This window comes from Luteococcus sp. (genome assembly GCF_043424415.1).
In the GTDB taxonomy this organism is placed as follows: Bacteria; Actinomycetota; Actinomycetes; order Propionibacteriales; family Propionibacteriaceae; genus Luteococcus.
Window position 1 is genome coordinate 1 of the sequence record NZ_JBHWOO010000109.1, and the last position, 43,626, is coordinate 43,626.

The following is a 43,626-nucleotide window of genomic DNA, read 5'->3' on the forward strand; positions in this document are numbered from 1 at the left end:
CGGCGTCGTGCACCTCCTGTGGCATGCGCCCGGCGTGGTCGACGAGGGTGCCGTCGATGTCGAGGGCCACCATCTTGGGTCTCCAGGTCATGCTGTCCACCATGCCACCGGTGGGTGACCACCAGGTGTCGTGCCGGTTTCCAGCGCGTGCCCTGCAGCCCGCGGCCCCTGCCGCCGGGTCAGGCCGCGGCGTGGTTGGGCCGGCCGATCCCCAGCACGCACCTGGTCGCGGCGAGCACCTCGTCCATGGTCGGCCGGGGGCCGGGCTTCGGCTGCGTGAGGGGTGCGTCGTTGCGGGCCCGGCGCAGGTGGCGCTTGACCGTCGACAGGCTGCAGCCCAAACGCTGGGCCAGACTCTCCAGTGAGTCGTGCGGGTTGGCGGCCCGCAGGCGCACCACCTCGTGCGGGTCGATCTGGCGGTGGGGAGCCAGGGCGCCGGAGATCTGGTCGAGGTCCTCGGCGCCGACGGTGATGTCCAGGCGCTGGCGGATCGCGTTGCGCTGCGAGGCGGTGGTCTGGGCGACGTAGCCGGCCACGTCGTGCTCGACGACGGCGAAGTAGAGGCACCGGTGGAGTACGGGGCACTGGCTGCAGGCCTGGCGGGCCCGTTGGACGAGCTGTGCCTGTTCGCGGCGTTGGGCGGCGGTGGATGCGGTGCGGGGATCCTCCATCAGGGGATGCTGGAAGACATCGGTGAGGGTGAGACAGGCTTGGTCCGGACTGGCTTTGGGCTGGGATGTCATTGCTGGAGCAACTTTCACGGGACTCATGGGTGAACGAATTTTCCGTGCGACGGGTGGGGTGGACCCTGTCGGGTCTAGGTTTGCAGCAGCGCCCTCTCAGACTTCACTCAGGTGGTGAGGCGAGGTACCCAATTCCTCTGCGCCCGGATACTCATCGATGTCTGAGTAGCTGTACTCATTCAGGGAGTGAAAGTGCTTGTCATGTGGCATCTACGAATCGCCTAGAGTGGCTCCATGAGCGCCCATGACGAGCTCCTGCGTCGTCTGCCCGACGGCACCGTGAAGCAGCGCAACCCCTTCACCGGGACGCAGGTGTGGACCATGCCCGGCCGCGGCCGCCGCCCCCTGCCCGCCGCGCTGGACGATCCGGCGCCGCTGCCGCCGGGGGGTGTTGCTGGCCAGTGTGCCTTCTGCGAGGGCCACCACCTGGACAACCCGCCGGAGCGTGCCCGCATGGTGCGCGAAGGCGGCGGCTGGCGCACCCTGACAGGGCTCTCGGCAGGCCAGCTCGGCGACAGCCGGGCGGAGCTTCGACGGGTCCCGAACCTCTTCGAGATCTGTTCGCTGGACTACTGGCGCCTCAACCACGGCGTCGAGCCGTCGGCCGAGACCGTGGCCAGGGCCGATGCCTACCTGGCTGATCCCGAAGGGCGCGAGCACCTGCGCCGCGTCTGGGCACTGCGCCAGCGCATGGTCGACGGCCGCAACGATCCGACCGCCGACGAGCTGCGCCAGGCAGCACTCGGCTGGTTCGGCACCACCCACGAGCTGGTCATCCCGCGGCGCCACCACGTGGACGGGGCCACCCGCACCGACGAGCTCGCCTCCTCGGGCACGCTGACCCTCGACGAGCACCGCGCCTATGTGGGCATGAGCGTGCAGGCGATGGCGGACCTCTACGCCACCAGTGATGCCGTGCGCTACGTCTCGGTCTTCCAGAACTGGCTCAAGCCGGCGGGTGCCTCCTTCGAGCACCTGCACCGTCAGGTGGTGGCCGTCGACGAGGTGGGTGTGCACGTCGACGCGGCCGCCGATGCCGTGGCTCGCGATCCGCAGGTCTTCAACACGCGCCTGCTGGACGTGGCCGTCGACAACGGTCTGCTGCTGGCGGCCAATGACCACGCCGTCGCCCTGGCCGGATTCGGCCACCGCTACCCGGCCATCGAGATCTACTCGCTGTCGCCGCGCCGTGCCCCGTGGCTGATGCAGCGCGAGGAGCTCGATGCGATGGCCGACGTGCTGCATGCGGTGCACGCGGCCGGGGGAGTGCGCCTGTCGTGCAATGAGGAGTGGCACCACCGCCCGCCGGGCCTCGACGACGCCCCCGGCGGGGTGGACCTGCCGGTGCCCTTCAGGATCGTCGTGAAGTGGCGGATCTCCACGCTGGCAGGCTTCGAGGGCGCGACGAAGATCTACCTGAACACCTTGTCGCCCTGGGACGTGCGCGACCGGATGCTGCCGGAGCTGGTGCGCCTGCGCGCCGAGGGGCGCATCGCGCCGCTGCAGATCGGCGACGAGGTCTCGATCGGCAAGGGGGCGCTGCCGGGCTGAGGCCTCGGCAGGGGAGACGGGGCACCCACCATGGTGGGTCGCCACAAGGACGACGAGGTGGTCCACATGGAGGGCTACGTGGAGCCCGACGAGGCCTGATCCCGTCCCCGTCCCGGAAGATCTCGGAAGATCTGGTGCCCCCACGGGACCGGATCTTCCGAGATCTCTTGGTGCCGCCCGAAAATCGGGTGCCGCCGCGCCCACCGCACCCTAGGGTTGCGGGTGCCATGCAGATCTTTCCCCCGCCGAGCAGCGCCTACCAGCAGCCCACCCGCCCCGCCGCGGGTGGTGCCGTCGCGCACCCCGACGAGCCGGACACCCGAAGCCCCGCACGCTTCCTGCTCTGGCTGCTGAAGCGCCAGCGGGGGCTGGTGCTGCTCAATGCCGCTGTCGGCGTGCTGTGGTTCCTGCCCAGCGCCGTCAACCCGTGGCTGATCGGCAAGGCCATCGACCACGGCGTGCTGCGCGGCAGCCTCACCGACACTCTGCCCTGGGCCCTGGCGATGGCGCTGTGCATCGTCCTCGGCGTGCTCGGCGGGGTCGCGATGCACACCAGCGGGGTGGCGAGCTTCCTGGTCGTGATGTTCCGCGTCATGAAGCTGGTGCTGCGCAAGGCCGCCCAGATGGGTCACGTCGCCGGACGCCGCACCCCCACCGGCGAGATCCTGTCCATCTCGGGCAGCGACTCACCCACCTACGGCATGCTCGTCGAGGCCGTCGGACGGGCCCTGGCGGCACTGGTGGCCTTCGTCTTCGTCGCCGGGCTGGTGCTGGCCCAGTCCTGGAAGCTCGGCCTGGTCACCCTGGTGGCCGCGCCGCTGCTGGTGGGGGCCGCATCGCCGCTGCTCCGGCCGCTGCAGCGGGCCCAGGCCAGCGAGCGCAGCCGCGCCAGCGAACTCACCGGCATGGCCACCGACATCGTCGCCGGCCTTCGGATCCTGCGCGGCATCGGCGGCGAGCAGACCTTCGGCGAGAACTACGCCACCCAGTCACAGAAGGTGCGACGCGCCGGGGTGGCGGCGGGCAGCTGGCAGGCGGCCGTCGACGCACTCGGCGTGCTGCTCTCGGGCCTGCTGCTGGTGCTGCTCACCTGGCTCGGCGCCCGCGAGATGCTGGCGGGCCGGCTGAGCATCGGACAGCTCGTGAGCTTCTTCGGCTATGCCATCTTCATGGTCTGGCCCATCCAGACCTTCTTCGAGTTCGTGCAGAAGTGGGTGCAGGGACTGGTGGCGGCCCGCAAGACCATCGTCGTGCTCGGCCAGCAGCCGCCCTGGCGGCCGGGGGAACCGGGGGCGATGATCGCTCCCGGCGCCCGCATCGTCGACGGCACCACCGGCCTGGTGGTGCGGCCCGGCGAGCTGACCGTCGTGGTCAGCGCCGTGCCCGACGACTCCGCCGCGCTGGCCGACCGGATCGGGCGCTACCTGCCCGTCGAGCACGAACCTGTCGCCCTGGCCCCGCAGGAGGGGTTGAAGGGCCGCGCTGCCCGGCGCGACCGGGAGCGCCGCGAGGCCGAGCGCCGGGAACGGATCATGGCCGACGACGCCCGCGCCGAACAGGCCTGGGGCGTGGAGGCCGACGGTGTCGACCTGGCCCGGATCGACCTGGACGAGCTGCGCCGCCGGGTGCTGGTGAGTGACGCCTCCTCGCAGGTCTTCGCCGGCACCCTGCAGACCACCGTCGACCCGCACGGTCGGGCCACCCGCGCCCAGGCCGAGGCGGCCCTGCGCGCCGCCAGCGCGGAGGACGTCTACGACGCCCTGCCCGGCGGCTGGCAGGGGATCCTCGACGAGCGGGGCCGCGGCCTGTCGGGCGGACAGCGCCAGCGGCTGGTGCTGGCCCGCGCCCTGCTGGCCGAGCCCGAGGTGCTGGTGCTGGTCGAGCCCACCAGCGCCGTCGACGCCCACACCGAGGCCCGCATCGCCGAGCGCGTCCCGCAGTACCGCGCCGGGCGCACCACCCTGGTCACCACCGTCTCGCCGCTGTGGCTGCACCACGCCGACTGCGTCGCGCTGCTGGTCGACGGGAAGCTGGCTGCCACCGGCACCCACCAGGAACTGCTCGACGGCCACCCCGGCTACCGCGATGTCGTGGCACGGGGTGTGGAGGAACAGGGCCCGGAGGAACAGGGCCTCGAGGAACCGGAAGGGGAGGAGCAGCCGTGAGCGAGCCACCGATGACCACCGGCCCCGACCTGCTCGCGACCTCGGCCGAGACCTGGAGCGAGCACCCGACCACCGTCGAGGCGCTGCCCGAGGTGCTGCGACCCGTGCCCGGCCAGTCCTGGCTGGCGGGGATGCGTGGCTGGCGGGCCCGTCGCGATGAGCGCGGCCGCCGTGCCGAGCGCTACTTCCTGGCCTCCCGCAATCCCGAACGGGGCCTGCCGGTGGCGCCCGACCACGTCGTGGTGGCCTTCCTGCGCGGCATGCTGCAACGCCGGCCCTGGCTGGTGCTGGGGCTGGTCGCGCTCAATGCGGCCGCCGCCGTGGCCGGGCTGTTCGTGCCGCGGCTGCTCGGCCAGCTCGTCGACCGTGCGGGGGAGGGCGGCGACGGCCTGGCGCAGCGGCTGGACCAGATCGCGCTCGCCGTCGTCGGCGTGGTCCTGGTGCAGACCCTGCTCACCTTCGGGGCCCGCTGCATCAGCGCCCTGTTCGGCCAGGACCTGCTCGCCGAGGCGCGCGAGTACGTGATGCGCTTCGTGCTGCGGCTGCCGCTGTCCACAGTGGAGCAGGCCTCCACCGGAGACCTGGTGACCCGGGTGACCCGCGACGTGTCGTCGATGTCGGGCGCGGTGCGCTGGGCCCTGCCGCAGCTGGTGATCGCCAGCGTGATGACGGTGCTCACCCTGGTGGCGATGTTTGTCAACTCGTGGCTGCTGGCGCTGCCGACGCTCGGCTCGATGCTGCTGTTGTACGTCGTCGGACGGGCCTACCTGCGCCGCGCCCCGATGGGTTACATCGCCGAGGGCGGCACCTATTCGACGGTCAACACCAGCCTCACCGAGACCGTCGAGGGGGCCCGCACCGTCGAGGCGCTGGGCCTGCGCGAGGACAGGGTGAGGCGCACCGATGCCGACATCGAGGCCTCCGCCCAGGCCGAGCGCTACACCATGACGCTGCGCAACCAGATGTACCTGAGCGTCGATTTCGCCTACCAGGGCCCGCTGGTGCTGATCGTGCTGATCGGCGCCTGGGGCTACTCACGCGGGTGGGTGAGCCTGGGCCAGATCACGGCGGCGACGATCTACGTGCAGCAACTGGTCGAACCGATGGACCGGCTCATCCAGACCCTCGACCGGTTGCAGGTGGGCCTGGCCGCCACCACCCGCCTGCTGGGCATCTCGCAGGTGCCCGCCGACCGCACCGAGCGTCCGGAGCGCCCCGCCGACGCCCACCTGGTGGCGCGTGACCTGCGCTTCGCCTACCGCGAGGGCCACGACGTGCTGCGCGGGGTCAGCCTCGACCTGCGCCCCGGGGAGCGGCTGGCGATCGTCGGGCCGTCGGGCTCGGGCAAGAGCACCCTGGGGCGGCTGCTGGCCGGCATCAACAGCCCGCGCCAGGGAAGCGTCACCGTGGGTGGCGCCGACGTGATGGGCCTGCCGCTGCAGGAGCTGCGCACCCAGGTGGCGCTGGTGACGCAGGAGCACCATGTCTTCGTGGGCAGCATCCGCGACAACATCGTGTTGGCCCGGGAGCACTCCACCACCGACGAGCAGGTCTGGCAGGCGCTGCGCGCGGTGGAGGCCGTCGAGTGGGTGGAGCGTCTTCCCGAGGGGCTCGACACCTTGGTGGGCTCGGGCAAGCAGGTGCTCACCCCCGCCCAGGCGCAGCAGGTGGCGCTGGCCCGACTGGTGGTGGCCGACCCGCACACCCTGGTGCTCGACGAGGCCACCAGCCTGATCGACCCGACCACGGCCCGGCACCTGGAGGGCTCGATGGCAGCCCTGTTGGAGGGGCGCACGGTGGTGGCGATCGCCCACCGCCTGCACACCGCCCACGATGCCGACCGGATCGCGGTGGTGATCGGCGGACGGATCGTCGAGCTGGGCAGTCATGACGAACTGATGGCCCTGGACGGACAGTACGCCAGCCTCTGGCGTGCCTGGACCAGCTGAGTGGAGGCTGGTGGGGTGTGCGGCCCTTGGTCGGGGCGGCTCAGCCGACGAGGTCGCTGCGGTAGGCAGCCATGGTTGTGATCGCCAACAGCAGCGTGGGCGCCAGCGGTCCGGGACGCCACTGGGGCCCGCCCTGGTCATCGGCCTCGTCGAACCACTGCTGCAGGCGTGCGGCCGCCTCCTCCACACTGCCACCGACCTGGTCGGGATGGACGGCGATGACATCCTGCGGGGAACGCAGGCGGATCGCGATGGCCTGCGTGCCGGGGAAGATGCCGGAGACCCGTTGGGCAGGCCACAGCTGGTCGGTGAGGGTGCCGAGCTGGACGGCGCCTCGGGGGGTGTTGCAGCACCGCCCCCGTGGCCAGTGAGCTGATGGCAGGCATGGTCCAGCCGATGAACACGAGTGCCCACAGCCAGTCCCACCAGGTCTGGTCCGGTCCGTCGAGGAACCAGCCCGTGACGAGTCCCACCGCGAGGGCGGTGGCCAGGGTGATCGGCCAGCGCAGGCTGACGCGCCAGCCGTTCGGATCCGGGGCCGGCTCCCGATCCTCGGGAGACTGGCCGGTGTGATCCGAGCGGCGGGGAGCCATCCCGAGGGCATCATGGTCGGGGGCGCTTCGCCGCAGGGGTGCCCGGAGCTCGCCCCGCACGGGCTCGTGGCCGGGCACGGCCAGGGCGACGACAGCGGCGTCCCGGGGAATGCCGAGGACGTCGACGGTGAACGGGTGACCGCGGTTCTCGTACCCCTCGTCCTCGTACCCCTCGTCCTCGAAGAACGCGTCTGCCCAGCGCGTGAGATCGTCGGGGGCGAACCGGGGGGTCCTCGGGCCATACGCGCTCATCGTCCCGGTCATCGTCGTCAAGAAGCCGCCCGTCCGGGCCCCAGGGCATGCCGGGCGGACGAGCGTCCACGTGGACCGTCCAGGCCAGGCGGCCGCCCTGGTGGAGTCCGCTCGTGCCCGGGCGGTGGCGGTGGCCGTGGCTCGCATGACCGGCGCCTTGGCCAGGTGACGCAGGTCCTGTGGTCGCACCCTGGTCCACCATCCCAGTGCGGCTCCCGCCGCCAGGCCTGCCAGCCCCGTGCGCCAGCTGGGGTCGTTGGGCTCGGCCAGCAGTTCGGCGCGTCCGGGGACGGAGTCGTTGACGCGTACCGGGACCAGTTGGCCCACCGGGTAGTCCCCGACGGCTCCGCCGGTCACGGACACCTGGATTCGCTGCCCCTCCACCTCGACGACGGGGGTGAAGTCTGCAAGCGCCACGACGGGTGCCTCGACGACCCGTGCCCCGTCCTCGAACTGGTGCTGCGTGACCAGGGCTGGCACCATCGATGCCACCAGCCCGAGTGCCACCAGCCCGAGTGCCACCAGGGCGAGCGCCGCCAGGGGAGCGAAGGTCATCAGCGGCGGCCGGCCATGGTCGACGGCCCGGGTGCGCAGGGCCCCGGCGGCCGGGGGAGGCGTGGTGGCGTCGACCGGCGTGTTCGGGTCCGTCTCCGAGTCGGGGGACGGTTCCACTCGCCCCGCTGCCATGTGGGCGGCGGTGGACCAGACCGCCAGGCCCAGCAGCGTCGTGCCGAGCACCACCCAGACGCCCGGGTGGGCGTCGCTGACGGCCACCAGCAATGCCAACACCCCGTTGAACCACAGCGCTGGCAGGGGTGCCACCGGGAAGAGGATCCAGGAGAACATCACGGTGATCGGCAGGCCGTCGAGCCACGTCAGGGGCCCAGCGGACCGCGGCAGGGCGACTCCGCCGAGCACGGCGCTTCCGCCATCACCTCGTAGGCGACCAGCGCCACCCACGGCACCGCCATCAGGACTGGCCAGGAGCGTGCCTGCAGCCACGCGAGGATGTCCTGGACGAACTGGGACACACGATTCACCACACCAGAGTGCACCCGCCCGGTGATGTGGTGCGGCCGACCGCTGTGGAGAGTCGGCGGCACTCTGGCCTGGTTCGGCCCGGGCGATGCCGCGTCGAGTCCCTTGAGCGACGAGTGAGGCATGGTCACCATTGCTTCCCGGCGGTTGCCACCTGTTTCCGGGTGCGTCGGTGATTGCGCTGTGAGCCGAGCCGTACGGGAAATTCACCATCGGCTGGTTAGCGTTGAATCCGAGGACATCAAAGACACGCGGGCTCCACGTGGGCCCGGCGAGGAGGACCCATGAAGCTCGCAGACCAGATCGTTGCCCAACTCCAGACTGCCGGCGTTCGGCGCATCTACGGGATCGTGGGCGACTCCCTCAACCCGATCGTCGACGCCGTGCGTCGTACCGGCGGCTCGGCCGAGGGCGGCATCGACTGGATCCACGTGCGCCATGAGGAGGCGGCCGCCTTCGCCGCCGCTGCCGATGCCCAGCTCACCGGCGAACTGGCGGTCTGTGCCGGCTCCTGCGGCCCGGGCAACCTGCACCTGATCAATGGTCTGTTCGACGCCAACCGCTCCCACGCGCCGGTGCTGGCGATCGCCTCCCACATCCCCACCGCGCAGATCGGCATGGACCACTTCCAGGCCACCCACCCGGAGAAGCTCTTCGACGAGTGCAGCGTCTACTCCGAGATGATCCTCAACCCCCAGCAGAGCCCGCGCGTGGTCCAGGCCGCGATCCAGCATGCGGTGGCGCTGCGGGGCGTCAGCGTCATCACGGTTCCCGGCGACGTCACCGACGAGGACATCGAGGTGGAGGAGGTGCCACTGCACACCCCCGTCGTGCTGGGCAGCGTCCACCCCACACCCGAGAAGGTGCAGGAGCTGGCCGACGCGATCAATGCCGCCGAGAAGGTGGCGATCTTCGCCGGCGCCGGCGTCGAGGGCGCCCATGACGAGGTGATCGCGCTCGCTGAACTGGTCAATGCCCCCGTGGGCCATTCGCTGCGCGGCAAGGACTTCATCCAGTACGACAATCCCTTCGACGTGGGCATGACGGGCCTGCTGGGCTATGGCGCCGCGGCCGCGGGCATGGAGGATGCCGACCTGCTGGTGCTGCTGGGTACCGACTTCCCCTATGACCAGTTCCTGCCCGACGTGCGCACCGCCCAGGTGGACCGTTCGGCCGAGAAGCTCGGCCGTCGCACCGACGTCGACGTGGCGGTGCACGGTGAGGTGCTGCCCACGCTGCAGGGCGTGATGCCGCTGGTGAAGAAGAAGCGCAAGGACAAGTTCCTCAAGGAGATGCTGAAGAAGCACCACCGCATCGTCGACAAGGGCACCAATGCCTACACCCGCAATGCCAAGAAGCTGACGCCGATCCATCCCGAGTACGCGGCGGCGATCCTGGACGACATGGCCGCTGAGGACGCGATCTTCACCGCCGACACCGGCATGTGCAATGTGTGGACCGCGCGCTACATCACCCCGAACGGCCGCCGTCGCCTGATCGGTTCCTTCCTGCACGGCTCGATGGCCAATGCCCTGCCGCACGCGATCGGCGCCCAGTTCGCCCACCCCGAGCGCCAGGTCATCAGCGTCAGCGGCGACGGCGGCCTGTCGATGCTGCTGGGTGAGCTGCTGACCATCGCCACCTACCAACTGCCGGTGAAGGTCATCGTGTTCAACAACTCGACGCTGGGCATGGTCAAGCTCGAGATGCTGGTGAACGCGCTGCCCACCTTCGGCACCGACGTGCCGGTGGCCGACTACTCGGCAGTGGCGAATGCGATGGGCATCAAGGGCATCCGTGTCGAGAAGGGCGGCGACATCGAGAAGGCCTACCGCGAGGCCTTCGCCCACAAGGGCCCGGCGCTGGTGGAGATCATCACCGACCCGAACGCCCTGTCGATCCCGCCGGAGGTCACCCTTGACCAGGTCTACGGCTTCGCGACGGCGATGAGCCGCACCGTGCTCAACGGTGGTGCGGGCGAGGTCGTGCGGATGGCGCGTTCGAACCTGCGCAACATCCCGCGCAGCTGACGCACCCTGAAGAGGCTCACGACGCGGTGATCGGCAGTGAGGTACTGCCGATCCCGCGCAGGGTCGCGTCCAGACGCTGATTGGCAGTAGCGCTCACCACACAGCGCTCGGCTCCGCCGACAGCCTTGATGGACGCGTTGAGATCCATCGGCATGCTGGGGCGGTCCAGGTATCGGGCCACGACCGCCGCGCAGTCCGTGCCACTGGACGCGCGGCCCAGGATCTCCTCGTCGTGCGGCTCTGAGCAGGGCACGTCAGCGGTACCCGGCGACGTGGTACGGCACCACCGGAAGAGTTGGCCATCCTCGGTTGCCAGCACATTGTGCACTGATCCGACGACCGGCTTGCTCTTGTGTGCAACCACGCAGACGTCTCGTTCCGCCACCTTGAGCGTTGCCGTGACAACGTTTGGTGACAGCGCATCCAGGTCTGGGGAGCCGCCCATGTACTTCAGAGCGGCATCCGCTTCGCATTCTCCTTCGCCAACGATCTCCTTGGGATGTTTCTTCCCGCAATCAACAGCCGCTGATTCCGACGTGAGGCACCTTCCGGGGACAAGTTCGCTTGGAGAGGGTTCTTGGACCGCGGGGCCGTTGCTCGGGCGGCTGGATTCGACGGACGCGGCTCCTGAAGCAACTGGAACAGCCTTCGGGCTGTCTTGTCGCAGGTCCTGAACGAATGCGATACCCATCATGACGGGAATGGCGAGGACGGCCGCGATCGCACCGATCTTGCCCCAGTTGGGCTCTTGTTTCGAGCGCCGTTGGGTTTCTTCCGGTTCTGTCACTTCGAGGCAACCGCCTTGTAGACGACCGCTTGGACCTTGCCCTTGGTGCCACAGTTCTGCACGTTCTCGTCCTGGACAAAGGTCATTTCCAGTCCGTTGACCCCGGTGGTGTCCACCGTGAAGCTGGTGGGGGTGGTGAAGGGAACGGACTTGGGCGTGATGGGTCGGCCATTGACCTCGACCTGCACGAGGATCTTGTCCTTCTGGCTCTCGCTGTTGTCGCCCTGGCCCACCATGAACGTGAGCTTCTTGAACCTCTTGCCAAGCCGCATCTGCAGGCTTTGTGCGTTGTAATCACTGCATCCGGTCAGGAATGTGGCGATGCCAGAGACCTGGGCGCCGTCAACCGAGAAGACTCCGCCCTTCCACTCTCCTTCGCGGAAGGGGAAGTCATCCAGACCGAGTTCCTGACCCGAGCGCCTCTCATCCAGCACGATGGGTGTTGCCCCATCGGTGGGTTCTAGGGAGTTCGTCTCGGGCTGTTGGAGCGGTGCGTCTGTTTGAGTCGGCTCCGGCGTAGGAGTCACCGTGTCAGCGGCACTGGCGGGCGCCGCAGTTGCGCTCGCGCTTGTCGACGTGGGGGCGGCTGTGGTGGTGACCGAAGAGGGAGCGGCGCCGACTTTCTCCGCTGGTCCCCCGTTCGCGCAAGCAGTGGTCAGGATGCTGATGGTGCCGACAAGCGCGACGATGCCTCGATGATTCATACCATTCCTCCGTCAATGAAGCCCCAGGATTTCAATTGTGCAAGAGAATATGGGCGCGTGGGGTCATCTGGACCATGGTCCGGTGCGCGGTCATGTCCGTCGCTGCCAGGGGTGATCGTCGGTCCGGGTCCCGCACCCCATGGATTCCTGGCCGGGTGGACCGCCCGGCGCAGGGCCGGTTCAGCGCAGGGGGCAATCGGAGCCATTGACGTGGCACCGGTTGCCCCCGTTGGCTTGGGTGGAGACAAGACCACATCGATCCAGAGGAGCTCCCATGACCGACATCCACCGCCGGCTCGGCGTCGCGGCCCTGTGTGGCCTCACCCTCGTGCTGGGTGGCTGCAATGACTCCAGCGACCCGGAGCCCGAGCCCACCGCCAGCCTGCAGCAGCCTGCCGGGGGTGCCACCAGTGAGGGTTCGGTGCGCTACCAGGACGAGGACGACGATGCGACGCCGGATGCGGACGACTCCGACGACGCGACGCCGGACGCCGACGATGACGCGGATGACGACGGCACGCCCGATGCCGACGATGACGACGACGATGACGACGGCACACCGGACACCGACGACAAGGACGACAAGGACGACGACCGCTGACCCTGCACCGTTGCGGTCAAGGGCCGGAGGGGATGGGTCATGAACGACCGCGCGAACAGGCTCCCCGAGGTGCTGGCCTGGCTTCGGGCGCAGGGGGTGCGGGCGGGGCAGTCTTTCTCGCCGGTCCTCCCGACCCCTCGTTACCGGCCACCGACGTCATCTACAGCAGCCGGGTCACCTATCAGGGCCAAGGCGGTCTGGTGCACGGCTCCACCGGGCAGGAGCCAATGCGATGGTCTTCGGCTGCTGAGACCAGAGCGCACACGCACGAGGGCCCCGACCATTCATCGGGGCCCTCGGGCGTGCCACAGGTGTCCGTGGGTGGTGGACGCGGGCGTGCGGGGTGACGCGCCGCCCGGCACCCCGGGCAGCGGGCGTCGGGGTGGATCAGTCGAAACCGAAGTCCATCGCGGCCGAGTCGAGCGAGGCCTCGGCCCCACCGGACAGGCGGCCCAGCGACGGGATGGTGCGTCCCTCGCCGGCCTTGAGCTCGCCGACCAGCTCGGCGGAGGCGCCGCCCAGCACGCCCTGGCTGGCGTAGATCTCGAGCTTCTCGCGCGAGTCGGCGATGTCCAGGTTGCGCATGGTGAGCTGGCCGATGCGGTCGGTGGGGCCGAAGGCGGCGTCGTGCACCCGCTCCATCGACAGCTTCTCGGCGTGGTAGCTCAGGTTCGGGCCGTCGGTGTCGAGGATCGTGTAGTCCTCGCCCCGGCGCAGGCGCAGCGTCACCGAGCCGGTGACCGCGCTGGCCACCCAGCGGGTGATCGACTCGCGCAGCATCAGGCTCTGCGGGTCGAGCCAGCGGCCCTCGTACATCAGCCGGCCCAGGCGCAGGCCCTGCGAGTGGTAGTTGGCCAGGGTGTCCTCGTTGTGGATGGCATTGAGCAGCCGCTCGTAGGCGATGCGCAGCAGCGCCATGCCGGGGGCCTCGTAGATGCCGCGGCTCTTGGCCTCGATGATGCGGTTCTCGATCTGGTCGCTCATGCCCAGACCGTGACGGCCACCGATCCCATTGGCCTTCATCACCAGGTCGACGGGTGAGGAGAAGCTCTCGCCGTTGATCTCGACGGGCCGTCCCTGGTGGAAGGTGATCTTGACGTCCTCGGTGTCGATCTGCACCGACGGGTCCCAGAACTTCACGCCCATGATCGGCTCGACGCTCTCGAGCGAGACGTCCAGGCTCTCCAGGGTCTTGGCCTCGTGGGTGGCGCCCCAGATGTTGGCGTCGGTGGAGTAGGCCTTCTCCTTGGAGTCGCGGTAGGGCAGGTTGCGCTCGGTGAGCCAGACGCTCATCTCGTCGCGCCCGCCCAGCTCCCGCACGAAGTCCTCGTCGAGCCAGGGCTTGTAGATGCGCAGCGAGGGGTTGGCCATCAGCCCGTAGCGGTAGAAGCGCTCGATGTCGTTGCCCTTGTAGGTGCTGCCGTCGCCCCAGATGTGCACGTCGTCATGGGCCATGGCGCGCACCAGCAGGGTGCCGGTGACGGCGCGGCCGATCGGCGTGGTGTTGTAGTAGGCGCGGCCTGCGCTGGTGATGTGGAAGGCGCCACAGGCCAGGGCGGACAGGCCCTCCTCGACGAGCTGCTCGCGGCAGTCGACCAGGCGGCTGATCTCGGCGCCGTACTGGCCGGCGCGGCCGGGGACCGACTCGATGTCGGGCTCGTCGTACTGGCCGATGTGCGCGGTGTAGGTGCAGGGAACTGCACCCTTCTCGCGCATCCAGGCGACGGCCACGGAGGTGTCGAGGCCTCCGGAGAAGGCGATGCCGACCTTTTCGCCGGCGGGCAGGGAAGTCAGAACTTTGGACACGCGAAGAGCCTAGCGCATATCTATTCCAAACGCCGAATACTTATTCCATGGATCGTCGCGGCCGCCCGTGGGCCACACTGGGGCGATGGACTCGACACTCAGGCTCCACCTGCTCGCCGCCAATGCCCGCGGCGACGTGCAGGTCTGGATCGACGGGACCGAGCGCCGCCTGGCCGCGGGGGACCCGGCCGTCGTGCACGAGATCGCCCTGGCCCCGGGTCGCCACGAGGTGGAGTTCGCGGGCCGCGTGCCCACCGGACGCACGGGCAGTGCCGCAGCCGCCATCGAACTCCCCGAGGACGACACGCTCGACCTGTACTACGCGCTCCCGGCCATGGCTCGCATGCGCGGGGAGGTCTCCGACAGTCCCGATGCCGTCCCCGGCCGCGAGTGGCCCCTCACCATCGCCTCGGTGCTGCTGCTCCTGCTGGCGGTGTGGGGATTCTGGTTCGCCTGGTGGTTCTGGCTGCGCTGAAGGGGCCGGTGCCGCAGGGCCAACGCCGAAATTGCAGCACCGGCGGCGCACGACACGTTCAAATTCCCTCGGTGGCCGTATGTGCTGCAATCACGGTGTCCTGCGGGCGCAATGCTCCCCGGCCGGGGCCGGTCTGCGGCAATCAGAGAGTCAGGATGATCTTGCCCATGTTGTCCCCGCCCTCGAGCTGCTCGTGGGCGCGGCGGGTCTCCTGGATCGGCATCCGGGTCTCGGGGGAGGGCTTGATCCGGCCATCGGCGATCATCGGCCACACCACCTCGGCCACCCGCTGGCAGATCTCCGCCTTCTGCTCCAGGGGGCGGAAGCGCAGGCTGGTGGCGGTGACGGTGGCGCGCTTGTTGAGCAGCTTGGCCATGTCGAGGGTGCCCTTGCGGCCGCCCTGCAGGCCGATGGTCACCTGGCGGCCGTCGGTTGCGAGCACGTCGAGGTTCATCTCCAGGTACTTGGCCCCCATCACGTCGAGGATGACGTCCACACCGCGATTCTCGCGGGTGGCCTCCTTGACGGCCGCCACCCAGTCCTCGTGGTAGTCGATGGCCACGTCGGCGCCCATCGCCCTGCAGTGCTCCAGCTTGCGCTCGCTGCCGGCGGTGGCGATGACTGTGCAGCCCAGTGCCTTGGCGTACTGGATGGCGAAGCTGCCGATACCCCCGGCGCCGCCGTGCACCAGGAAGACCTCGCCGGGCTGCAGACCGACGTGGTCCATGTTGCTCACCACGGTCGCGGCCACCTCGATGGTGCCGGCGGCGGTGACGGCATCGATGCCCTGCGGTACCGCGATGCACTGCCCCTGGGGCGCGACGAAGTATTCGGCCTGGCCGCCACCGGCCAGTAGGCAGACGACCTCGTCGCCCTCGGCCAGGCCCGTGACGCCCTCGCCGAGCTCGACGACGACGCCGGAGGCCTCGAGTCCCAGCACATCGCTGATGCCCTTCGGTGGCGGGTAGTGGCCCATCCGCTGCAGCACGTCGGCACGGTTCACGCCGGCCGCAACGGTGCGCACCAGCACCTCACCGGATGCGGGGGTGGGGGTGGGCACCTCGCTCCACTGGATCTGCTCGGGTCCGCCGGCCTCGGTCACGGTGATCGCATGCATGGACCCACCCTGCCACAGCGATCCCGGCTCCGACAGGGGTCCGGGTGTGCTCGGCGACGGCCAGCCCTGCCAGTCGAGTAGGATCGATGTGTCCCGTCTGCACGGGGCGTGGCGAGGTCGCATAGTGGACTAGTGCAGCCGCCTTGAAAGCGGCCGTGGGGCAACTCACCGTGGGTTCGAATCCCACCCTCGCCGCCAGGCCCGGCCGTCGTCGCCGACGACCGTCCCCCGCTCCACCGCCGCCACATCCCAAGGAGTGCCGTGTCCACCACCCCCGCGCCGTCCAGTCCAGGTCCGTCCCAGCCCGAGCACTCCCAGCCCGAGGTCACCCAGCCCGACGGCTCACGTGTGTCGCACCCCGCGAGCAGCACCCACGTGCTGAACCCGCGCCCGCCGCTGCGCGCCTTCGGGATCGCCGCGGTGCTGGTCCTGGTGGGGGCGGTGCTGCTGGTGGCGGCCGCCTCGACGGTGCTGGACGTGCTGGCCGGCCTGCTGCTCGTGGCCGGTCTCGTGCTGGCGGCGATGGGTGGCTGGTCGATGCGCACCATGCGCACCTTCGTCGAGCTCAACCAGTCCGGCTACCGCATCCATGGCCCGGACGTGGACAAGTCGGGCGTGTGGTCCGATGTCACCAAGGTGACCACCAGTGCCCACGGCGCCCACCTGACGCTGTACCACGGCGAGGTGGGCCGCACACACGTCATCTGCCCGGGCGGCGGCGAGGACCCCGAGATGAAGGAGCTGGTGCAGGCCGTCGCCCAGCACCTGGATGCCGACCGCGGTTACGGGGAGACGATCAACGTGCCCCTGATCAACCCGCACGGCCCCGAGGATCCGCAGGTGGTCTCGCACCAGTAGGCCCCCTGGCCTCGCACCAGTGCCCCGGCGCTCAGCCTTCGACCGCCGAGGGGTCGTAGGCGCAGGCGTCGTCGAGGCTGACCTCGGCCGCCCGGGCGCTGCTGCTGGACGACGGCGTGGCCTCGTCTGGTGTGGGGCTTTCCGGTGCGGTAGCGGCCGGGTTCGTGCCGGGATTGGCCGGTGCCGTGGGCTGCCCGGCGGGTCCAGTCTCCTGCGCGGGCTGGGGCGTCGCGCTGGCTCGGGCTGTGGACTTCTCGATTCCCTGTTGCACCAGCTGCTGCATCTTGGCCTGGTCGGGGTCCCACGGTTCGAAGGGGCTGCCGTCCAGGTACTTGGTGCGCGGGTAGGCGAACAGCACCCGCTGGCGCTGGCCGTCCTTCATCCGCAGCGCCAGGTCCACCATGGCGGGCGCGACGTCCTGTGGGATGTCGGTGACGAAGGCATTGGTGCTGGCCTGGGCGATGGCCTCGTAGCGGGTGAGGATGTTCTGCGGGTTGGCCTGCTCGATGACGGCCTTGACGACGCAGCCCTGGCGCGCCATCCGGTCGGAGTCGGTGACGTTCTGCCGTGAGCGGGCGTACCACATGGCGTAGTACCCGTTGAGGTGCCGGTGGGGCCCGGGCTCGATCCACCCGGTGGCGGCCTTGCCGTCATTGTTGCCGCCGACGGGGATGCGGGTGTTGACGTTGAGGTCCACGCCGCCCATCGCATCGATCAGCTCGGTGAGGCCGTCGATGCTGAGCATGACGAAGTAGTCGGGCTTGAGCCCGGTGATCCCCTCCACCGCGATCTTGAGGGCATCAGCGCCGGGATAGTCGGTGCCGGTGAACAGGTCGGGATGGGCCTCGGAGACGTTCTTGTAGACCGAGTTCAGCTCGTACTCGGGGTTCTCCCGGCTCTGCCCGTCCCAGTAGCCGTCGGGGTAGGCCTTGGCGAGGCTGCTGGCGGCCGGGAAGGTGAAGGTGGACATGTTGCGCGGCAGCTGGACCAGGGCCATGTCGCCGGTGGAACTGTCGATGGAGGCCAGCATCACCGTGTCGGTGCGCACCCCTGCCTCGGGGTCGAGCCGCTCGCGGTCGGCCGTCGAGTCGGCGCCGAGCAGCAGCACGTTGAGCCGTGCCTTGTTCTTCCACACGTCGCCGCCGCCCAGGTCGGGTCGGGTGATGGAGCGGGTGCCCACCTTGAAGACGCCGTTGACGAGGGAGGCCTGGCTGCGCGCGTGGCTCGCGCCCACGATCAGCGGGGCGGTGACCACGAAGGTGAGCAGGCCCACGAGGGTCGAGCCGACCAGGCGCTGCATCACCGTCGGCGTGCGCGGTCGGGTGAGCAGGTGGGTCCAGGTGATCATGGTGGCCAGCACGATGCCGACGCCCAGTGAGCCGACGCCGAGCAGCCGCAGGGCACGCGGACGCACCACGGCTGACAGCAGCCAGGACAGGTCCACCACGCCCACCGCGACGACCGCCAGGACGGCGGCCAGGAAGAGCAGCAGCACGAACTGGCCGGCGCGACGGGCCTTGGTGGGCCAGAGGCCGAGGCCGGGCAGGATCGCCCCGGCCGTGGTCCAGAACAGCGAGGCGCGCAGGCTGTGCTCGCGGCCGTCGAGGTAGTGGCTGTGGCGGGCTGTGGCGGCGTGCCGACCCAGGGCAGCGGGACGGCTGCTGGGCCCTGCCGGCTGGCTGCTGGCCCGACGTGGGGTCGCTGCCGCCCCGTGGCGCCGGCCGCTGCCCCCGTCCTGGTGCATCCTCGTCCTCCAGTGGTCTCTGGGGATCATAGTGGCGTCCATCGCCGCCCACCCACCAGGGGGTGCCCGGTCAGCCGGAGCGCGGCCGCTTTGCCGAGTCCGCGCTCACCCGTTAGGCTTGTCATTCGTTGGAGGTGTCGCCTAGTCAGGTCTATGGCGCCCGCCTGCTAAGCGGGTTTGGGGCTACAACCCCATCGCGAGTTCAAATCTCGCCACCTCCGCCAACACCGAAGGCCCCCGGGAGATCCCGGGGGCCTTCAGTCATGTGCTGTGCGGGAAGGACGCTCAGGTGTTCACCTGGTCGTCGGCGATGCTGACCGTGCCCTCCTCCTCGCGTCCGGGGGTGCGCAGGTTCCACTTGCGGATGATGATGCGGAAGAGCACGTAGTAGACGACGAAGTAGACCAGCCCGATCCCCACCAGCAGCAGCGGCTTGGTGGAGATGTTCCAGTTCAGGGCCAGGTCGAACAGGCCCGCGGAGAAGGTGAAGCCGGCCTTGATGCCCAGGGCATTGCACAGGGCGACGGAGACGCCGGTGAGCACGGCGTGCACCACGTAGAGCGGCCAGGCGACGAACATGAAGGCGAACTCAAGCGGCTCGGTGACGCCGGTGAGGAAGGCGGTCAGGGCCGACGAGAGCATGATGCCGCCGGTCACCTTCTTCATCTGCGGCTTGGCCTCCTGCCAGATGGCGATGGCGGCACCGGGCAGCGCGAACATCATGATCGGGAAGAAGCCGGTCATGAAGGCACCGGCGGTGGGGTCCTTGTGGATGAAGCGCTGGATGTCGCCGTGCCAGACCTGGCCGGAGGCGTCGGTGAAGTCACCCAGGATGAACCACGGCACGGAGTTGAGGATGTGGTGCATGCCGGTGGGGATCAGCAGCCGGTTCAAGGTGCCGTAGACGAAGCCACCGACCACGGCATTGCCGGCCACCCAGTTGCCCACGGCGGTGAGCACCTGGTCGAATGCCGGATAGAGGAAGCTCATGGCGACGCCGAGCAGCAGCGCCGAGAAGGAGGTGAGGATCGGCACCAGGCGACGACCGCCGAAGAAGGCCAGGTAGTCGGGCAGCTTGGTGCGGTAGAAGCGCTGGTACAGGTAGCCGGCGATCAGGCCGATCAGGATGCCGCCCAGCACGCCGAAGTTCACCAGCTGCTGCTCCTTGCCCTTCTCGGGCAGGCCCAGCACGAAGGGGCTCATGGCGTCGGTGACGCCCTTGAAGACCATGTAGCCGACGGCGGCGGCCAGGGCCGTGGAGCCGTCGGACTTCTTGGCCATGCCGATCGCGATGCCGATGGCGAAGAGCAGGGGGAGCCAGCCGAAGATGCCGTTGCCGGCCGCGGCGATGATCGGCGCCACATGGGTCCAGCCCAGGCCGTCCTTGCCCAGCAGGTCGTCCTGGCCCAGGCGCAGCAGCAGCCCGGCGGCGGGCAGGGTGGCGATCGGGAGCATCAGGCTGCGCCCGAACTTCTGGATTCCCGCCATGCGGGAGCCGCCCTGCTTGGCGGTCTTGTCTGTGGTGGTGGACATTGTTCCTCTCAGGATGTGGTGGGGAAGGTCGTGGGTTTGGGGGAAGTCGCGGCCATGGTGCCGTCGAGGCACATGGACAGGCTGTAGCGGTCGCCGCGGTAGTCGCTGCGGGCGTACTCGACGGGACGTCCGGCCGAGGTGGACTGGCGCACGAAGACCATCACCGGCGCCGGCGGCTCGACGTGCAGCGCCCGGCAGGTGGCGGCGTCGGCCAGTTCGGTGCGCACGCTCTGCTCGGCCGCGTCGATCCCAAGCCCCTGGTCGCGCAGCAGCAGGTAGAGCTGGCCCAGGTCGTGCTGGTCGAGCCCGGGCAGCAGGCGCGCGTTGTACCAGCTGGTCTCCAGGGCCATCGGGATGCCGTCGGCCAGCCGGACCCGCTCGACGAGCCAGTGCGCTCCCGCCCCGAGGAAGGCGGCCACGGGTGCGGACGCCTCGAGCAGCCGGCAGCCCAGCAACTGGGAGGTGGGCTCGTAGCCGCGGCGTCGCATGTCCTCGGTGAAGGAGGCCAGGTGCAGCTGCGACTCCACCCGGGTGCGGGTGACGAAGGTGCCCTTGCCGGGGGTGCTCACCAGCAGCCCATTGCTCACCAGCTCGCCGACGGCCCGTCGCACCGTCGCGCGCGAGACGCCGTGGCGGGCCATCAGTGCCCGCTCCGAGGGCAGGGCGTCGCCGGGGGAGAGTTCCTCGCGGACCAGGCGCAGCAGGCCCTCGCGCAGCTGGACGTGCTTGGGGACCATCGAGTCTGTCAACGGCGCCGGGGCCTGGACGGGCGCGGCGGGGGCGGAGCGCGGCACTGGTGTCTCCTGGTCTGGTCGGGGTGACTCCATCGACACCCCTCGGTACTGACTGGTACGGTCCAGTTGGTACCAGATGAGCGTGCAGCGTCGCGCGCCGTCGTGTCAACCCCGCCACGCGGGGCGGCCCGGGCGGTGGCGAAGTAGGCTCGCCGCAGACCGGAAGGGTCTGGCTGACGATCACGAGAGGACCTCAGATGAGCAAGGCAGAGAAGATCCTGGCCGCCCTCGGTGGCGCCGACAACATCATCGAGATGGAGCCGTGCATCACCCGGCTGCGCACCGAGGTGAACGACGCTTCCCTGGTGGACGAGGCCGCCCTCAAGGCTGCCGGCGCCCACGGCGTGATGCGCTCCGGCAGCGCCGTGCAGGTGGTCGTCGGGCCCGAGGCCGACACCCTTGCCGAGGACATCGAGGACTTGATGTGAGCACCGTCCAGGCCCCCGTGGCCGGTACCGTGCGTGCCCTGCCAGGCGTCAGCGACCCCGTCTTCGCCGCCGAGATGGTCGGCTCCGGTGCCGCCGTCGAGCCGCGCCCGGAGAAGCAGCAGGTGACCAGCCCGATGGACGGCACGCTGGTCAAGGTGCTGCCGCATGCCTTCATCGTCCACGACGGCACTGCCGGCGTCCTGGTGCACATCGGCATCAACACGGTGACGCTGCGCGGCGAGGGCTTCGACGTCCTGGTGGAGGAGAAGCAGCAGGTGACTGCCGGCCAGCCCGTCGTCGGCTGGGAACCGCAGGTGGCCGTCGACCACGAGATGGACACCGTCGTGCTGGTCTGCCAGATGGAGACCGCGCCCGGCGCCATCACGCCCGAGGGCGTCGACACCGAGGTGGAGCAGGGCGATCCGCTGTTCACGACGGTCTGAGCCGTCCACGGCCCGTCCCGTGAAGGACGGTGCGGGATGGCTCCGGGAATGACGCAGGGGGCCGGCAAGCAGATGGTTGCCGGCCCCCTCCTCGTCCAGGGACGGTGTGTTACTTGACGGCCTCGCGCACCTTGTCGAGCTCGTCGGTGATCGGCTTCGGCAGCTTGTTGCCGAAGCTTCCCAGCCAGCTCTCCAGGCGCGGCAGCTCGTCGGCCCACTCGTGGGGGACGAACTGGGTGCACTCCTTGACGCCGGCCTCGTCCAGCTCGAGGCCCTCGACGTCGAGCTCACCGTCGCCGGGCAGGATGCCGATCGGGCTCTCCACGCCCTCGACCTTGCCCTCGATACGGTCGATCATCCACTTCAGGACGCGGCTGTTCTCGCCGAATCCGGGCCACAGGAAGTCACCATCGGCGCTCTTGCGGAACCAGTTGGTGTAGAAGATCTTGGGCAGCTTGTCCTCGTCGGTCTTGTTGCCCATGTCGATCCAGTGCTGCAGGTAGTCACCGACGTGGTAGCCGATGAAGGGCAGCATGGCCATCGGGTCGCGGCGCAGGACGCCGACGGCACCCTTGGCGGCCGCGGTGGTCTCCGAGGAGCAGGTGGCACCCATGTAGACACCGTGGTTCCAGTCGCGGGCCTGGGTGACCAGCGGGATGGTGTTCTCGCGACGGCCACCGAAGACGATGATGTCGAGCGGGACGCCGTTGGGGTTGTTGAAGTCCTCCGACAGGATCGGGCACTGCTCGATCGGGGTGCAGAAGCGGCTGTTCGGGTGGGCGGCCTTCTCGTTGAAGCGACCACCCTCCGGGCCGTTTTCGGGCGTCCAGGAACGGCCCTTCCAGTCGGTCAGGTGCGGGGGCTTGACCTCGGTCATGCCCTCCCACCAGACGCCACCGTGGTCGGTGAGGGCCACATTGGTGAAGACCGAGTTGCCCTGCTCGATGGTGCGCATGGCGTTGGGGTTGGTGGAGGAGCCGGTGCCGGGGGCCACGCCGAAGAAGCCGTTCTCCGGGTTGGTGGCGTACAGGCGGCCGTCCTTGCCCAGGCGGATCCAGGCGATGTCGTCCCCCAGGGTCTCGACCGTCCAGCCGTCGATGGTGGGCTCCAGCATGGCCAGGTTGGTCTTGCCACAGGCGCTGGGGAAGGCCGCGGCCAGGTGGTAGCTCTTGCCCTCGGGGTTGGTCAGCTTGAGGATCAGCATGTGCTCGGCCATCCAGCCCTCGTCGCGGCCCATCACCGAGGCGATGCGCAGCGCGTAGCACTTCTTGCCCAGCAGGGCGTTGCCGCCGTAGCCGGAGCCGTAGCTCCAGATCGCGCGCTCCTCGGGGAAGTGCACGATGTACTTGATGTCATTGCACGGCCACGGAACGTCCTTCTGGCCGGGCTCGAGCGGCATGCCGACCGAGTGGAGGCAGGGGACATAGGGGGCATTGCGCTTGGTCATCTCGTCCAGCGCGGCCTGGCCCATGCGGGCCATGATCTTCATGCTCAGCACGACATAGGCGGAGTCGGACAGCTCTACGCCGAACTTGGGGTCCTCGGCATCGAGTGGGCCCATGCAGAAGGGGATGACGTACATGGTGCGTCCGCGCATGCAACCGTCGTACAGACGGTTCATGATGCCCTTCATCTCGTCAGGGTGCATCCAGTTGTTGGTGGGGCCGGCGTCGGCTTCCTTCTTGGAGCAGATGAAGGTCTGGTCCTCGACGCGCGCGACGTCCTCGGGATCGGAGCGGAAGTAGATGGAGTTGGGCATCACGTCGTCGTTGAGGCGAATGGCGGTGCCGGAGGCCACCAGCTCATCGACCAGTTCATTCCACTCGGCATCGGATCCGTCGCAGTAGCGGATCTGGTCGGGCTGGGTGAGGGCCGCGACCTCGTTCACCCAGTCGGTGACCGAGGCCAGCTCCGGGACCCTGCCGACGACAGGGATGTCCTTGACGTCCTTGCGTTCGAAGTCCTTGCGCGGCTCGTCGTCCAGGGGGTTGACGGGCTCGGGATTCGGGATGTGCATGCTCACGGCTGCTCCTGTACATCGGCGTACTGCTGGCATCTGGATGATCGTCGGTGGCCACGGGCTGCGAGTGGGACCTTCGATCGATGTGACCAGTACGGTTACTGGTCCCAAAAAATACCACTTGAATGGGTTGTATCATCCTGCAGCCCACAAGCGCTTGTCCACCCATGGGCCGCTCGGTGAAACGGTCCCCGGGGGCTCGATTTGTGTTCTGTCTGGGGTGGGGGTAGTGTTCAATCTCGCCCGCAAGGCATTGCACTCGTGGCTCAATGGATAGAGCATCTGACTACGGATCAGAAGGTTGGGGGTTCGAGTCCCTCCGAGTGCGCAGGACAGGAAGGCCCCGAGGAAACTCGGGGCCTTCCTGCGTGTCCGGGGCTCCTGTGTGGCCCGACGGCAGTCATTGGTGGTGGGCCCAGTGGAGGGGTGGCGAGCGCTGCAATTCTCCGACCCCTGGGGGATCGTGAGAATTCTCACACTGCAGCTCTGCTGGGTGGTCGCCGGCTCGCCAGCCGCACACGACGACGCCCCCAGCGAGCCCCAGGGGGATTCCTGGGTGCCTGCTGGGGGCGTCGAATGACCTGGGGTGCCGGGGTGGTGGCCTCTCCTGCCCTCCGGTGCCTTGTGGGCTTCCTTCGGGTGTCGTGTCGATCGGCGGGGTGTGCTCCTCGATGTCTGCAATCATTCGTCAGCGCGGGCAATGTGCGCAATGATCATTCAAAGATTTGGGCCAAATGATCAATCTCGGGCGATGGGAACCGGCAATTCTGGTCAGATGGTCCAGCGACTGGTCGACGCCGGGCCGATCGCGTGCCGTATCGCGGAACGGCAGGGGCTGGAAGGCAGTGGAGGAAGGGATCGGGATGGATGGACAGGTGCAGGACGAGCAGGCGGCCTACCGCCTCGACGCCACCGACCGCCTGCTGCTGCGGGTGCTGGACGAGGACCCGCGAATGAGCGTGCTGCTGCTGGCCCAGAAGACCGGCCTGGCCCGGGGCACCGTCCAGTCGCGCCTGGAGCGCTACCGGGAACTGGGCCTGCTGCGACTGGCCAGCACCCGCATCCCCCCATCGACCCTGGGCAGGGGGCTCACCGGAACCGTCTCGGTGGAGCTGGACCAGCACCTGCTCGACGACGCAGTCACTTCCCTGCAACGGATTCCCGAGGTGCTGGAATGCTTCGCCCCGGCCGGCTCCACCGACCTTCTGGTGCGCGTCGTGGCCCGCGACCCCGACGACCTCTACCGAGTCAGCGAGGAGATCCGGTTGTGCCCCGGGATCCTGCGCACCTCCACCAGCGTCTTCCTGCGCGAGGTCGTCTCCTACCGCATCCACCCCCTGCTGGAGGCCGACGCCCCGGCAGCCGACGCCCGGCGCAGACCTAGGATGGGGGCTGGCCAGGGCAGCCGCGAGGGCACCTCACGACAGTCCCGGCCCAGCACCGCGACCACCCGCACCACAGCGCCCGAACGGCCGGTGGCGGGCGGCCACCGCGGTGGCATGACCAGGACACCAGGTCCGACAGGCACACCAGGTCCGACAGGCACATCAGGTCCGACAGGCACATCAAGGCCGACAGGGACATCAAGGCCGACAGGGCAGTAGCGCACACCGGACAGTGCCCGGCCCCGGGCAGTGGAGGAGCACCATGCACACCATCAGCTGGCTCGACCAGGACCGCGGACGCCAGGACGTCGGCGGCAAGGCGGCGACCCTCTCGGCCCTGCTGCGCGCCGGCTTCCCCGTCCCGAACGGCTTCGTCATCACCGTCGACGGATGGCTGCAGCACCTGCAGCACCACGGCCTGGCCGAACGCCTCGGCCCACTGGAGGCGTCCGGCGGGGCAAGGGTGGTGCGTCGCGCCCTCGACGTCGCCCTGCCCGAGGAGCTTGCCGCGCAGGTGCTCGAGGCCTGGCGGCAGCTCGGGGGAGGGCCGGTCGCCGTGCGCAGCTCATCCACGGTCGAGGACCTGCCCCAGTTCAGCGCCGCCGGCCAGCTCGACAGCTTCCTCAACGTCCACGGCGCCGACGAGCTGCTCGCCGCCGTGCGCGGCTGCTATGCCTCGCTGTGGAGCGACCGGGCCGTCGCCTACCGTCGCCAGCACCAGCTCGACGACGCCGAGGCCCGGGTGGCCGTCCTCGTGCAGCTGATGGCACCCGCCGAGGCCGCCGGCGTGATGTTCACCGCCAACCCCCTCACCGGACGGCGTGAGGAGACGCTGGTCACCGCGAACCTGGGGCTGGGCGAGCACACCGCCGAAGGCGACGCCGCCGACACCTTCGTCGTGCGCGACCGGCAGGTGAGCGAGCGTCGCCTGGTCACCAAGCGCACCCGCACCGTCAGCGACCCCGAGGGGCAGGGCACCATCGAGGTGCGCGTGCGCGGGGAACAGGCCACCGGGCAGGCCATCGATGACGGGCAGGTGCTCGCCCTGGCCGAGCTGGGCGCCCGCGTCGCCGACTTCTTCGGCGGCCCGCAGGACATCGAGTGGGTGATCACCGACGGCCAGCCCGTGGTCGTCCAGGCCCGGCCCGTCACCGTCCTGCCCGAGCCGATCGGGGAGGTGCCTGACGACTGGGAGGTGCCCGACGAGAAGGGCATGTACGCCCGCAGCGCCTTCACCGACCTGCTGCCCGACCCGCTCAGCCCCCTGTTCGCCGACCTGCTGCTGCCCCAGATGCCCGAGGCCATGTGCCGGGTGCTGCGCCGCCACCTCGACGAGGACGTGCTGCGCGAGGGCGAGGTCGAGATGGTGCTGGTCAACGGCTACGCCTACTACCACCACAGCCACAAGGGACTGCGACGCCTGCTCACCCACGGCAGCCGCACCCTGACCGCCCTGCGCGGCCGCAGCCCCCACGACCCCGAGACGCTGGCCACCGTCGCAGAACCCGCCCATCACGCGGTCCTGGACGCCTGGCGTGGACGCGAGGTCGCCACCATGCCCAGCCACGAGCTGCTGCGGGGAACCCAGGAGCTGCTGGGTGCCGCCTGCGAGCACTACAGCTGGCTGCAGGCCTGCCTGCCGCTGGCCAGCAGCTCCGAACTGCCCTTCGCCCGGCTCTACACCGGACTGGCCAAGCAGATCGGCGGCCCCTCGGTGAACACCTTCCTGCGCGGCTACGAGACCCACCGCGTGCGTCGTGCCCGCTCACTGCGCGCGCTGGCCGAACAGGTGCGCCAGTACCCCGAACTGACCGCCGCCATCCTCGAGGGGCGCGAAGCCGACGAGCTGGAAGGAATGGAGGGCCTGGAGCAGGCGCGGGAGGCCTTCGCTCGCCACCTCGCCGAGCATCCCCGCCCCGGGCGCAACCTGGACCTGTGCGTCCCGCTGGACTCGGAGGACCCGACGCGGTCCGTGCAGGCCCTGCTGCCACACCTCGACGGCGAGGCGCCCGATCCCGACGAGGAGCTCGCCCGCCGCGCCGAGGAACGCGAACAGGCCACCCAGGACCTCTTCCAGCGCCTCGACCCGGCCCGTCGCGCCATCCTGCAGCCCCTGCTGGAGAAGGCGCAGGCCGCCACCCCTGCCCGCGAGGATGCCCTGGTAGAAGTGGTGGCCGGTTGGCCCCTGATGCGCCGCATGATGCTGGAGCTCGGCCGTCGCCTGGTCGACGTCGGCGCCCTGCAGCAGGCCGGCGACGTCTTCTGGCTCCACCTGGACGAGGCACGCGAACTCGCCGACCACCTCGACGCCTTCGGTGGCCACACCCACAGCCGCAACGACCTGGTGCAGCAGCGACGCACCACCTGGCGCGGCCAACGCAGCGCCGAGGCCCCCGCCCTGCTGCCGCGTCACGTCTGGAACCGGATGTTCACCCGCTTCGTGCCCGCCATGGAGAGCCACCAGCGCGGCCCCGTCATCAAGGGCTTCGGCGTCAGCCAGGGCCGCATCACCGGCCCCGCCCGCATCATTCGCGGCCCCCAGGACTTCGAGACCATGCGACCCGGCGAGGTGATCGTCTCCCCGGCCACCACGCCCGCCTGGACCCCCTTGTTCGCCACGGCCGCCGCCCTGGTCACCGACGTCGGCGGGCCGCTCTCGCATTCCTCGATCGTCGCCCGCGAACACGGCATCCCCGCCGTGCTCGGCACCGGCATCGCCACTCGCCGCATCCGCAATGGCATGCTTGTCACCGTCGACGCCGACCGCGGGAGCGTCACGATGCCCGAGGGTGAGGACCCGATCGAGACCGGATTCCGCCCCAAGGTGCCCTACAAGTTCGCCATGGGTGGCGCTGCCGCCGCCCTGGCTCTGGTCCTGAGGAAGATGCTGTGAGAGCCCGACTCGGCGCCTGTCTGGTGGCCCTGCCACTGATCCTGGCCGCCAGTGCCTGCAGCGACGGCGACCAGACCGAGGAACCGACCGCCCCCGGCCAGGTGGAGCTGGGCTACGCGCTGCCCGCAGGCATGAAGGAGGTGGCGATCCCCTCGGCCACCCCCACCGCCGGCATGCAGTACGACATCAAGCTGTTCACCGGCAAGAACGACTGCGAGCTGCGCGTGGTTCGCATGAAGCTGCCCAAGGGCGACGGCACCGAGGACCAGGACGCCACCTACAACATGCTCGGCGCCATCATGGAGTCCTCCGGGGTGCAGAACTTCACCACCAACGGCCACATGCTGCCCGGTGAGCCCGGACCGGTCCCGGCGCTGTCGGTGAGCGGATCGTCGAAGGATCTGGACCTGCGCGCCGCCGGACGGATCAGCAATGACTCGCTGCAGGGCTTCCAGATGGTCTACGGCTGCAAGAAGGGCACCCTGGACCAGAAGACCTGGCAGGCACTGGTCGATTCGCTGAAGGTCGACGACTTCAAGGGCTCGCTCAAGATGCACTGAGGCGGCCCGGGCTCCCTCCCGGGGCCGGCCACGGCCTCAGTCGCGGCGCGGCAGCGGGTTCCCGGCTCGCTGGGCCAGCTGTGCCTCGGCCAGCTCCCGTCCACCATCCTCCAGCGCGGCCAGGTTGCTGATTCCCTGCCAGTACGGACGCCCGTCACGGAACAGACGCACCTCCAGGTGGCCGAGCTGTGCCTCCACCGCGCCCGGCGCCAGGGCACGCTCCTCCACCAGGGGCACCGGCAGCACGAAGGCCTCCTCCAGTGGCGCGGCGGCGTCCACCTCGACCCGCCAGCCGCGACGGCGCCCACGCAGCCGCCAGTGGCCGTCGCCCACCGTCGCCACGACCGGGCTCGTCCCCGGATTGCCGAAGCGCAGCTGCTCGCCGTCGGGGGTGCGCACCACCAGCGCCGTCACCGTCGTCGACAGCCGCGCGTCACGTCCCGGGCGCCCCAGGTGGATCCGGCCGCCACCGAAGGCAACACAGGCCGTCGGCTCGGCGAAGCCCTGCGCCTGGCCCCACCACCACTGCACCGGGAAGCCGCCCCGCCCCCAGTTCTTCTCCGCATAGACCTGGGCGTCGTCGAACTCCCAGCGGGTGCTGCCGTCGTCGAAGACCCCCGAGGCGCTGCCGCCCAGCACCCACGGATGCCAGTACTGGTTGAGCCGGGGCACCATGCCGAAGACGTCGGAGCCGCCCAGCCGTCCCTGCCACTCGTCGAGACGGTCGAAGCGCAACTCCAGTGAGGTCGAGCCCAGGCGAGCCTGGAGGGACTCGCGGGTGGCGCGGAAGTGGCCCTCGTCGCCCCGCATCGAGACCCGCAGGCCTCGCTCGTCGCCGGCCACCGACGACAGCGTCGCCGTGGTCAGCGAACGTGCCGGGTCGGCGGCGATCCCGACGATGCCCCAGGGCTCGCCCTGCCGGGGCGTGTTCAGACCGGCCAGCGCCAGCGCCACGCGCCCCGAGGCCGGGTCGCTGATGCGCCAGAACCAGCCGTCCATGCTGACGCCACGGGCCGCCACCAGGTCGCCGCCGGGCAGCTCCGCCCCCGTCGCTCGCCAGTTGCGTCGCAGACCTTCACCCAGAGTTCGCCGGAGACCGCCGATCGCGTCCATGGCCCCACCCTAGGCTGGGAGTGATCCCGTCCGAGTCTGGAGGCAGCAATGACGAGCAAGATCTGGGCCCACCGCGGCGCAAGCGCCGAGGCATCCGAGAACACGATGGCGGCCTTCCGGCGTGCCATCGAACTCGGCGCCGATGGCATCGAGCTCGACGTGCAGCGCAGCGCCGACGGGCGCCTGGTGGTCATCCACGACGAGACCGTCGACCGCACCACCACCGGCAGCGGCCGGCTCGTCGAGATGACCTGGGAGCAGATCGAGCCGCTGCGCATCGTCGACGACGGCCGGGAACTTCCCGACGAGCGGCTGCCCCTGCTGGAGGAGGTGCTGGAGCTCGTCGCCCCCGCCGGCCTGGAACTCAACATCGAGCTCAAGGACGGCCTGGAGCCCTATCCGGGCATGGATGCCCAGGTGGTGCAGGCCGTGCGCGTGGCACGGATGACCGACCGGGTGATCCTCAGCTCCTTCAACCACGTGCAGTTCCACGGCTCCCGCGCCCTGGGGCTCCCCCTCGGCCTGCTCTATGTGGAGCCGCTGTGGGCGGTGGAGGACTATGCCGCCCGCTTCGGCGCGGCCGCCGTCCACCCCGACTTCCGCACCCTCGCCGAGCCCGGGCTGCTGGAGCGGCTGCGCGCCGAGGCGATCGCGGTCAACGCCTGGACCGTCAACGAGCGCGCCGACATCGAGGCGATGCTGGCGCTTGGTGTCGATGGGATCATCACCGACGAGGTGGCCCTGGCCCTGGAACTGCGCGACGGGCACTGAGCCGGCCGGGGTGGCCCGATAGGCTCCCGGACATGAGCGAGCAGAGCGGCAATCCTTTCAAGCCCGAGCTGTGGGACGAGATTCCCGGCTTCGACTTCACCGACATCACCTACCACCGCGCCAAGCACGTGCCCGCCGTACGCGTGGCCATCAACCGGCCCGAGGTGCGCAATGCCTTCCGGCCGCACACCGTCGACGAGCTGTACACCGCCCTGGAGCACGCCCGGACCAGCGCCGACATCGGCTGTGTGTTGCTCACCGGCAACGGCCCCAGCGCCAAGGATGGCGGCTGGGCCTTCTGTTCGGGTGGCGACCAGAGGATCCGTGGCAAGGCCGGCTACATGGCGGAGGCCGATGCCGGCAGTGGCGCGAATGATGGCTCCGCCAAGCCCTCGCCGATCGACCAGGCCAAGCTGGGCCGCCTCCACATCCTGGAGGTGCAGCGTCTGATCCGGTTCATGCCCAAGCCGGTCATCGCCCTGGTCAACGGCTGGGCGGCCGGCGGCGGACATTCGCTTCACGTGGTCAGCGACATGAGCCTGGCCAGCGCCGAGCACGCCAGGTTCAAGCAGACCGACGCCGACGTCGGCTCCTTCGACGCCGGCTACGGGTCGGCCTACTTGGCCCGTCAGGTGGGGCAGAAGGTGGCGCGCGAGATCTTCTTCCTGGGCCAGACCTACGACGCCCAGCGCGCCTACGAGATGGGCACCGTCAACAAGGTGGTCCCGCACTCCCAGCTCGAGGACGAGGGGCTGGAATGGGCGCGGATCATCTGCGGCAAGTCGCCGACGGCCCAGCGCATGCTCAAGTACGCCTTCAACGCCATCGACGACGGGCTGGTGGGCCAGCAGATCTTCGCCGGTGAGACCACCCGCCTGGCCTACATGACCGACGAGGCCGTCGAGGGGCGCGACTCCTTCCTGGAGAAGCGCGATCCCGACTGGTCCAGCTTCCCGTACTACTACTGATCGCCAACCCCTGACCTGCCCCGCGGGCTCAGTTGGTCAGACATGTGTGGAGCCGGTGCAACACATGTCTGACCAACATGCGGTGGTTCGGGTGTTGGCCCGGTGTTGTCCGTGCACCGCTGGCCCTTTCGTGAGTCCCTGGGCGCGGGAACGATCGGTGCATGGCCCCACGTGCACCCATCCCCGAGTCGCTGCTCCGGTTGGCGCGGGCCCAGGCCGGTGCCGTGACTCTCGAGCAGTGCCGGATGGCGGGCCTGCCTCGAACTGGCCTCTCGCGCCTGGTTGCCGAGGGTCTGTGGGTGCGCGCTGGCCGAGGGCTGTACGTGACGCATCCGCTGGAATGGGGCGAGTCCACCCGCCAGTGGCTCGCCCTGCTGGCTGGCGGCGAGGCCGCAGCGCTGGGCATGGAGACCGCGGCCGCCTTGCAGGGTTGGCGTCGGCCCTCCCGCACGGTTCACGTCGTGGTGCCCTGGAGTCGCCGCGTGGTCCAGCCCGGTCCGTGGCTGAGCCACGCCACCCGCATTCCCTTCCGCGTCGTCGGTGATCCGCCCCGTACCACCGTGGAACGCACCGCTCTCGACCTGGTCCGGGCCGATCCGTCGAATGCCAGTGCAATCCTCGCCGATGCCGTGAACTCGCGTCGCACCACCGCCACCCGGATCCTGCAGGAGCTCGAGGCCTTCGGCACCTTCCCTCGCCGTGATGTGGTGCGCGCCATCCTGGGAGACGTTGGGGACGGCGCGCTCAGTGTGCTGGAGCTGATGTGGCTGCGCGAGGTGGAACGTGCCCATGGCCTGCCGCGCGGCCAACGCCAGAGCAGTAGCCGGGTCGGCCTGCGCGACATCACCTACGGTCGGCTGGTGGTGGAGCTCGACGGCAGGCTCGGCCACACGGGAGCCGGAGCCTTCAGGGACATGCACCGGGACAACCTCCATCTCCTCCAGGGAGAGCCCACGCTGCGCTTCGGCTTCCATGACACCGACACCCGGCCCTGTGCGTGCGCGGCGATGGTGGTGGCAGTTCTGCGCAGGATGGGCCACGGCGTCGACTGGCACTCATGCCGCCGGGGCTGCGTGGAGTCCGAGGCCCTGTTGGACGGCGTCGCCTGAGGCTGGCGTGACGGCTGGTCAGGATTGTGCTGCACCGATGCCACACAACTCTGACCATGACCGCGCACGGCCGGCTCGGGGCGGGCTTCAGCCCACGACGCCCCCGACGCGGTGGCCGTCCTCCAGGTAGACGCAGCTGCGGGCCTCGAGCCCCACGGCGACGCGGCGGCTGATCGCCGGGCGCAGCATCTCCAGTGCCTCGGGAACCGGTGCGAAGCGGAACCCGCTGATCTCCTCGGGCTGCACGCGGATGCGTCCGAGGGCGGCGGGCGACAGGGTTCCGCAGTGGAAGAGGAAGCGTAGGCCCAGCTGGCGCCCGACGTGGGGACGGGTGTCGACGGCCACGAGCCGCCCCCGCCGCACGAGCAGGTTGGTCTCCTCGTGCACCTCCCGGCGGCAGGCCTGCCAAGGGGACTCCCCGTCATGCTTCATCGCCCCGCCGGGGATGCTCCACCCGCTCTTGTGGGTGGGCTTGACCACCAGCAGCCGACCGCAGCCGTCGAGCAGGATCGCGCCGCAGCTGACCGGGACGGTGGGTGGGGGCAGGGGAACGTTCTGGCGGGATGGCACCAGCACAGCATGCTGCACACGGCCCCTCGCCCGCACGCGCAGCCACTCGCACCGAGGCCCGCGGGGAATCTGTGGGGAGCGCGCGGGCGACCTGTGGGCTGAGAGCGAAGAATGTGACCATCGCCACAATTGCGAGCTAGCCTCTGGAACGATCAAGAGTTCAATGGCCCGTGCAGCTGCGGGCCACGACAGGAGCACCATGAGCAAGTCCCGCCCGCACGTCGTCATCATCGGATCCGGATTCGGCGGGCTCTTCGCGGCCCAGCAGCTGGCCGACGCCGAGGTCGACGTGACCATCGTGGCCAAGACCACCCACCACCTCTTCCAGCCCCTGCTCTACCAGGTGGCCACCGGAATCCTGTCGCCCGGCGAGATCGCCCCGCCCACACGCGAGATCCTGCGACACCAGAAGAACGCCCGGGTGCTGATGAGCGAGGTGACCGCCATCGACATGGACGCCCGCGAGGTGGTGGCCGAGGCGCTGGGCAAGACCAGCACCATCAGCTACGACTACCTGGTCGTCGCAGCCGGCGCTGGCCAGTCCTACTTCGGCAACGACCACTTCGCCATCTTCGCGCCCGGCATGAAGTCCATCGACGACGCCCTGGAGCTGCGCGCCCGCATCTTCGGCTCGCTGGAGGTGGCCGAGCTCACCGAGGACGCCACCGAGCGCGGGCGTCTGACCACCTTCGTCGTGGTCGGCGCCGGCCCCACCGGTGTGGAGATGGCCGGCCAAATCCGCGAGTTGACGAGCCACACCGTCAAGGACGACTACAAGAACTTCGACCCGGCGAGCTCACGGGTGCTGCTGGTGGATGCCGCCGACAAGGTGCTGCCGCCCTTCGGGGGGAACCTGTCGGCCAAGGCGCAGGAGCAGCTGGAGAAGATCGGCGTCGAGGTGAAGCTCGGGGCCATGGTCACCGGGGTCGACGCCGACGGGGTGGAGCTCAAGTACTCCGATGGCACCTCCGAGCGCATCGAGTGCGGCTGCAAGGTGTGGGCCGCCGGTGTGCAGGCCAGCCCGCTGGGCAAGATGATCGCCGACCAGTCCGAGGCGACGATCGACCGCGCTGGCCGCGTCGAGGTGGACAAGGACTGCTCGGTGCCCGGGCATCCCGAGGTCTTCGTCGTGGGCGACATGATGAGCCTGGACAAGCTGCCGGGCGTGGCCCAGGTTGCGATCCAGTCGGGCCGCTATGTGGCCGACAAGATCCGTGGCCAGGTGGAGGGCAAGCCCGTGACGGCCCCCTTCCGCTACCGCGACAAGGGATCGATGGCCGTGATCAGCAAGTACAGCGCCGTGATGAAGTCCGGCAGGCTGGAGCTGACGGGCTTCCCCGCCTTCGTGGCATGGCTGGGGCTGCACCTGCTCTACATCGTCGGCTTCAAGGCCCGCTTCACCACCCTGGTGCACTGGGCGATCGCCTTCTTGAGCACCGATCGCAGCGAGCGGATCACCACCCGTCAGCAGCTGGTGGGGCGCCTGGCGCTCAAGCAGCTGGGCAGTGACTTCCAGCCCACCATCACCGGCACCCAGAACCCCTCGCGGATCGAACCCAAGCTCGTGGTCAGCGACATGGAGGAGCCGGACGAGCACCGTCTGTGAGCCAGTCCCGGCACGTGCCGGGTGAATGACGACTCGGGCCCCGCGATGGATCGCGGGGCCCTGGTCGTGTGCTGGAGGGGGTCAGTCGGCCAGTCCGTAGAGGCGGTCGCCGGCGTCGCCCAGTCCGGGGACGATGTAGCCGTGCTCGTTGAGTTTCTCGTCGACGCCGGCGATGACCAAGGTGCAGGGCACCTCCAGGTCGGCGACGAGCTTGCGGAAGTTCTCGATGCCCTCGGGGGCGGCAAGGATGCAGATGCAGGTGATGTGGTCGGCGCCGCGGTCCACCAGGAACTTCACGCAGCCGCCCAGCGAGCCGCCGGTGGCCAGCATCGGGTCGAGCACGTAGCACTGGCGTCCCGACAGGTCCTGGGGGAGGCGTTCGGCATAGGTGACCGGCTGCAGGGTCTCCTCGTTGCGCACCATGCCGACGAAGCCGACCTCGGCGGTGGGCATCATGCGCATCATGCCCTCGAGCATGCCTAGCCCGGCGCGCAGGATCGGCACCACCAGGGGCTTGGGGTTGCTCAGTGTCAGGCCGCTGGTCACGGCGACGGGGGTCTCCACGTCGACGGGGCTGACGCGCACCTCGCGGGTGGCCTCGTAGCTGAGCAGGGTCACCAGTTCCTCCACCAGGTGGCGGAAGGTTGGTGAGTCGGTCTTCTTGTCCCGCAGCAGGGTGAGCTTGTGGGTCACCAGGGGATGGTCGAGTACGCGCAGTTCCACGCCCCTACTGTCCCACACGGGCCCGGTCGCCGACAGTCGGGAGTGGGTGCTGATGGGGTGCGCGTGTGCGGGCTGCGTCGGCGGGCGATTTGGGGTTGACTGGTCTGGGAGGATGGTCGTGGAGCACGTTGGCGAAGGAGGAGTCGTGACCGCATTCGACGATGAGGTGGATCCCTTCGAGACCAGGGACGCAACGCCGTCGCACTATCTGGAGGAGGACGTCGACGACTTCGACGACGATGATCTCGACGAGGATGACGATGATCTCGACGAGGACGACTCGGACGAGGACGACGACTCCGACGATGATGATGACGACGACTTCGACGACCTCGACGACGCCACTGCGGACGAGATCGACCTGGTGCTTGCCCTCTACCGTGAGGACGGCCAGCCGGTCGGCGTGCCGCTGGCGGTCGACCTGGCCAATGACCTCGACGGGTTCATCACCCAGCTGAGGCGCATCCCCGGTGACGGTGGGGCGATCGGCATGGTCTCGGTGGCGGGTGAGTTCTTCGTCCTGTGCCGGGTGCGCGGACGCACCGTCCAGGTGCTGCTGAGCGATACCGTCGCCGCGAATGACTGGCCGATCGCCCGCGACGTGGCCGACTACCTGGGTGAGGACATCCCCGACCCGGACGACGACTCCGAGCCGATGGGCGATGCGGAGCTCCTGGTGGACCTGGGGGTCTCCGAGTTCGACCTGGAGGCGATTGCCGACGACCTGGAGGAGGACTCCGACGAGCTGCTGCGCCGCCTGGCCGTCCGGCTGGGTTTCGGGCCGCAGTTCGAGCACGCCAGCCACGCCACGCCTCAGCGCTGAGCGTGGCCAGCCGCTGGGACTGGGCCATGGGCCTGGCCCTCGGCCAGGCACGTCTGGCCGCCAGTCACGACGACATCCCCATCGGGGCCGTCGTGCTGGGTCCCGATGGCGAGGTGCTGGCATCGGCCGGCAATGAGCGGGAGCTGACCGGCGACCCCACCGGGCACGCGGAGGTGTTGGCGCTGCGCCGCGCCGCCGAGGTGCGGGGCGGGTGGCGGCTGGAGGGCTGCACCTTGGTGGTGACCCTGGAGCCCTGCACCATGTGCGCCGGGGCGATCGTGCTCTCCCGGGTGGAGCGGCTGGTCTTCGGCGCCTTCGACGAGAAGGCGGGGGCGGTCAGCTCGCTCTTCGACGTGGTCCGCGACCCGCGGCTCAACCACCGGCCCGATGTGCGCAGCGGAATCAGGGCCGAGGAGTGTGGCCGCCTGCTGCGCGACTTCTTCGGGCACTGAGCCCCAGCCTGCGCCAGCCCTGGCAACCAGCTCAGGGCAACCGATCCCGGGATCCGCCGGGCCCCGAGTGGCGCGCGATCCACCGACTGTGGCACACTTCTTCGCGGTGACGTGTCTGAGCGGCCGAAAGAGCTCGCCTCGAAAGCGAGTGTGGTGAAAGCCACCGAGGGTTCAAATCCCTCCGTCACCGCCAATGAGAAGGGGCTCCCGGATTCCGTGAGCCCCTTCTGGCATGTCTGGGCGACGAGGGATCCCCGGCTGGTGTCCAGGAACCACATCCACAGCGGTCCTCGCTGTCCAGGCGGCATTGATGGCTGCTGTGATGTGGTTTGCGGACGGGCCCCCCAGACGGCCAGCCCGATCCGCGGGTCGGCACAGCAGCTGTGCGGTGGCGCGCGAGCCGACCAGGTTGGCGATGGGCCGGGTCCGGGGGCGCCTTCTGGAACAATGGAAGCCATGCCCCCCATCGACCTCGCCCTGCTGGTTGGCGGTGTCATTGCCCTGGTGGCGGTCGTCGCAGCCAGGACGGGTTCCCGGCTCGGACTGCCCGCGCTACTGCTCTTCCTCTTCCTGGGCATGGCCCTGGGCAGTGGTCCGGCCCCGATCAACTTCGACGACGCAGACCTGGCCCATGGCCTGGGTTTTGCGGCGCTGGTCTTCATCCTGATCGAGGGCGGTTTCTCGACCAGGTGGGAGACCATCCGGCCGGCCGTCGGTGCCGCCGGCGTCCTGGCCAGCCTTGGCATCGGGGTGAGCATCGCCCTGGTGGCGCTGTTCGGCCACTTCGTGCTCGGTGTGCCCTGGGCCGTTGCCGTGCTGCTGGGGGCGATCACCGCACCCACCGACTCCGCTGCCGTCTTCGCGGTGCTGCGGGGGGTGCCGCTGCCCAGCCGGGTGCGGGCCATGCTGGAGGCCGAGTCCGGGCTCAATGACGCCCCCACGGTGCTGCTCGTCGCGGCTGCTTCCCAGCTGGCCCTGGGCAATGCCCCGCACGGCGGCTACTGGGGCCTGCTGGGGGTGGTGGTCTTCGAGCTGCTCGGTGGCATCCTGCTGGGGCTGGCCCTGGGCGCTGCCGGCGTCTGGGTGCTGCGGCGGCTGGCGCTGCCCTCCTCGGGCCTGTACCCGCTGGCGGCGATGGCTTGGGCGGTGGTCACCTATGGCGGGGGCGTGAGCGTGCACGTCTCGGGATTCGCGGCCGTCTACGTGTGTGCGGTGGTGCTGGGCAATGGACAGCTGCCGCACCGCCACGCCACCCGCTCCTTCGCCGAGGGGGTGGGCTGGATCGCCCAGATCGGGCTGTTCGTGATGCTCGGCCTGTTGGCCGACCCGGGACGCATCAGCCTGCGGGAGGTGGTGGTCGGGGTGATGATCGGGCTCTTCCTGACCCTGGTGGCCCGCCCGCTGACGGTCTTCGCGAGCCTGTCTTGGTTCCGCGTCCCGCTGGCCGAACAGGTCTTCGTCTCGTGGGCGGGCCTGCGCGGCGCGGTCCCGATCATCCTGGCCACGGTGCCCCTGTCGGAGCGGGTGCCGCAGGCCGACGACCTCTTCGACATCGTGGTGGTCTTCGTGATCGTCTTCACCGCCCTGCAGGGGCCGACCCTGCCCTGGGTGGCGCGCAAGCTGCGGCTGGCCGACCCCAATACCGCCAGCGACGTGGACATCGAGGCGGCGCCGCTGGACAAGATCAATGCCGAGCTGCTGCAGGTGCGCATCCCCGAGGGTTCACGCCTGGCGGGGGTGACGGTGCGCGAGCTGCGGCTGCCGCGCAATGCGGTGGTCTCGCTGGTGATCCGTGGTGACCGCTCCTTCGCCCCGCACGGCCAGAGCCGGCTGGTGGTGGGCGACGAACTGCTGGTGGTGACCCCGGAGCGGCACCGTCGCGAGGTGGAGAACCGGATCACCGGCATCGGACGTGGTGGGCGTCTGGCGCTGTGGACCGAACGCGATCCCCAGTCGCACTGAACGGGCTCCTTGCACTGACCGGGCAGTGCGCACCGACCGGGCAGTGAGCCCGGCAGGATCAGGCCTCGGGAGTGGCGACGGCCGGAGGCAGGCAGACGGTGGGGCCGTCGACGGCGACCTGCTTGGGGGCCGAGGCGGTGAAGCCGGTGTTCTTGTTGCCCACCAGCACCTCGACGCTGTGGTCGGCGCGGCCGTCGGCCTTGACCGTGGCGTCCTTGAAGAAGCCGGCCACGAGCTTGACCTCGGGATTGTTCACGTCGGCACCGATTACCTGGGTGTGGTTGACCTCGACCTCGGTGTTTCCGGTCTTGGTGACCGTGAAGCCGGCATCGCGCAGCTGCGCGGCGACCTTGGTGGCCAAGCCGTGGGTGCTGCCGCCGTTGTAGACCTTGACGCCCACCTGTTTGGCGGTCAGCGCCTTGCCGACGCTCTGCTCGACGCAGGGGACCAGCGGGGGCGGGGGTGGCGGGGCCATCACATTCCTGTATCCCCAGCGGGCGCCCAGGACCAGGAAGGCGAGCAGCGCGAGCAGGGTGACGGGCGTGGCGAGCATGCGCGCATACCGCTGCACGGGAGCCTCCTTCGTCGGGTGGGTCGAGCTGGGGGAAGCCTACTTCAGTTCCAGCACGCGGGCGTGCACGGTCTGGCGTTGCTGCAGCGCAGCGCGCAGGGCCCGGTGCAGGCCGTCTTCCAGGTAGAGCTCCCCGCGGTACTTCACCACGTGGGCGAACAGGTCGCCGTAGAAGGTGGAGTCGTCCTCGAGCAGTGCCTCCAGGTCGAGCATCCGCTTGGTGGTGACCAGCTCGTCGAGGCGTACCTGGTGGGGTGCGATGGCAGCCCACTGCTTCTGCACATATCCATGGTCCGGGTAGGGCCGGGACTCACCCACACGCTTGAAGATCACGTCTCGAGCCTAGCGGGCAGAAGGTCCCACGGCATGGGGTGGTGCAGATCGTGTGTGTCACCACCGACGGGGAACGGCGTGGCTGTGACACGCTTGGGGCATGAGTGACCAAGCTGCCACGCCTGTCGAGGCGATCACCACCGGTTACACCTTCGACGAGCCCGCCATCGAGCTGGGGGTCCTGGTGGAGGCCGACCAGCCGGTTCCCGAGGCCGTCATCCGCATCCCGCTGGGCATGCTGAACCGGCACGGCCTGGTGGCCGGGGCCACCGGCACCGGCAAGACCAAGACCCTGCAGCTGATGGCCGAGCAGATCAGCGCTGCCGGGGTGCCGGTCTTCGCGGCCGATGTCAAGGGCGACCTGTCGGGGCTCGGCAGCGCCGGGGAGTCCTCCGAGAAGCTTCAGGCGCGCACCGCGGCGATCGGCCAGCAGTGGCAGGGCCTGGCCAGCCCCGTCGAGTACTTCCAGCTGGGTGACGAGCAGGGCGGCCAGGGCGTCCCGCTGCGCGCCACCGTCACCAGCTTCGGGCCGCTGCTGCTGGCCAAGGTGCTGGGCCTCAACGAGACCCAGGAGAGCTCGCTGGGCCTGGTCTTCCACTACGCCGACGGCCACGGCCTGCCGCTGCTCGACCTGGCCGACCTGCGTGAGCTGTTGCTGTGGCTGACCAGCGACGAGGGCAAGCCGGAGCTCAAGGGCATCGGCGGGCTGTCCACCGCCACCGCCGGGGTGATCCTGCGCGAGATCACCGCCCTGCAGGCGCAGGGGGCCGACGCCTTCTTCGGCGAGCCCGAGTTCGAGACCGCGGACCTGCTGCGCACCGCCGAGGACGGCCGCGGCACCATCAGCCTGCTGGAGCTGCCCAACCTTGCCGACCGGCCGGCCCTGTTCAGCACCTTCCTGATGTGGCTGCTGGCCGAGCTCTTCCACGACCTGCCCGAGGTGGGCGATGTCGACAAGCCCCGCCTGGTCTTCTTCTTCGACGAGGCCCACCTGCTCTTCAACGGCGCCTCCAAGGCCTTCCTGGAGGCCATTGCCCAGACGGTGCGGCTGATCCGTTCCAAGGGCGTGGGCGTCTTCTTCGTCACCCAGAGCCCCAAGGACGTGCCTGACGCGGTACTGGCCCAGCTCGGCTCGCGGGTACAGCACCAGCTGCGTGCCCACACCCCGAATGACGCCAAGGCTCTCAAGCAGACCGTCGCCACCTTCCCCAGGAGCCACTACGACCTGGGCGAGGCCCTGCAGCAGTTGGGGATCGGCGAGGCGATCGTCACCGTGATGGACCCCGACGGGGCCCCCACCCCGGTCGCCTGGACCCGGATGCGCGCCCCGCAGTCACTGATGGCCCCGACCCCCGCCGAGCAGGTGGCGGCTGCCGTCGCCGCCAGCCCGCTGCAGGCGAAGTACGGCCACTCGGTCAACCGGGAGTCGGCGCAGGAGATCCTGGCCGCCCGGCTGCAGGCCAGCGCCGAGGTCGAGGCGGCCACCGAGCGCGAGAAGGAGTCCGCTGCGCGGGACAAGGAGCTGGCCCGCCAGCAGGCCGAACTGGACCGGGCCGAGCGTGCCCAGCAGCGCACCCCCGCCCCGCGCGGGCGCGCCGCGCAGGACAGGGGCATCGTCGAGCAGGTGGTCGGCTCCAGCGCTTTCAAGCAGTTCGCCCGCTCGGCCGGGCGCGAGATCGCACGCTCGATCTTCGGGACCCGCCGACGCTGACCAGTGGCCAGGCCCGGACCGGCAGCCAGCCGGTCCGGGCCGTCACCCCCCCCGTCCTCGCGGTGTGAGGGGTGGGCTGCTCAGCGGCGGGTGGGCACCACGATCACGGGGCAGATCGACTGGCGCACCACGTGGGCGGCGGTGGAGCCCAGCACGGCGCCGGCCAGGCCCGAGCGGGCCCGCGAGCCGACCACCAGAAGCTCCGCCTCGTGCGAGGCGTTGACCAGCACCTCTCCGGCATGTCCCAGGCCCACCCGAACTTCGACATCCAGCTCGGGGGCCTGGTCGAGCTGGGCCCGCACCTGCTCCTCGAGCTGGGTGGAGAAGGTCTCCTGCACCCGGCTGAACAGGTCAGGGTCCATCACCGGAAGGCCCTCCACCGTGCCGGGGGTGTACTCCCAGGAGTGCACCACCAGCAAGCGGCCGCCCATGCGCGCGGCCTCCCGGATCGCCACCGGCAGTGCATGGGATCGCTCGGCATCCTCGACGCCCACCAGCACGGTTCCGGCCGATCGGTCGTCGTGGGCGGTGCCCGTCTCGGGCACCACGGCGACCGGGCCGTGGGCGTGGGAGACGAGGTGGCGCGAGACCGAGCCCAGCGCCATCGCCCGCACCGCTCCGAGGCCGCGGGTTCCCGCGACGACCATCTCGGCATCCTTGCTGGCCTGGACCAGCGCCAGCGCCGGTTCGGAGTCCTCCAGCAGCGCGGAGGAAATGTCGAGGTCGGGATGTTGCGCACGGGCCTCGCTGGTGGCCCTGTCCAGCCGCTCCTGGGCGGAGCGGGCGACACGGGTGGTGAAGTCACGGGCGTCCTGGCGCAGCATCTGGCTCAGGGAGCCGGGGCTGGGCACCTGCAGGGGCGGCAGGGCCAGGACCAGGGTGAGCCCGACGTCGAGGGCCTCGGCGCGTCGGGCGGCCCACTCGGTGGCCACGGCCGACTGCGAGGAGCCGTCGACCCCGACCACGATGCGGCCGGCGGTCTCGAAGGTGGGGGAGGTGGGGGAGGTGGTGGTGCTCATGGCTCGCTCCTGTCCTGTGACGGGGCGTGTCCGGGGCTACGCCCTCACCCCAAAGCTATCCCCGAAAGGGTGGAATGGGGGCAGAAAATGCCGAAGTCACCGGCCTGCGGGACGATGCTCATCCCAAGCGGCCACCGGGGCTTCACAGGTTGGACAGGCGGGCCAGGGAGGGGTCCTCGGCCAGTGCGTCGGTGATGCGCTGCATCTCTGCGGTGAGGGTGGCCACGTCGATACGGCGAGACAGGAAGGCATTCCACAGCAGCTGGTGGTCGCCCCGGATGCCGTAGTGGTCCAGGGCACGCCAGGTCACCTGCCGGCGGCCTGCTGCCCGCAGCAGCTCGTCCTGCCGTTCCAGCAGGCGCGAGGGCCGCGCCGGGAGGGCATCGGTGCGGGTGCTGGGAAGCTGCGTCTCGGCGCAGTGGGCGCGGGCGGCCTCCGCCGAGAAGGCGGCCAGCAGCGCCTGCCGGGCCCCGGCGGGATTGGTCGAGCCGCTGGGCAGGATGAAGGCATCGGCAGGGCTGGTCTGCAGCGCGGCTGCTCCCATCGTCGGGGTGGCCGTGAGCGACGGGCAGGGCACCAGGTCGAGCTGGAATTCCTCCGTGGTCCTGGCCAGGGCCATGGTCCGGGCATCGGCAGCCACCATGAGCACCTCCTGGTCCTGGGAGAAGGCCCCGATGGCCTGCTTCCAGGTGCGCTGCGCGCCACCGGGGCGCACCAGGCCGGCGGTGAGGGCCTCGTCGAGCTGGTGAAGCGCCGACTGGAGGGCGGGGTGGGACCAGCAGCCGACCGTCAGCTGGTCGATCGCGCGGAGCGGCTCGGGCCCTGCCTGCTTGGCGGCGCTGGCGACGACCAGGTCCAGGTAGTCGGTGGCGTGGTCCTGCCCCCAGCACAGCAGCTGCAGGCCCTGTTCGCGGCCCTGGCGTCCCAGCGCGAGCAGCTCGGGCCAGGTGGTGGGTGGTTGCCAGCCGTGCCGCGCGAACAGGCTGCGCGAGAACCACAGGCCGTGCACCAGCCAGGTAGCAGGAAGGGCCACCCGGCGGGCGGGCCGTCCGGCCGGGCCCTGGATGCGGGACCCGGCCCAGGCCTCCGGCCGCAGGTGGCTCGGCAGGTCTGCGGGCAGGTCGGGCAGGTCGTCCAGACCGGTGGCCAACCGCGCAACGGGCAGCGGGGAGGCGGCATCGTCGAGGACCAGATCGGGGCGGTCCTCGTCGTCCCCCAGTGCCGCGGCCAGGTCGCTGGCCATGGTTGCCGTGCTGGTGGGGCGCAGCTCCACCCGGCGGGTGCGCAGCTGGGAGTCGGCGGTGCGGAACCAGTCCTCAGTGGTGATGTCCTTGCCGATCAGCAGCCGGACGGGACCACTCGGGTCGGGGCTCACCATTGACGGTGTCGGGTTCGGACCGCCGGAAGAGTACGGTGCCGTGCAGTC

38 protein-coding genes and 4 tRNA genes are annotated in these 43,626 nt (G+C 69.9%); 24 read left to right on the plus strand and 18 right to left on the minus strand.

All coding sequences use genetic code 11. The annotated features are described in order from the left end of the window. Positions 1-179 precede the first annotated feature (179 nt). On the minus strand, positions 180-671 hold the full coding sequence (locus tag ACHFFZ_RS06870; RefSeq protein ID WP_394275910.1) for a WhiB family transcriptional regulator: 492 nt from the start codon (positions 669-671) through the stop codon (positions 180-182). Positions 672-977: 306 nt separating this feature from the next. Between ACHFFZ_RS06870 and ACHFFZ_RS06875 the strand changes: the two genes are divergently transcribed. From ACHFFZ_RS06875 to ACHFFZ_RS06885, 3 genes are all read left to right on the plus strand, one after another. Then, a complete protein-coding gene (locus tag ACHFFZ_RS06875; RefSeq protein ID WP_394275911.1) occupies positions 978-2,294 on the plus strand; it encodes a DUF4921 family protein in 1,317 nt (438 codons plus the stop codon). Between the two features lie 227 nt (positions 2,295-2,521). After that, positions 2,522-4,459, plus strand: coding sequence for an ABC transporter transmembrane domain-containing protein (locus tag ACHFFZ_RS06880; protein ID WP_394275912.1), 1,938 nt, complete (start codon positions 2,522-2,524; stop codon positions 4,457-4,459). Next, complete coding sequence (locus ACHFFZ_RS06885; protein ID WP_394275913.1) at positions 4,456-6,408, plus strand: ABC transporter ATP-binding protein; 1,953 nt, start codon at positions 4,456-4,458, stop codon at positions 6,406-6,408. Before ACHFFZ_RS06880 ends, ACHFFZ_RS06885 begins: the two co-directional genes overlap by 4 nt. Positions 6,409-6,545: 137 nt before the next feature. Here ACHFFZ_RS06885 and ACHFFZ_RS06890 read toward each other — a convergent pair whose 3' ends face one another. Together ACHFFZ_RS06890 and ACHFFZ_RS06895 are read right to left on the minus strand one after the other, a co-directional pair. Then, positions 6,546-8,099 (minus strand): hypothetical protein, encoded by a 1,554-nt coding sequence (locus ACHFFZ_RS06890; protein WP_394275914.1) that lies wholly within the window; start codon positions 8,097-8,099, stop codon positions 6,546-6,548. A gap of 29 nt (positions 8,100-8,128) precedes the next feature. Further along, a complete protein-coding gene (locus ACHFFZ_RS06895) occupies positions 8,129-8,293 on the minus strand; it encodes a hypothetical protein (protein WP_394275915.1) in 165 nt (54 codons plus the stop codon). A gap of 282 nt (positions 8,294-8,575) precedes the next feature. On the opposite strand from ACHFFZ_RS06895, the gene ACHFFZ_RS06900 reads away from it, so the two are divergent. Next, the gene (locus tag ACHFFZ_RS06900) at positions 8,576-10,321 is read left to right on the plus strand and encodes a pyruvate dehydrogenase (protein ID WP_394275916.1); all 1,746 of its coding nucleotides are present in this window, start codon (positions 8,576-8,578) and stop codon (positions 10,319-10,321) included. Between the two features lie 16 nt (positions 10,322-10,337). On the opposite strand, the gene ACHFFZ_RS06905 is transcribed toward ACHFFZ_RS06900, so the two are convergent. Continuing rightward, a complete protein-coding gene (locus tag ACHFFZ_RS06905) occupies positions 10,338-11,108 on the minus strand; it encodes a hypothetical protein (RefSeq protein WP_394275917.1) in 771 nt (256 codons plus the stop codon). After that, positions 11,105-11,812, minus strand: coding sequence for a hypothetical protein (locus tag ACHFFZ_RS06910; protein WP_394275918.1), 708 nt, complete (start codon positions 11,810-11,812; stop codon positions 11,105-11,107). Before ACHFFZ_RS06910 ends, ACHFFZ_RS06905 begins: the two co-directional genes overlap by 4 nt. Positions 11,813-12,086: 274 nt before the next feature. Between ACHFFZ_RS06910 and ACHFFZ_RS06915 the strand changes: the two genes are divergently transcribed. Beyond that, entirely contained in the window at positions 12,087-12,413 is a 327-nt protein-coding gene (locus ACHFFZ_RS06915; RefSeq protein WP_394275919.1) for a hypothetical protein, read from the plus strand. Positions 12,414-12,800: 387 nt separating this feature from the next. On the opposite strand, the gene argG is transcribed toward ACHFFZ_RS06915, so the two are convergent. Next, positions 12,801-14,219, minus strand: coding sequence for an argininosuccinate synthase (argG, locus tag ACHFFZ_RS06920; protein WP_394275920.1), 1,419 nt, complete (start codon positions 14,217-14,219; stop codon positions 12,801-12,803). An 85-nt stretch (positions 14,220-14,304) separates the two neighbouring features. On the opposite strand from argG, the gene ACHFFZ_RS06925 reads away from it, so the two are divergent. Further along, positions 14,305-14,694, plus strand: coding sequence for a hypothetical protein (locus ACHFFZ_RS06925; protein ID WP_394275921.1), 390 nt, complete (start codon positions 14,305-14,307; stop codon positions 14,692-14,694). Between the two features lie 142 nt (positions 14,695-14,836). On the opposite strand, the gene ACHFFZ_RS06930 is transcribed toward ACHFFZ_RS06925, so the two are convergent. Next, positions 14,837-15,811 carry an NAD(P)H-quinone oxidoreductase gene (locus ACHFFZ_RS06930; RefSeq protein WP_394275922.1) on the minus strand — a complete coding sequence of 325 codons (975 nt, stop codon included), beginning with the start codon at positions 15,809-15,811 and terminating at the stop codon, positions 14,837-14,839. Between the two features lie 110 nt (positions 15,812-15,921). On the opposite strand from ACHFFZ_RS06930, the gene ACHFFZ_RS06935 reads away from it, so the two are divergent. Beyond that, positions 15,922-16,009: transfer RNA gene (locus ACHFFZ_RS06935), tRNA-Ser, on the plus strand. Positions 16,010-16,072: 63 nt separating this feature from the next. Further along, the gene (locus ACHFFZ_RS06940; protein ID WP_394275923.1) at positions 16,073-16,669 is read left to right on the plus strand and encodes a hypothetical protein; all 597 of its coding nucleotides are present in this window, start codon (positions 16,073-16,075) and stop codon (positions 16,667-16,669) included. 31 nt (positions 16,670-16,700) lie between these two features. Here ACHFFZ_RS06940 and ACHFFZ_RS06945 read toward each other — a convergent pair whose 3' ends face one another. After that, complete coding sequence (locus tag ACHFFZ_RS06945) at positions 16,701-18,413, minus strand: LCP family protein (protein WP_394275924.1); 1,713 nt, start codon at positions 18,411-18,413, stop codon at positions 16,701-16,703. Between the two features lie 130 nt (positions 18,414-18,543). On the opposite strand from ACHFFZ_RS06945, the gene ACHFFZ_RS06950 reads away from it, so the two are divergent. Then, positions 18,544-18,637 (plus strand) — tRNA-Ser (locus ACHFFZ_RS06950). 61 nt (positions 18,638-18,698) lie between these two features. On the opposite strand, the gene ACHFFZ_RS06955 is transcribed toward ACHFFZ_RS06950, so the two are convergent. Together ACHFFZ_RS06955 and ACHFFZ_RS06960 are read right to left on the minus strand one after the other, a co-directional pair. Next, entirely contained in the window at positions 18,699-19,946 is a 1,248-nt protein-coding gene (locus tag ACHFFZ_RS06955; protein WP_394275925.1) for a PTS transporter subunit EIIC, read from the minus strand. 8 nt (positions 19,947-19,954) lie between these two features. Next, complete coding sequence (locus ACHFFZ_RS06960) at positions 19,955-20,740, minus strand: GntR family transcriptional regulator (protein ID WP_394275926.1); 786 nt, start codon at positions 20,738-20,740, stop codon at positions 19,955-19,957. Between the two features lie 197 nt (positions 20,741-20,937). On the opposite strand from ACHFFZ_RS06960, the gene ACHFFZ_RS06965 reads away from it, so the two are divergent. Both ACHFFZ_RS06965 and ACHFFZ_RS06970 read left to right on the plus strand, forming a co-directional pair. Then, positions 20,938-21,168: a glucose PTS transporter subunit EIIB gene (locus ACHFFZ_RS06965; protein ID WP_394275927.1), complete on the plus strand. Its 231-nt coding sequence runs from the start codon at positions 20,938-20,940 to the stop codon at positions 21,166-21,168. Continuing rightward, a complete protein-coding gene (locus ACHFFZ_RS06970; RefSeq protein ID WP_394275928.1) occupies positions 21,165-21,611 on the plus strand; it encodes a PTS glucose transporter subunit IIA in 447 nt (148 codons plus the stop codon). The genes ACHFFZ_RS06965 and ACHFFZ_RS06970 overlap by 4 nt, the downstream gene beginning before the upstream one ends. A gap of 109 nt (positions 21,612-21,720) precedes the next feature. Here ACHFFZ_RS06970 and ACHFFZ_RS06975 read toward each other — a convergent pair whose 3' ends face one another. Then, positions 21,721-23,628 (minus strand): phosphoenolpyruvate carboxykinase (GTP), encoded by a 1,908-nt coding sequence (locus ACHFFZ_RS06975; protein WP_394275946.1) that lies wholly within the window; start codon positions 23,626-23,628, stop codon positions 21,721-21,723. Between the two features lie 258 nt (positions 23,629-23,886). Between ACHFFZ_RS06975 and ACHFFZ_RS06980 the strand changes: the two genes are divergently transcribed. From ACHFFZ_RS06980 to ACHFFZ_RS06995, 4 genes are all read left to right on the plus strand, one after another. Next, positions 23,887-23,959, plus strand: a tRNA-Arg gene (locus tag ACHFFZ_RS06980). A gap of 535 nt (positions 23,960-24,494) precedes the next feature. Then, on the plus strand, positions 24,495-25,235 hold the full coding sequence (locus ACHFFZ_RS06985) for an Lrp/AsnC family transcriptional regulator (protein WP_394275929.1): 741 nt from the start codon (positions 24,495-24,497) through the stop codon (positions 25,233-25,235). Positions 25,236-25,278: 43 nt separating this feature from the next. After that, a complete protein-coding gene (locus ACHFFZ_RS06990) occupies positions 25,279-27,909 on the plus strand; it encodes a PEP/pyruvate-binding domain-containing protein (protein WP_394275930.1) in 2,631 nt (876 codons plus the stop codon). Next, complete coding sequence (locus ACHFFZ_RS06995) at positions 27,906-28,469, plus strand: hypothetical protein (RefSeq protein WP_394275931.1); 564 nt, start codon at positions 27,906-27,908, stop codon at positions 28,467-28,469. The genes ACHFFZ_RS06990 and ACHFFZ_RS06995 overlap by 4 nt, the downstream gene beginning before the upstream one ends. Before the next feature lie 36 nt (positions 28,470-28,505). On the opposite strand, the gene ACHFFZ_RS07000 is transcribed toward ACHFFZ_RS06995, so the two are convergent. After that, positions 28,506-29,582, minus strand: a complete 1,077-nt coding sequence (locus tag ACHFFZ_RS07000; protein ID WP_394275932.1) for a tocopherol cyclase family protein — start codon at positions 29,580-29,582, stop codon at positions 28,506-28,508. Positions 29,583-29,630: 48 nt separating this feature from the next. On the opposite strand from ACHFFZ_RS07000, the gene ACHFFZ_RS07005 reads away from it, so the two are divergent. The 3 genes from ACHFFZ_RS07005 (at position 29,631) to ACHFFZ_RS07015 (ending at position 32,430) form a co-directional block, all read left to right on the plus strand. Then, the gene (locus tag ACHFFZ_RS07005) at positions 29,631-30,353 is read left to right on the plus strand and encodes a glycerophosphodiester phosphodiesterase family protein (protein WP_394275933.1); all 723 of its coding nucleotides are present in this window, start codon (positions 29,631-29,633) and stop codon (positions 30,351-30,353) included. 32 nt (positions 30,354-30,385) lie between these two features. Continuing rightward, positions 30,386-31,321: a 1,4-dihydroxy-2-naphthoyl-CoA synthase gene (locus ACHFFZ_RS07010; RefSeq protein ID WP_394275934.1), complete on the plus strand. Its 936-nt coding sequence runs from the start codon at positions 30,386-30,388 to the stop codon at positions 31,319-31,321. A 161-nt stretch (positions 31,322-31,482) separates the two neighbouring features. Next, entirely contained in the window at positions 31,483-32,430 is a 948-nt protein-coding gene (locus tag ACHFFZ_RS07015; protein ID WP_394275935.1) for a type IV toxin-antitoxin system AbiEi family antitoxin domain-containing protein, read from the plus strand. Between the two features lie 87 nt (positions 32,431-32,517). Here the strand turns inward: ACHFFZ_RS07015 and ACHFFZ_RS07020 are convergent, their stop codons facing one another. Then, positions 32,518-33,000, minus strand: a complete 483-nt coding sequence (locus ACHFFZ_RS07020) for an NUDIX domain-containing protein (RefSeq protein ID WP_394275936.1) — start codon at positions 32,998-33,000, stop codon at positions 32,518-32,520. 199 nt (positions 33,001-33,199) lie between these two features. On the opposite strand from ACHFFZ_RS07020, the gene ACHFFZ_RS07025 reads away from it, so the two are divergent. Next, positions 33,200-34,606 carry an NAD(P)/FAD-dependent oxidoreductase gene (locus tag ACHFFZ_RS07025; RefSeq protein ID WP_394275937.1) on the plus strand — a complete coding sequence of 469 codons (1,407 nt, stop codon included), beginning with the start codon at positions 33,200-33,202 and terminating at the stop codon, positions 34,604-34,606. Positions 34,607-34,687: 81 nt separating this feature from the next. Here the strand turns inward: ACHFFZ_RS07025 and upp are convergent, their stop codons facing one another. Beyond that, complete coding sequence (gene upp, locus ACHFFZ_RS07030; protein WP_394275938.1) at positions 34,688-35,329, minus strand: uracil phosphoribosyltransferase; 642 nt, start codon at positions 35,327-35,329, stop codon at positions 34,688-34,690. 208 nt (positions 35,330-35,537) lie between these two features. Here upp and ACHFFZ_RS07035 point away from each other — a divergent pair, with 208 nt between their 5' ends. From ACHFFZ_RS07035 to ACHFFZ_RS07050, 4 genes are all read left to right on the plus strand, one after another. Next, positions 35,538-36,152, plus strand: coding sequence for a tRNA adenosine deaminase-associated protein (locus tag ACHFFZ_RS07035; RefSeq protein ID WP_394275947.1), 615 nt, complete (start codon positions 35,538-35,540; stop codon positions 36,150-36,152). A 26-nt stretch (positions 36,153-36,178) separates the two neighbouring features. Further along, a complete protein-coding gene (locus ACHFFZ_RS07040) occupies positions 36,179-36,604 on the plus strand; it encodes a nucleoside deaminase (RefSeq protein WP_394275939.1) in 426 nt (141 codons plus the stop codon). 105 nt (positions 36,605-36,709) lie between these two features. Further along, a tRNA-Ser gene (locus tag ACHFFZ_RS07045) sits at positions 36,710-36,797 on the plus strand. Between the two features lie 254 nt (positions 36,798-37,051). Then, positions 37,052-38,566 (plus strand): potassium/proton antiporter, encoded by a 1,515-nt coding sequence (locus tag ACHFFZ_RS07050; RefSeq protein WP_394275940.1) that lies wholly within the window; start codon positions 37,052-37,054, stop codon positions 38,564-38,566. A 58-nt stretch (positions 38,567-38,624) separates the two neighbouring features. On the opposite strand, the gene ACHFFZ_RS07055 is transcribed toward ACHFFZ_RS07050, so the two are convergent. Together ACHFFZ_RS07055 and ACHFFZ_RS07060 are read right to left on the minus strand one after the other, a co-directional pair. Beyond that, a complete protein-coding gene (locus ACHFFZ_RS07055) occupies positions 38,625-39,137 on the minus strand; it encodes a LytR C-terminal domain-containing protein (protein WP_394275941.1) in 513 nt (170 codons plus the stop codon). 39 nt (positions 39,138-39,176) lie between these two features. Beyond that, the gene (locus ACHFFZ_RS07060; protein ID WP_394275942.1) at positions 39,177-39,470 is read right to left on the minus strand and encodes a type II toxin-antitoxin system VapB family antitoxin; all 294 of its coding nucleotides are present in this window, start codon (positions 39,468-39,470) and stop codon (positions 39,177-39,179) included. 100 nt (positions 39,471-39,570) lie between these two features. On the opposite strand from ACHFFZ_RS07060, the gene ACHFFZ_RS07065 reads away from it, so the two are divergent. Further along, a complete protein-coding gene (locus ACHFFZ_RS07065) occupies positions 39,571-41,181 on the plus strand; it encodes a helicase HerA-like domain-containing protein (protein WP_394275943.1) in 1,611 nt (536 codons plus the stop codon). Between the two features lie 80 nt (positions 41,182-41,261). Here ACHFFZ_RS07065 and ACHFFZ_RS07070 read toward each other — a convergent pair whose 3' ends face one another. Both ACHFFZ_RS07070 and ACHFFZ_RS07075 read right to left on the minus strand, forming a co-directional pair. Next, positions 41,262-42,200: a universal stress protein gene (locus ACHFFZ_RS07070; protein ID WP_394275944.1), complete on the minus strand. Its 939-nt coding sequence runs from the start codon at positions 42,198-42,200 to the stop codon at positions 41,262-41,264. Between the two features lie 142 nt (positions 42,201-42,342). Then, positions 42,343-43,626, minus strand: a 1,284-nt coding sequence (locus ACHFFZ_RS07075) for an extracellular solute-binding protein (RefSeq protein ID WP_394275945.1), incomplete at its 5' end; no start/stop codon positions are given.

Coding starts and splice junctions, on each gene's coding strand:
- ACHFFZ_RS06870 (WP_394275910.1), bottom strand. CDS start 671: ATGGAGGATCCCCGCACCGCATCCACCGCCGCCCAACGCCGCGAACAG.
- ACHFFZ_RS06875 (WP_394275911.1), top strand. CDS start 978: ATGAGCGCCCATGACGAGCTCCTGCGTCGTCTGCCCGACGGCACCGTG.
- ACHFFZ_RS06880 (WP_394275912.1), top strand. CDS start 2,522: ATGCAGATCTTTCCCCCGCCGAGCAGCGCCTACCAGCAGCCCACCCGC.
- ACHFFZ_RS06890 (WP_394275914.1), bottom strand. CDS start 8,099: ATGTTCTCCTGGATCCTCTTCCCGGTGGCACCCCTGCCAGCGCTGTGG.
- ACHFFZ_RS06900 (WP_394275916.1), top strand. CDS start 8,576: ATGAAGCTCGCAGACCAGATCGTTGCCCAACTCCAGACTGCCGGCGTT.
- ACHFFZ_RS06910 (WP_394275918.1), bottom strand. CDS start 11,812: ATGAATCATCGAGGCATCGTCGCGCTTGTCGGCACCATCAGCATCCTG.
- ACHFFZ_RS06915 (WP_394275919.1), top strand. CDS start 12,087: ATGACCGACATCCACCGCCGGCTCGGCGTCGCGGCCCTGTGTGGCCTC.
- ACHFFZ_RS06925 (WP_394275921.1), top strand. CDS start 14,305: ATGGACTCGACACTCAGGCTCCACCTGCTCGCCGCCAATGCCCGCGGC.
- ACHFFZ_RS06930 (WP_394275922.1), bottom strand. CDS start 15,811: ATGCATGCGATCACCGTGACCGAGGCCGGCGGACCCGAGCAGATCCAG.
- ACHFFZ_RS06945 (WP_394275924.1), bottom strand. CDS start 18,413: ATGCACCAGGACGGGGGCAGCGGCCGGCGCCACGGGGCGGCAGCGACC.
- ACHFFZ_RS06955 (WP_394275925.1), bottom strand. CDS start 19,946: ATGTCCACCACCACAGACAAGACCGCCAAGCAGGGCGGCTCCCGCATG.
- ACHFFZ_RS06965 (WP_394275927.1), top strand. CDS start 20,938: ATGAGCAAGGCAGAGAAGATCCTGGCCGCCCTCGGTGGCGCCGACAAC.
- ACHFFZ_RS06975 (WP_394275946.1), bottom strand. CDS start 23,628: ATGCACATCCCGAATCCCGAGCCCGTCAACCCCCTGGACGACGAGCCG.
- ACHFFZ_RS06985 (WP_394275929.1), top strand. CDS start 24,495: ATGGATGGACAGGTGCAGGACGAGCAGGCGGCCTACCGCCTCGACGCC.
- ACHFFZ_RS06990 (WP_394275930.1), top strand. CDS start 25,279: ATGCACACCATCAGCTGGCTCGACCAGGACCGCGGACGCCAGGACGTC.
- ACHFFZ_RS07000 (WP_394275932.1), bottom strand. CDS start 29,582: ATGGACGCGATCGGCGGTCTCCGGCGAACTCTGGGTGAAGGTCTGCGA.
- ACHFFZ_RS07005 (WP_394275933.1), top strand. CDS start 29,631: ATGACGAGCAAGATCTGGGCCCACCGCGGCGCAAGCGCCGAGGCATCC.
- ACHFFZ_RS07010 (WP_394275934.1), top strand. CDS start 30,386: ATGAGCGAGCAGAGCGGCAATCCTTTCAAGCCCGAGCTGTGGGACGAG.
- ACHFFZ_RS07015 (WP_394275935.1), top strand. CDS start 31,483: ATGGCCCCACGTGCACCCATCCCCGAGTCGCTGCTCCGGTTGGCGCGG.
- ACHFFZ_RS07025 (WP_394275937.1), top strand. CDS start 33,200: ATGAGCAAGTCCCGCCCGCACGTCGTCATCATCGGATCCGGATTCGGC.
- ACHFFZ_RS07040 (WP_394275939.1), top strand. CDS start 36,179: ATGGGCCTGGCCCTCGGCCAGGCACGTCTGGCCGCCAGTCACGACGAC.
- ACHFFZ_RS07050 (WP_394275940.1), top strand. CDS start 37,052: ATGGAAGCCATGCCCCCCATCGACCTCGCCCTGCTGGTTGGCGGTGTC.
- ACHFFZ_RS07065 (WP_394275943.1), top strand. CDS start 39,571: ATGAGTGACCAAGCTGCCACGCCTGTCGAGGCGATCACCACCGGTTAC.
- ACHFFZ_RS07070 (WP_394275944.1), bottom strand. CDS start 42,200: ATGAGCACCACCACCTCCCCCACCTCCCCCACCTTCGAGACCGCCGGC.